This window comes from Bradyrhizobium cajani (genome assembly GCF_009759665.1).
In the GTDB taxonomy this organism is placed as follows: domain Bacteria; phylum Pseudomonadota; class Alphaproteobacteria; order Rhizobiales; family Xanthobacteraceae; genus Bradyrhizobium; species Bradyrhizobium cajani.
On record NZ_WQNE01000022.1, the window covers coordinates 55,390 to 110,906 of the forward strand.

General features: G+C 64.9%; 55 protein-coding genes and 1 pseudogene (2 of these 56 only partly in view). 29 read left to right on the top strand and 27 right to left on the bottom strand.

Annotation, left to right across the window (positions count from 1 at the left end; translation table 11 throughout):
* A protein-coding gene (locus GPL20_RS24340; protein ID WP_157332334.1) for a GFA family protein crosses the window boundary here: on the bottom strand, positions 1–210 show its 5' portion. 159 nt of this gene lie to the left of the window's left edge; 210 of the gene's 369 nt are visible here — the first part of the coding sequence; it begins with the start codon at positions 208–210; its stop codon lies off the left edge, out of view.
* Between the two features lie 301 nt (positions 211–511).
* Here GPL20_RS24340 and GPL20_RS24345 point away from each other — a divergent pair, with 301 nt between their 5' ends.
* From GPL20_RS24345 to GPL20_RS24410, 14 genes are all read left to right on the top strand, one after another.
* Entirely contained in the window at positions 512–1,252 is a 741-nt protein-coding gene (locus tag GPL20_RS24345; RefSeq protein ID WP_157332337.1) for a FadR/GntR family transcriptional regulator, read from the top strand.
* Between the two features lie 31 nt (positions 1,253–1,283).
* The gene (locus tag GPL20_RS24350; RefSeq protein ID WP_157332339.1) at positions 1,284–2,183 is read left to right on the top strand and encodes an NAD(P)-dependent oxidoreductase; all 900 of its coding nucleotides are present in this window, start codon (positions 1,284–1,286) and stop codon (positions 2,181–2,183) included.
* 10 nt (positions 2,184–2,193) lie between these two features.
* The gene (locus GPL20_RS24355; protein WP_157332341.1) at positions 2,194–2,877 is read left to right on the top strand and encodes an amino acid ABC transporter permease; all 684 of its coding nucleotides are present in this window, start codon (positions 2,194–2,196) and stop codon (positions 2,875–2,877) included.
* Positions 2,878–2,884: 7 nt separating this feature from the next.
* The gene (locus tag GPL20_RS24360; protein WP_167533188.1) at positions 2,885–3,553 is read left to right on the top strand and encodes an amino acid ABC transporter permease; all 669 of its coding nucleotides are present in this window, start codon (positions 2,885–2,887) and stop codon (positions 3,551–3,553) included.
* 1 nt (position 3,554) lies between these two features.
* Complete coding sequence (locus tag GPL20_RS24365) at positions 3,555–4,313, top strand: amino acid ABC transporter ATP-binding protein (RefSeq protein WP_157332502.1); 759 nt, start codon at positions 3,555–3,557, stop codon at positions 4,311–4,313.
* A 19-nt stretch (positions 4,314–4,332) separates the two neighbouring features.
* Positions 4,333–5,127 (top strand): transporter substrate-binding domain-containing protein, encoded by a 795-nt coding sequence (locus GPL20_RS24370; protein ID WP_157332345.1) that lies wholly within the window; start codon positions 4,333–4,335, stop codon positions 5,125–5,127.
* A 68-nt stretch (positions 5,128–5,195) separates the two neighbouring features.
* Positions 5,196–5,642, top strand: coding sequence for a ribose 5-phosphate isomerase B (rpiB, locus tag GPL20_RS24375; RefSeq protein ID WP_157332347.1), 447 nt, complete (start codon positions 5,196–5,198; stop codon positions 5,640–5,642).
* A 13-nt stretch (positions 5,643–5,655) separates the two neighbouring features.
* Positions 5,656–6,573, top strand: a complete 918-nt coding sequence (locus GPL20_RS24380; RefSeq protein WP_157332349.1) for a ribokinase — start codon at positions 5,656–5,658, stop codon at positions 6,571–6,573.
* Between the two features lie 62 nt (positions 6,574–6,635).
* On the top strand, positions 6,636–7,364 hold the full coding sequence (locus tag GPL20_RS24385) for a sulfite exporter TauE/SafE family protein (protein WP_157332351.1): 729 nt from the start codon (positions 6,636–6,638) through the stop codon (positions 7,362–7,364).
* A 16-nt stretch (positions 7,365–7,380) separates the two neighbouring features.
* Positions 7,381–8,826 carry a DNA repair protein RadA gene (gene radA / locus GPL20_RS24390; protein WP_157332353.1) on the top strand — a complete coding sequence of 482 codons (1,446 nt, stop codon included), beginning with the start codon at positions 7,381–7,383 and terminating at the stop codon, positions 8,824–8,826.
* Positions 8,827–8,993: 167 nt separating this feature from the next.
* Positions 8,994–9,623 (top strand): CvpA family protein, encoded by a 630-nt coding sequence (locus GPL20_RS24395; protein ID WP_157332355.1) that lies wholly within the window; start codon positions 8,994–8,996, stop codon positions 9,621–9,623.
* Between the two features lie 28 nt (positions 9,624–9,651).
* A complete protein-coding gene (gene purF / locus GPL20_RS24400; RefSeq protein WP_157332357.1) occupies positions 9,652–11,175 on the top strand; it encodes an amidophosphoribosyltransferase in 1,524 nt (507 codons plus the stop codon).
* Between the two features lie 174 nt (positions 11,176–11,349).
* Positions 11,350–12,090: an SDR family NAD(P)-dependent oxidoreductase gene (locus tag GPL20_RS24405; RefSeq protein ID WP_157332359.1), complete on the top strand. Its 741-nt coding sequence runs from the start codon at positions 11,350–11,352 to the stop codon at positions 12,088–12,090.
* A 304-nt stretch (positions 12,091–12,394) separates the two neighbouring features.
* Positions 12,395–13,621: an ABC transporter substrate-binding protein gene (locus tag GPL20_RS24410; RefSeq protein ID WP_157332361.1), complete on the top strand. Its 1,227-nt coding sequence runs from the start codon at positions 12,395–12,397 to the stop codon at positions 13,619–13,621.
* A gap of 105 nt (positions 13,622–13,726) precedes the next feature.
* Here GPL20_RS24410 and GPL20_RS24415 read toward each other — a convergent pair whose 3' ends face one another.
* From GPL20_RS24415 to GPL20_RS24450, 8 genes are all read right to left on the bottom strand, one after another.
* The gene (locus tag GPL20_RS24415) at positions 13,727–14,983 is read right to left on the bottom strand and encodes a TCR/Tet family MFS transporter (RefSeq protein WP_254125219.1); all 1,257 of its coding nucleotides are present in this window, start codon (positions 14,981–14,983) and stop codon (positions 13,727–13,729) included.
* Positions 14,980–16,362: a ribosome biogenesis GTPase Der gene (der, locus tag GPL20_RS24420; protein WP_157332363.1), complete on the bottom strand. Its 1,383-nt coding sequence runs from the start codon at positions 16,360–16,362 to the stop codon at positions 14,980–14,982. The genes GPL20_RS24415 and der overlap by 4 nt, the downstream gene beginning before the upstream one ends.
* Before the next feature lie 104 nt (positions 16,363–16,466).
* Positions 16,467–17,012, bottom strand: a complete 546-nt coding sequence (locus GPL20_RS24425; protein ID WP_157332365.1) for a hypothetical protein — start codon at positions 17,010–17,012, stop codon at positions 16,467–16,469.
* 31 nt (positions 17,013–17,043) lie between these two features.
* Positions 17,044–17,697, bottom strand: coding sequence for a tetratricopeptide repeat protein (locus tag GPL20_RS24430; protein ID WP_254125217.1), 654 nt, complete (start codon positions 17,695–17,697; stop codon positions 17,044–17,046).
* A gap of 169 nt (positions 17,698–17,866) precedes the next feature.
* Positions 17,867–19,459, bottom strand: coding sequence for a class I adenylate-forming enzyme family protein (locus GPL20_RS24435; RefSeq protein ID WP_157332367.1), 1,593 nt, complete (start codon positions 19,457–19,459; stop codon positions 17,867–17,869).
* Positions 19,460–19,531: 72 nt separating this feature from the next.
* Positions 19,532–20,116 carry an NnrU family protein gene (locus GPL20_RS24440; RefSeq protein WP_254125215.1) on the bottom strand — a complete coding sequence of 195 codons (585 nt, stop codon included), beginning with the start codon at positions 20,114–20,116 and terminating at the stop codon, positions 19,532–19,534.
* Between the two features lie 227 nt (positions 20,117–20,343).
* Positions 20,344–20,922 carry a hypothetical protein gene (locus GPL20_RS24445; RefSeq protein WP_157332368.1) on the bottom strand — a complete coding sequence of 193 codons (579 nt, stop codon included), beginning with the start codon at positions 20,920–20,922 and terminating at the stop codon, positions 20,344–20,346.
* 354 nt (positions 20,923–21,276) lie between these two features.
* Positions 21,277–22,077: a hotdog family protein gene (locus GPL20_RS24450; protein WP_157332370.1), complete on the bottom strand. Its 801-nt coding sequence runs from the start codon at positions 22,075–22,077 to the stop codon at positions 21,277–21,279.
* Between the two features lie 117 nt (positions 22,078–22,194).
* Between GPL20_RS24450 and GPL20_RS24455 the strand changes: the two genes are divergently transcribed.
* From GPL20_RS24455 to GPL20_RS24465, 3 genes are all read left to right on the top strand, one after another.
* Entirely contained in the window at positions 22,195–22,698 is a 504-nt protein-coding gene (locus tag GPL20_RS24455; RefSeq protein WP_157332372.1) for a YaiI/YqxD family protein, read from the top strand.
* Positions 22,699–22,700: 2 nt separating this feature from the next.
* Positions 22,701–24,512: an ABC-F family ATP-binding cassette domain-containing protein gene (locus GPL20_RS24460; RefSeq protein ID WP_157332374.1), complete on the top strand. Its 1,812-nt coding sequence runs from the start codon at positions 22,701–22,703 to the stop codon at positions 24,510–24,512.
* Positions 24,513–24,576: 64 nt separating this feature from the next.
* Entirely contained in the window at positions 24,577–25,656 is a 1,080-nt protein-coding gene (locus GPL20_RS24465) for a D-TA family PLP-dependent enzyme (RefSeq protein ID WP_157332376.1), read from the top strand.
* A 107-nt stretch (positions 25,657–25,763) separates the two neighbouring features.
* On the opposite strand, the gene GPL20_RS24470 is transcribed toward GPL20_RS24465, so the two are convergent.
* The 8 genes from GPL20_RS24470 to GPL20_RS24505 form a co-directional block, all read right to left on the bottom strand.
* Entirely contained in the window at positions 25,764–26,993 is a 1,230-nt protein-coding gene (locus GPL20_RS24470; RefSeq protein ID WP_157332378.1) for a BaiN/RdsA family NAD(P)/FAD-dependent oxidoreductase, read from the bottom strand.
* 167 nt (positions 26,994–27,160) lie between these two features.
* Positions 27,161–28,078, bottom strand: a complete 918-nt coding sequence (locus GPL20_RS24475) for an SDR family NAD(P)-dependent oxidoreductase (RefSeq protein ID WP_157332380.1) — start codon at positions 28,076–28,078, stop codon at positions 27,161–27,163.
* 229 nt (positions 28,079–28,307) lie between these two features.
* Positions 28,308–28,787 carry a MaoC family dehydratase gene (locus tag GPL20_RS24480; protein WP_157332382.1) on the bottom strand — a complete coding sequence of 160 codons (480 nt, stop codon included), beginning with the start codon at positions 28,785–28,787 and terminating at the stop codon, positions 28,308–28,310.
* Between the two features lie 75 nt (positions 28,788–28,862).
* Entirely contained in the window at positions 28,863–30,581 is a 1,719-nt protein-coding gene (locus tag GPL20_RS24485; RefSeq protein WP_157332384.1) for an AMP-binding protein, read from the bottom strand.
* Positions 30,582–30,713: 132 nt separating this feature from the next.
* Positions 30,714–31,601 (bottom strand): 3-hydroxyisobutyrate dehydrogenase, encoded by an 888-nt coding sequence (gene mmsB / locus GPL20_RS24490; RefSeq protein ID WP_157332386.1) that lies wholly within the window; start codon positions 31,599–31,601, stop codon positions 30,714–30,716.
* A gap of 23 nt (positions 31,602–31,624) precedes the next feature.
* Positions 31,625–32,695, bottom strand: coding sequence for an enoyl-CoA hydratase/isomerase family protein (locus GPL20_RS24495; protein ID WP_157332387.1), 1,071 nt, complete (start codon positions 32,693–32,695; stop codon positions 31,625–31,627).
* Complete coding sequence (locus GPL20_RS24500) at positions 32,692–33,837, bottom strand: isobutyryl-CoA dehydrogenase (protein ID WP_157332390.1); 1,146 nt, start codon at positions 33,835–33,837, stop codon at positions 32,692–32,694. Before GPL20_RS24500 ends, GPL20_RS24495 begins: the two co-directional genes overlap by 4 nt.
* Before the next feature lie 125 nt (positions 33,838–33,962).
* On the bottom strand, positions 33,963–35,459 hold the full coding sequence (locus GPL20_RS24505; RefSeq protein WP_157332392.1) for a CoA-acylating methylmalonate-semialdehyde dehydrogenase: 1,497 nt from the start codon (positions 35,457–35,459) through the stop codon (positions 33,963–33,965).
* Between the two features lie 103 nt (positions 35,460–35,562).
* On the opposite strand from GPL20_RS24505, the gene GPL20_RS24510 reads away from it, so the two are divergent.
* Positions 35,563–36,471, top strand: coding sequence for a LysR family transcriptional regulator (locus tag GPL20_RS24510; RefSeq protein ID WP_157332394.1), 909 nt, complete (start codon positions 35,563–35,565; stop codon positions 36,469–36,471).
* A gap of 132 nt (positions 36,472–36,603) precedes the next feature.
* Here GPL20_RS24510 and GPL20_RS24515 read toward each other — a convergent pair whose 3' ends face one another.
* Both GPL20_RS24515 and GPL20_RS24520 read right to left on the bottom strand, forming a co-directional pair.
* Complete coding sequence (locus GPL20_RS24515; protein WP_157332396.1) at positions 36,604–37,224, bottom strand: TetR/AcrR family transcriptional regulator; 621 nt, start codon at positions 37,222–37,224, stop codon at positions 36,604–36,606.
* Positions 37,225–37,283: 59 nt separating this feature from the next.
* The gene (locus tag GPL20_RS24520) at positions 37,284–37,823 is read right to left on the bottom strand and encodes a PaaI family thioesterase (RefSeq protein ID WP_157332398.1); all 540 of its coding nucleotides are present in this window, start codon (positions 37,821–37,823) and stop codon (positions 37,284–37,286) included.
* A 151-nt stretch (positions 37,824–37,974) separates the two neighbouring features.
* On the opposite strand from GPL20_RS24520, the gene GPL20_RS24525 reads away from it, so the two are divergent.
* The 3 genes from GPL20_RS24525 (at position 37,975) to GPL20_RS24535 (ending at position 41,647) form a co-directional block, all read left to right on the top strand.
* Positions 37,975–38,745, top strand: a complete 771-nt coding sequence (locus tag GPL20_RS24525; RefSeq protein ID WP_157332400.1) for an enoyl-CoA hydratase — start codon at positions 37,975–37,977, stop codon at positions 38,743–38,745.
* 297 nt (positions 38,746–39,042) lie between these two features.
* Positions 39,043–40,239: an acetyl-CoA C-acyltransferase gene (locus GPL20_RS24530; protein WP_157332402.1), complete on the top strand. Its 1,197-nt coding sequence runs from the start codon at positions 39,043–39,045 to the stop codon at positions 40,237–40,239.
* Between the two features lie 112 nt (positions 40,240–40,351).
* Positions 40,352–41,647, top strand: coding sequence for an MFS transporter (locus GPL20_RS24535; RefSeq protein ID WP_157332404.1), 1,296 nt, complete (start codon positions 40,352–40,354; stop codon positions 41,645–41,647).
* On the opposite strand, the gene GPL20_RS24540 is transcribed toward GPL20_RS24535, so the two are convergent.
* The 3 genes from GPL20_RS24540 to GPL20_RS24550 all read right to left on the bottom strand — a co-directional run bounded on the left by GPL20_RS24540 (position 41,644) and on the right by GPL20_RS24550 (position 44,967).
* Positions 41,644–43,044, bottom strand: coding sequence for a carbohydrate porin (locus GPL20_RS24540; protein WP_254125213.1), 1,401 nt, complete (start codon positions 43,042–43,044; stop codon positions 41,644–41,646). The genes GPL20_RS24535 and GPL20_RS24540 overlap by 4 nt on opposite strands.
* Before the next feature lie 12 nt (positions 43,045–43,056).
* A complete protein-coding gene (locus tag GPL20_RS24545) occupies positions 43,057–44,073 on the bottom strand; it encodes a transporter (protein ID WP_157332405.1) in 1,017 nt (338 codons plus the stop codon).
* 111 nt (positions 44,074–44,184) lie between these two features.
* Positions 44,185–44,967 (bottom strand): acetoacetate decarboxylase, encoded by a 783-nt coding sequence (locus GPL20_RS24550; RefSeq protein WP_157332407.1) that lies wholly within the window; start codon positions 44,965–44,967, stop codon positions 44,185–44,187.
* Between the two features lie 284 nt (positions 44,968–45,251).
* On the opposite strand from GPL20_RS24550, the gene GPL20_RS24555 reads away from it, so the two are divergent.
* Positions 45,252–46,427 (top strand): patatin-like phospholipase family protein, encoded by a 1,176-nt coding sequence (locus GPL20_RS24555; protein WP_157332409.1) that lies wholly within the window; start codon positions 45,252–45,254, stop codon positions 46,425–46,427.
* Positions 46,428–46,606: 179 nt separating this feature from the next.
* Here GPL20_RS24555 and GPL20_RS40315 read toward each other — a convergent pair.
* Positions 46,607–46,720 (bottom strand): annotated as a pseudogene (locus GPL20_RS40315) (IclR family transcriptional regulator); the annotation flags it as partial.
* Between the two features lie 189 nt (positions 46,721–46,909).
* Here GPL20_RS40315 and GPL20_RS24560 point away from each other — a divergent pair.
* Positions 46,910–47,335 carry a YybH family protein gene (locus GPL20_RS24560; RefSeq protein WP_246250910.1) on the top strand — a complete coding sequence of 142 codons (426 nt, stop codon included), beginning with the start codon at positions 46,910–46,912 and terminating at the stop codon, positions 47,333–47,335.
* A 156-nt stretch (positions 47,336–47,491) separates the two neighbouring features.
* The gene (locus GPL20_RS24565; RefSeq protein ID WP_157332412.1) at positions 47,492–47,767 is read left to right on the top strand and encodes a DUF3303 domain-containing protein; all 276 of its coding nucleotides are present in this window, start codon (positions 47,492–47,494) and stop codon (positions 47,765–47,767) included.
* A 95-nt stretch (positions 47,768–47,862) separates the two neighbouring features.
* Here GPL20_RS24565 and GPL20_RS24570 read toward each other — a convergent pair whose 3' ends face one another.
* A complete protein-coding gene (locus GPL20_RS24570; protein WP_157332414.1) occupies positions 47,863–48,657 on the bottom strand; it encodes an IclR family transcriptional regulator in 795 nt (264 codons plus the stop codon).
* A 236-nt stretch (positions 48,658–48,893) separates the two neighbouring features.
* Here GPL20_RS24570 and GPL20_RS24575 point away from each other — a divergent pair, with 236 nt between their 5' ends.
* Genes GPL20_RS24575 through GPL20_RS24595 form a run of 5 tightly spaced genes read left to right on the top strand, consistent with a single transcriptional unit; the run spans position 48,894 to position 53,319 of the window.
* Complete coding sequence (locus GPL20_RS24575; protein ID WP_205751199.1) at positions 48,894–50,054, top strand: aminotransferase class V-fold PLP-dependent enzyme; 1,161 nt, start codon at positions 48,894–48,896, stop codon at positions 50,052–50,054.
* Between the two features lie 29 nt (positions 50,055–50,083).
* Positions 50,084–50,992: an amino acid ABC transporter substrate-binding protein gene (locus tag GPL20_RS24580; protein ID WP_157332418.1), complete on the top strand. Its 909-nt coding sequence runs from the start codon at positions 50,084–50,086 to the stop codon at positions 50,990–50,992.
* Positions 50,993–51,048: 56 nt separating this feature from the next.
* Positions 51,049–51,840: an amino acid ABC transporter permease gene (locus GPL20_RS24585; protein WP_157332420.1), complete on the top strand. Its 792-nt coding sequence runs from the start codon at positions 51,049–51,051 to the stop codon at positions 51,838–51,840.
* Positions 51,837–52,529, top strand: a complete 693-nt coding sequence (locus GPL20_RS24590) for an amino acid ABC transporter permease (protein ID WP_157332422.1) — start codon at positions 51,837–51,839, stop codon at positions 52,527–52,529. The genes GPL20_RS24585 and GPL20_RS24590 overlap by 4 nt, the downstream gene beginning before the upstream one ends.
* A 22-nt stretch (positions 52,530–52,551) precedes the next feature.
* Positions 52,552–53,319 carry an amino acid ABC transporter ATP-binding protein gene (locus tag GPL20_RS24595; protein ID WP_157332424.1) on the top strand — a complete coding sequence of 256 codons (768 nt, stop codon included), beginning with the start codon at positions 52,552–52,554 and terminating at the stop codon, positions 53,317–53,319.
* 130 nt (positions 53,320–53,449) lie between these two features.
* On the opposite strand, the gene GPL20_RS24600 is transcribed toward GPL20_RS24595, so the two are convergent.
* The 3 genes in view from GPL20_RS24600 to GPL20_RS24610 are tightly spaced (at most 10 nt apart) and all read right to left on the bottom strand, a layout consistent with a single transcriptional unit that may run on beyond the window.
* Positions 53,450–54,088: a TadE/TadG family type IV pilus assembly protein gene (locus GPL20_RS24600; RefSeq protein WP_157332426.1), complete on the bottom strand. Its 639-nt coding sequence runs from the start codon at positions 54,086–54,088 to the stop codon at positions 53,450–53,452.
* On the bottom strand, positions 54,088–54,648 hold the full coding sequence (locus GPL20_RS24605; protein ID WP_157332428.1) for a TadE/TadG family type IV pilus assembly protein: 561 nt from the start codon (positions 54,646–54,648) through the stop codon (positions 54,088–54,090). Before GPL20_RS24605 ends, GPL20_RS24600 begins: the two co-directional genes overlap by 1 nt.
* A gap of 10 nt (positions 54,649–54,658) precedes the next feature.
* Positions 54,659–55,517: the 3' portion of a TadE/TadG family type IV pilus assembly protein gene (locus tag GPL20_RS24610; protein ID WP_167533189.1), read on the bottom strand. It continues 542 nt past the right edge of the window; the window shows 859 of its 1,401 coding nt (coding positions 543–1,401); its start codon lies beyond the right edge, outside the window — the gene reads right to left on this strand; its stop codon occupies positions 54,659–54,661.

Genomic DNA, 55,517 nt, shown 5'->3' on the forward strand with positions numbered 1-55,517 from the left:
GCAGAAATGATGTTTGACGGTGCGGCTGCCCCAAAGGTAGGTCGCGACGTTGTCCGCCGGCGACAGCAGGCGAAACTGCGCCGGCTTGTAATAGGCCCACAAGGCGCCGCGCTTGGCGCAAAGCGAACAGGTGCAGCGCGTCACGCTCGACGGCGCTTCCGTCACCTCGAACACCGTCTCACCGCAATGACAGCTTGCCTCGATCGGCATGATCCTACGCCCTCCAACTTGTCAGGAGGCGGTCATAGCCGGCCACTGCTGCCAACATGCCGTCAGCAGCGGGACGCGGGACAGCTACCTTCGATCGCTTCAACAAGAACGTGAAAAACAACCCCATGCACCGTAGCCGACCGCTGTCGGCTCAATGGTTTACGCGTGTCCTCGCATGCGTCGAGGACTGCCGCGCGGACGGCCGATCGCCCAATTCCCCCAGCCAGTTTGCTGCGGCCTCTTGACCTGAAGGCATTGGTTAGCATACTGGTCTGACCAAGATCAGACCAAAGAGATTGGGATGGAGCTCAAGCGGGCCACTGACGGCGAAAAAGGGTTCGAGAAGGTATTCGCCTTCTTGCGCGAACGCCTGCTTGCGGGCTCGCTCAAGCCTGGCGACCGCCTGATCTCCGAACGCGAGCTGTCGACCCTGCTCGGCGTCAGCCGGCCGATCGTCCGCGAGGCGCTCCGTGCCCTCACCGTGCTCGGCATCGTCGAGATCCGCGACCGCATCGGCACCGTCGTGACGCGGCCTGACGTCTCCGTACTGAACGACTTCTTCACCTTCGCGCTTGCCCAGCAAGCGGACATGCTCGACGATGTCATGCAGGCGCGCGTCGCGATCGAATGCCAGGCGATCAGGCTCGCCTGCGAGCGCGCCAACATCGCCGATTTCGAACGGCTGCAGCGCGCGCTGGCGAAGATCGGGGAGACGATCGACGAGGCGGATGCCGGTGGCATGGCCGACTTCGACTTCCACCGCGCCATCGTCGTGGCCTCGCATTCCGAGACGCTGACGGTCCTGCACAGCTCAATGGCAGGCCTCTTGACGCATTCGCATCGCAGTCGTCGCGAACTGGTGCAGGCCTTCCCGTCGATGAAGAACTATCTGATCGACGACCACCGCCGCATCTTCGAGGCAGTGATCGCGCGCGATCCGGAGCGCGCGGACGCAACGCTGCGCAAGCATTTCGCCATCGGCGACGAATACCGCAGGCGCGCCGTCGTCGGTGACATCGACAAGACCAGCGCCTCAGGCTGATCGCGGACGAACCAAGAAACGGATCGATAACATGGGACGGAACGACAAGGGCAATGTCGGCTTCATCGGCATCGGCACGATGGGCCGGGAGATGGTGCGCAACCTCCTGACGGCCGGCCACGCGGTGCGCGTCTTCGATCTCAACGAAGCCGCCGTTGCCGAAAGCGTCAAGACAGGCGCGACCCGCGCGAAGAGCCCAGCCGATGCCGCCGAAGGCGCCGACATCGTCATCAGCATGCTGCCCGACACGCCCCATGTCGAGGCGACCATTTACGGCGCGGAGGGCCTGCTGAAGTCTCCCCCGCCCGGCAAGCTGATCGTCGACATGAGCACGATCTCGCCGGTCGCCGTGCGCCGGATTCATGCCGACCTGCAAAAGATTGGCGTCAGCTTCATCGACGCCCCGGTTTCGGGTGGGCCCATCGGCGCCAAGAACGCCGCCCTATCGATCATGGCCGGCGGCGATGCGGCTGCTTTCGCACAGGCCGAGCCGTACTTCCGAGCGATGGGCACGACCATCACGCATGTCGGCGCGTCCGGCGCCGGGCAGACGGTCAAGCTCTGCAATCAGCTGATCTGCGGCATCAACATTCAGGCGATCTGCGAAGCGCTGGCGCTCGGCCGCGCTTCGGGCCTCGACCTCAATCTGCTCCGCCGGGTGCTGCTCGGCGGCTCCGCGGCGTCCTGGATGCTCGACAAGCTCGGCCCCGCGATCATCGCGGGCGACGTCTCCGCCGGCTTCCGGATCGATCTGCAGCTCAAGGACCTTCGCTTGGTGCAGGAGCATGCGCAGGCGCTGAACGTGCCGCTGCCCGGCACTGCGCTCGTCACCAGTCAATATGTCGATGCGCGCGCCCACGGCGAAGGCAGCAACGGCAACCAGGCTCTGTTCCGCGTCTATGACCGCATGACCAACCAGATCACCGGCTGATCCGACGGTAATGAACCTCCAACTCGACTTTCCCGCCGTGCTGGAGCGTTGGCCAAGTTTCCTGGCCGGCGCCGCCCTCACGCTGGAGTTGGCGTTCTTCGCAACCGTGCTCGGCGCCCTGCTCGGCACACTGGCGGCGGTCGGGCGCGGCACGCGCAATTCGCTGATCGCAGGCGCCTGCAAGGTCTATGTCGAGACCATCCGCAACACCCCGCTGCTGGTGCAGATCTTCCTGGTCTATTTCGGCCTCGCCAGCCTCGGCCTGAAGTACTCCGCCTTCACCGTGGCCGTGGCCGCGCTGACGATCAATGTCGGCGCCTATACTGCCGAGATCATGCGTGCCGGCTTCGAGGCGATCCCACGCGGACAGATCGAAGCCGCCGAGGGGCTGGCGCTGTCGCGCCTGCAGATCTACTGGCACATCATTCTGCTGCCGGCGATCGAGAAGGTCTATCCCGCACTCACCAGCCAGTTCGTGCTGTTGATGCTGGCCTCCTCGGTCTGCTCGCAGATTTCGGCCGAAGAGCTCACCGCGGTCGCGAACTACATCCAGTCGGACACCTACCGCGCGTTCGAGACCTACATCATCGTCGCCGTGCTCTACGTCATCCTGTCGCTGGTGATGCGCGCCGGCTTCTGGAGCCTCGGCCTGGTGCTGTTTCCGCGCCGGCGCCGGCTCGGCACGCCGTTGTGAGATGACCATGGGCGGACATCTCAACATCAACCATCTGATGTTCCTCGGCCAGGGCGCGCTGTGGACGATCGGGCTGTCCGTGATCGCGCTGATCGGCGGCGGCATCGTCGGCTTCGTGATCGCGCTGGCGCGCATATCGCCGCTCAAATTCGTGCGGATCGCCAGCGCCGTCTATGTCCAGCTCGTCCAAGGGACGCCGCTGCTCGTCATCCTCTTCCTCGGCTATTTCGGCCTTGCCGCCATCGGTCTGAAAGTCTCGCCGCTCGCCGCTGCCGGCGCCTCGCTGACGCTCTATGTCGCGGCCTATCTGGGCGAGATCTGGCGCGGTTGCATCCAGTCGGTACCGAAGCCGCAATGGGAGGCGGCCGAAGGCCTGGCGCTGAGCCGGACCCAGCGCATGATGAAGGTGATCCTGCCGCAGGCGATCCGGATCGCCACGCCGCCGACCGTCGGCTTCATGGTGCAGATCATCAAGAACACTTCGCTCGCCTCCGTCGTCGGCTTCGTCGAGCTGATGCGCTCGGGCCAGATCGTCAACAACTCGCTGTTCGAGCCCTTCGCGATCTACGCCATCATCGCCGTCACCTATTTCGCCATGTGCTATCCCCTGTCGCTGTTCAGCCAAAGGCTGGAACGGCGGATGGGGCGTGGCAGGTCCAACCTCGCGCCAGCCTGACATGCAGCAGAACCTCTCCTCCACCGAACCGATCGTATCGCTCCACAACGTGCAGAAGAGCTTTGGCCCGCTTCGGGTGCTCGACGGCGTCTCCTTTACCGTCGCACGCGGCGAAGTGCTGGCGCTGATCGGCCGCTCGGGCTCCGGAAAGAGCACGGCGCTGCGCTGCATCGACCGCTTCGAGAAGGTCGACGGCGGTGAGATCGTCGTCTGCGGGCACCGGGTCGACCGGCCGGACGTCGATCTGCGCGCGCTGCGCCAGGACGTCGGCATCGTGTTCCAGAGCTACAATCTGTTTCCGCACCTCACGATCGAGCAGAACATCACGCTCGCACCGTGCGCGGTGAAGGGCATGGCCGCCTCGCAGGCCAAAGACCTCGCGCGAAAAGTGCTCGCGCAGGTCGGGCTCGAGGAAAAGCTGCACGCCTATCCCGAGCAGCTCTCCGGCGGCCAGCAGCAGCGCGCCGCGATCGCACGCTCACTGGCGATGCAGCCCAAGGTGATGCTGTTCGACGAGGTCACCTCCGCGCTCGATCCCGAACTCACCGCCGAGGTGCTGAAGGTGATCGAGCAGCTTGCGGCTGATGGCATGACCATGGTGATGGTCACCCACGAGATGGGCTTTGCCAAAGGCATCGCCGACCGGATCGTCTTCATGCATCGCGGCAAGGTCCACGAGACCGGCCCCGCCTCGATCCTGACGTCGCCGACGACGCCCGAACTCACGCAATTCGTGGGCACTGGAAACCTGAAATCATAACAGGAGAGGAGAACCAAGGATGACAAACAAGACTTTGCTGGGGACGGCCGCCGCGCTCTGCTGTCTCGTCGTGATGGCCACCACGCCGGCATCGGCCGACCTGCTCGACGACATCACGCAAGCCAAGAAGATCCGCATCTCGACGGACCTCGCCATCCCGCCTTCGGGCATGATGGACGCCAGCATGAAGCCGACCGGCTCCGACGTCGAGGTGGCGCAACTCCTGGCCAAGGACTGGGGGCTCGAGCTGGAATTCATCCAGACCACCGGCGCGACCCGCATCCCGAATGTCCTGACTGGCAAGGCCGACATCATCATCTCGACCCTGTCGGTGACGCCGGACCGCGCCAAGGTGATCGACTTCACCAAGCGCTATGCGACCCTGCAATCCGATGTCGGCTGCCTGAAGGCGTCGACCGTCAAGGACTGGCCGGACCTGAAAGATAAATCGATCGGCGTCTCGCGCGGCACCACCCAGGACACCACCCTGTCCAACATGAAGGACAAGGACCTCAAGATCGCCCGCTATGACGACGATGCCACGATGGTGACGGCGGCCGTCTCCGGACAGGTCGACTGCGTCGCCTCGTCCGCGACGATCATCAACCAGATCGGGGTGAAGAACACCTCGCGCGTGTTCGATTCCAGGATTCCACTCGCAACCTTCGATCTCGCCATCGGCCTGAAGAAGGGCGAGCAGCGCCTGATGGACAAGCTCAACGCCTGGATCGCCGAGAACGTCAAGAACGGCAAGCTCAACGCGATCTACAAGAAATTCCACGGGGTGGAGCTTCCACCCGACATGCGCAGCTGAACCAAACGGAAAATCGTGACAGCCGCATGCGGCTGTCACGATCAATGCAAGACCAAGAAGGACATCACATGCGTCTCGTCATCGGATCCGACCATGCCGGCTGGCCGCTCAAACAGACCGTCATCGATCACATCCGTAAGCTCGGCCACGACGTCATCGACGTCGGTTCCTACGACGACAAGCCGGTCGACTTCCCCGATATCGCGCGGGCTGTGGCGCAGAAGGTGACGTCGGGCGAAGCCGAGCGTGGCATCATGGTGTGCGGCACCGGCGTCGGCGCCTCGATCGCGGCCAACAAGATGAAGGGGATCCGCGCCGCGGTCTGCCACGACGTCCATTCCGCCCACCAAAGCGTCGAGCATGACGACGTCAACGTCATGTGCATCGGCGCGCAGATCGTCGGCGCCTGGCTCGCGGTGGATCTGGTCTCGTCCTACCTCTCCGCCGAATTCTCCACCGACGAGGATTTCCGCCGCCGCGTCGAGAAGCTGCGCGTCATGGACGAGCAAGGCTGACGGTCGCTCCGCCATGATCCTGGTGTTCGGATCGCTCAACATCGATCTCGTCGCCCAGGTCCCGGTCATTCCGGGCCCCGGCCGTACGGTGCTGGCGCCATCCTACCAGACCCATTTCGGCGGCAAGGGCGCCAATCAGGCCGTCGCTGCCGCTCGGATTGCGGGCCCGGGACGCGTCCGCATGGCAGGCCGCGTCGGCCGGGATGGATTTGGCGACAGCGCGATCAAGAACCTCAGGGCAAACGGCGTCAACACCGATCTCATCGTCAGGGCCGACGAGCCGACCGGATGTGCGTTCATCACCGTCGATGAGGCCGGAGAGAATGCGATCACGGTGGCAAGCGGCGCCAACATGACCGCGAGTGCCGCCGATGTTCCGGCCGGGCTTTTCGGTTCCGATACGGTGGCGGTGCTGCAGATGGAGGTGCCCTTCGCACAGGCATGGGAAGTCGCGCGCCTGACGACCTCCGCCTCCGGCACCGTCATCTGGAACCTCGCGCCCGTCCCGGAGACGATGACGGCAGCGATGGTGACCGAGCTTCTCGGCGTCACCGACTATCTCCTGCTCAACGAGCACGAGGCGCTCGATGCCGCCGCCGCCATCGGTCTCGCTTCCCTCGACTACGAGGCCGCAGCCGCAGACCTCGCCAGAACCGGCAACCTCACCTGCATCGTCACCGCCGGCGCACAAGGCGCGCTGGCCTTGACGGCCGAGGGCACCCGCCTGCACGCTCCCGCCCCGCGCATCACACCGGTGGATACGACCGGCGCCGGCGATACCTTTGTCGGCGCGTTTGCGGCCATGCTCAGCGAGAACGTGTCGTTGCAAATCGCACTTGAGGTGAGCTGCGAAGCCGCCGCTTTGAAATGTCTCAAGCCCGGCGCCCAGGCCGGCATGCCGATCCGCGGCGCCATAGGTTCCCTCGCCTAGCCTGAGGCGGATCGCCCGCGCCGTTGGCCACGGCTAAACTCTCCCGATTCGTGGAGACTGTTTTGGCCTTACTCTTCGTCCTCACCGTCGGCCTGCTCGCCGGCACCATCTCGGGCATCGTCGGAACCGGCTCGTCGATCATGCTGATGCCGGTGCTGGTCTATGCCTATGGGCCGAAGGAGGCCGTGCCGATCATGGCGGTCGCCTCCGTGATGGCGAACTTCTCGCGCATCCTGGCCTGGTGGCGCGAGGTCGACTGGCGGGCCTGCGCGGCCTATTCGGTCACGGGCATTCCGGCCGCAGCACTCGGCGCGCGGACGCTGCTGGCGCTGCCCGCGCATGCCGTCGATCTCACCATCGGCATTTTCCTGATCGCGATGGTGCCGGTGCGGCACTGGCTGGCGCAGCACGACCTGAAGGCCAATCTCTGGCATCTGGCGATCGGCGGCGCCGTCATCGGCTATCTCACCGGCATCGTGGTCTCGACTGGTCCGCTCAGCGTGCCGCTGTTTCTGTTCTACGGGCTCAGCAAGGGCGCCTTCCTCGCCACCGAAGCGGCCTCCTCGCTCGGACTCTATTTCGCGAAGTCGGTGACGTTCGAGCGCTTCGGCGCGCTGACCATGGATGTCTTCGTCAAGGGACTGGTTGCCGGTTCCTCGTTGATGTCAGGCGCGTTCATCGCAAAGCGCTTCGTGCTGCATCTGAAGCCGGAAACCTTCCGCCTGGTGATGGACGCGATCATGGTGGCGGCCGGGCTCTCCATGCTATGGAACGCGACGCATTCCCCCTGAGCACGATTGACGCCCCATGGCCAAGAACACGCTTTCCTTTGTCTGCCAGAACTGCGGCGCGGCCTATAACCGCTGGCAGGGCAAGTGCGAGGCCTGCGGCGAGTGGAATACGCTTGCCGAGGAGGACACGGCCGGCGGCGTGCCGGTCTCGATCCGCTCCAAGCGCAAGGGCCGCACATTCGCGCTGGAGAGCCTCGCCGGAAAGAGCCCGGATGCGCCGCGCCTGTCCTCCGGCATGACCGAACTCGACCGCGTCACCGGCGGCGGCTTCGTCCGCGGCTCGGTGCTGCTGGTCGGCGGCGATCCCGGCATCGGCAAATCGACGCTGCTGACGCAGGCCACCAGCATGCTGGCACGCGCCGGCCATCGCATCGTCTACATCTCCGGCGAAGAGGCGGTCGCACAGGTGCGCCTGCGCGCCGAGCGGCTCGGGCTGTCGGATGCGCCGGTGCAGCTCGCAGCCGAGACCTCGGTGGAGGATATCGTCTCGACGCTGTCGGAAGGCGCGGTCCCTCGCCTGATCGTGATCGACTCGATCCAGACCATGTGGACCGACACGGTGGAATCCGCGCCCGGCACGGTGACGCAGGTGCGCGCCTCGGCGCAGGCCCTGATCCGTTTCGCCAAGAAGACGGGCGCCGCCATCATCCTGGTCGGCCACGTCACCAAGGACGGCCAGATCGCCGGTCCCCGCGTGGTCGAGCACATGGTCGACGCCGTGCTGTCGTTCGAGGGCGAAGGCTCGCAGCAGTTCCGCATCCTGCGCGCCGTGAAGAACCGCTTCGGTCCGACCGACGAGATCGGCGTGTTCGAGATGACGGGCCTTGGCCTGCGCGAAGTCACCAACCCCTCCGAATTGTTCCTGTCGGAACGCGATCTCGGCACGCCCGGCACCGCAGTGTTCGCAGGGATCGAGGGCACAAGGCCCGTCCTGGTCGAATTGCAGGCGCTGGTGGCGCCGACCTCGCTCGGCACCCCGCGCCGGGCCGTGGTCGGCTGGGATCCGAGCCGGCTATCGATGGTGCTGGCGGTGCTGGAGGCCCATTGCGGGGTCAAGCTGTCCGGCCACGATGTCTATCTGAACGTCGCGGGCGGCCTGCGCATCAACGAGCCGGCGGCGGACCTTGCCGCTGCCGCGGCGCTGGTGTCGTCCCTGGTTAACGCGCAGTTACCCACCGATGCCGTCTATTTCGGCGAAATCTCGCTGTCCGGCGTGGTGCGGCCGGTGGCGCAGACCCCGGCCCGGCTGAAGGAGGCGGCAAAACTCGGCTTCCAGCGCGCCGTGCTGCCCGAATCGGCCCGCGGTGAGACCGGCGGCGATGCCGGATTGTCGCTGAATGCGGTGAACAGCCTGACGACACTGGTGGCCGAAATCGCCGCCCGCGGCTCCCGCCGGGGCGAATCGAATGCGCCGGCGGAGAAAAATGCCACACCGGCAAGATTCCGCCGCGGAGAGGGTTAGGTGGAGGTGACGTTCCCCGCCCCCGCCGCTATACAGCCGTCACAAAAGCAGCATGGGATTGCGTGGTTGCGGCCTTGCCGGGAACGCCGTCTGGCCCTCACTTAAGGCGGCGGCCAAGCACCGATTCGCTGAGCACCTTTGAGAGTACGAGCGGACCAGACCAGCCGATGCCAGTAACACTCCTCGACCTGATCCTGCTCGGTGTGATGCTGATCTCGGGCCTGCTCGCCATGGTCCGCGGCTTCATGCGCGAGATCCTGTCGATCGCAGCCTGGGGCGCCGCGGCGATCGTGACGCTGTACTCATTCTCGAAGCTGCTGCCGACCGCAAAGACCTATTTCAACAACGACACGGTGGCGAGCGTGGTCGTGGTCGCCGGCGTGTTCATCGGCACCCTGGTCATCGTCTCCGTGATCACGGTCCGCATCTCCGACATGATCCTGGATTCGCGGATCGGCGCGCTCGACCGCACGCTCGGCTTCCTGTTCGGCCTGGCCCGCGGGCTCCTGATCGTCGTGGTCGCCTTCCTGTTCTTCACCTGGCTGGTGCCGGACAAGCAGCGCCCGGACTGGGTCACGGGGGCGAAATCCCGCGTGGTGCTGCAGGGAACCGGGGATTGGCTGATGGCCCTCTTGCCGGATGACCCCGAGAACACCATCTTGAAGAGATTCAAGAAAAACAAACCAGATGATGATCAAGCTGATTCCGAGCAGCAGCCTTCGGGCGGCGGCGACGGATACAGTAAACCGGCTCGTGACAGCCTCAAGAAGCTGATCGAGAAACCTGCGGCGCGTTGATTGAGCCCTAAAGAGAGGCGCGGACCAGATGCGACACCCTGACCAGGACGCCCAACTTGATCTCGACGCCAAGGCCGGTTTGGGCCCGGCAGCGCTAGAGCTTCAGGACGATCTGGAGGGGGATACGCTGCGCGAGGAATGCGGCGTCTTCGGCATCTATGGCCACCCCAATGCGGCCGCCATCACCGCCCTCGGCCTCCACGCCCTCCAGCATCGCGGCCAGGAAGCCGCCGGCATCGTCTCCTACGACGGCAGCCGCTTTCACTTGGAACGCCGCCTCGGGCTCGTCGGCGACACCTTCTCCCGCCGCGAGGTGATCGACCGCCTGCCCGGCAATATGGCCGTCGGCCATGTCCGCTATTCCACCACCGGCGCCAACATCCTGCGCAACGTGCAGCCGCTGTTCGCCGAGCTCAATGCCGGCGGCCTTGCGGTCGCCCACAACGGCAACCTCACAAACGGCCTGACGCTGCGCCGCGAGCTGGTGCGGCACGGCGCGATGATGCAGTCGACCAACGACACCGAGGTGATTCTGCATCTGGTCGCGCGCTCCAGGCGCAGCCGCTTCATCGAGCGCTACATCGATGCGCTGCGCGAGATTGAGGGCGCCTATGCGCTGGTCTCGCTGACCAACAAGAAGCTGGTCGGCGCGCGCGATCCGCGCGGCATCCGCCCGCTGGTGCTCGGCGAACTCGACGGCTTCCCGATCCTGACCTCGGAGACCTGCGCCCTCGACATCATTGGCGCGCGCTTCGTGCGCGACATCGAGCCGGGCGAAGTCATCGTGTTCGACGAGAACGGCCAGGACATCCACAAGCCGTTCCCGCCGATGGCGCCGCGCCCCTGCATCTTCGAATACATCTACTTCTCCCGTCCGGACTCCATCGTCCATGGCCGCTCGGTCTACGAGGTGCGCAAGAATTTCGGCGCGCAGCTCGCGCGCGAGAGCCACGTGCCGGTCGACGTCGTGGTGCCGGTGCCGGATTCCGGCGTGCCCGCCGCGGTCGGCTACAGCCAGCATTCCGGCGTGCCGTTCGAGCTCGGCATCATCCGCAACCATTATGTCGGCCGCACCTTCATCCAGCCGACGCAGGCGATCCGCGAGTCCGGCGTGCGCATGAAGCATTCGGCCAACCGCGCCGCGATCGAAGGCAAGCGCATCATCCTGATCGACGACTCCCTGGTGCGCGGCACCACCTCGAAGAAGATCGTGCGCATGATGCGCGATGCCGGCGCGACCGAGGTGCACTTCCGCCTCGCTTCTCCCCCGATCCTCTATCCCGACTATTACGGCATCGATCTGCCCGATCGCGGCGGTCTTCTGGCGGCGACGCATTCGCTCGAGGAGATGCGCGAGATCATCGGCGCCGACTCGCTCGCCTTCCTGTCGATCGACGGCATGTACCGCGCCATGGGCGAGCCCGGCCGCGACCCGGCCAATCCGAAATTCTCGGATCATTGCTTCACCGGGGCGTATCCGACCCACCTCACTGACCAGACCCAGACCGAGCCGCAGCCGCGGCAGCTGTCGCTGCTGGCGGAGGCGAGCTGACCCTCGGCTGTCATTCCGGGGCGCGCGCAGCGCGAGCCCCAATGCGCAATTGCGCATTGTGGAATCTCGACGTGTTCCTGCAACCTCTGGATTCCGGGTTCGGTCCTGCGGACCGCCCCGGAATGACCGTCGCATGGGGCTTGTCCCGGCCATCCACGCCTGTAAAACCCCGCCATGACAAAACCTCTCGCGGATCGCATCGCTCTCGTCACCGGCGCCTCGCGCGGCATCGGCTATGCCACGGCCATCGCCCTGGCCAAGGCTGGTGCGCATATCGTCGCGGCGGCGCGCACGCAGGGCGGGCTTGAGGAACTCGACGACGAGATCCGCAAAGACGGCGGCAGCGCCACGCTGGTGCCGCTCAACCTCACCGATTCCGACGGCATTGCGCGGCTTGGTGCGGGCCTGCATGAGCGCTACGGCAAGCTCGACATCCTCGTCGGCAATGCCGGAGTGCTCGGCCCCTCCTCGCCGGTCGGCCATATCGAGCTGAAGACCTTCAACGACGTGATGGCGGTCAACGTCTCCGCCAACTTCCAGCTGATCCGCTGCATGGAGCCGCTGCTCAAGCAATCCGACGCCGGTCGCGCCGTGTTCATCACCTCCGGCGCCGCCAACAAGGCGACCGCCTATGTCAGCCCCTACGCCGCCTCCAAGGCCGCGCTGGAAACGCTGGCACGCGCCTGGGCGCAGGAGACGGCGAACACGAAGCTGCGCATCAACCTGTTCAATCCGGGGCCGATCCGCACCCGCATGCGCGCAACGCTGATGCCGGGCGAAGATCCGGCGACGCTCGACACGCCCGAGCAGGTCGCCGCATTCATCGTGCCGATGTGCGCGCCGGACTGGACCGAGACCGGCAAGTTCTACGATTACAAGACGCGCAGCCTGATGAGCTTCCGCGCGCCGGCCTGATTGACTCGATTGCCTCCCCGCGCAATTCCACGGGGGCACGCCATGGTAATCGTCGCCAAGGGTAACGCCTATACCGCCGAGGTGGACACCGGAAAGCGCATCCAGAAATTCAAGCTGACGTCGGACGCACTCAAATAGCGTCTTGACGCATCTTGACCAAAATTTAACCGACGGATGACGCTGCGACGCAGCGTCATCCGGCTTTTGGCGCATTGCCGCCGGCCGTGGGACAGGCTACAGCCATCAGCCGGAAACAAGGCTCCGCAAGAGAGCCGCCGCATATTTGACAATGGAGGAAACTTTCATGACAACGATGTTCGCGCGCCGCTCCGCGGTCCTGCTGGCCTGTGCCGCCTTCGGTTTTGCATCAACCGCCTACGCCCAAAACAAGACCATCAAGATTGGCGTGCTCAACGACATGTCGAGTCTCTACGCCGACATCGGCGGCCCGAACTCGGTGGCGGCAGTGAAGATGGCGGTCGAAGATTCCGGCCTGAAGGCCAAGGGCTGGACCATCGACGTCCTCAGCGGCGATCACCAGAACAAGCCTGACATCGGCGTCAACATCGCCCGGCAATGGATCGACGCAGACAAGGTTGACGCCATCGCCGACACGCCGAGCTCCGGCGTTGCGCTCGCGGTGAGCAACCTCGTCAAGGAAAAGAACGCGGTGCTGCTCAATTCGGGCGCGGCCACCGCCGACCTCACCGGCAAGGCCTGCACGCCCAACACGGTGTCATTCACCTACGACACCTACATGCTCGCCAACGGCACCGGAAAGGCGCTGACCAAAGCCGGCGGCGACAGCTGGTTCTTCCTGACCGCGGACTACGCCTTCGGCCATGCGCTCGAACGAGACACCAGTTCCGTCGTCACGGCGACGGGCGGCAAGGTGCTCGGCGGCGTCAAACATCCGCTCAACACCGCGGACTTCTCCTCCTTCCTGCTCCAGGCGCAGTCGTCCAAGGCCAAGATCATCGGCCTCGCCAACGCCGGCGGCGACACCACCAACGCGATCAAGCAGGCCGCCGAATTCGGCATCGTCCAGGGCGGCCAGAAGCTCGCCGCGCTGCTGCTGTTCATCAACGACGTGCACTCGCTGGGCCTGAAGACCGCGCAGGGCCTGACCTTCACCGAGTCCTTCTACTGGGATCTCAACGACCAGACCCGCGAATGGTCGAAGCGCTTCCAGAAGGTCTCGCCCAAGGGCGCCATGCCTTCGATGACGGTGGCGGGCCTCTATGCGGAGATCCTGCATTACCTGAAGGCGATGGATGCGCTGGGCAGCAATCCGCATGACGGCGCCAAGGTCGTCGCCAAGATGAAGGAGCTGCCGACCGACGACCCGCTGTTCGGCAAGGGCCCGCTGCGCGCCGACGGCCGCCGCCTCATCCCGGCCTATCTGTTCGAGGTCAAGAAGCCCGAAGAGTCGAAGGGCCCGTGGGACTATTACAAGCTCGTCGCCACCATCGCGCCGGAAGACGCGGCCAAGCCGCTCGAGGCGAGCGACTGCCCGCTGGTGAAGAAATAAGCGAGAGCTCGTATCTGTCGTAGGGTGGGCAAAGGCGCGCTTGCGCCGTGCCCACCATCTCTCTACGGCCTCAAGACATGGTGGGCACGCTTCGCTTTGCCCACCCTACGAGACCGTCTTCGCAACGCCCAGTGTCCGCACCGCGATCATCACGCAGACCACCATCAACACCGCCGCAAGCAGGAACGGCGCGCCGGGCAGATGCAGCGGCGCGCTGGCGCCGATGAAGTAGGAAAAGGTCAGCGTGAACAGGAACGGGCCGACGAGCTGCGACACGCTCTGGACGCTCGCGGTCGCGCCCTGCAACCGGCCCTGCTGATCAGGTGCGACCAGCCGCGTCATCAGCGATTGCGAGGCGGCACCGGAGATGCCCCACAGCGACATCAGGGGAATCCCGACCCAGAACAGCGGCCCGGTCGGCGCCGCGCCGAAGATCACGAAGCCGAGCGCGCCACAGCACAGGCCGAGCAGCAGCGCATTCCGCTCGCCGAGCGCGCGCACGATCGGGCCGATGGCGAGCCCCTGCACCGCCATGGCGCAGATGCCGACCATCGCCAGCGTCAGGCCCACCGTCTTGGAATCCCAGCCATAGCGGTAGGTCGCATAGAGCACGAAGGTCGAGGGCAGCACGACGTGGGCGACCTGCGCGATGAAATTGACGACCGACAAGGCGGCCAGCACCGCGTTGGACCGCAACAGATGCAGTGCCCCGACCGGATTGGCGCTCCTCCAGCGGAACGGCGCGCGCTTGTCGGGCGCCAGCGATTCCGGCAGGACGAAGAGCCCATAGAGCGCGTTGGCGAAGCTTAGAGCCGCCGAGGCCCAGAACGGCAGGCGCGGATCGATGTCGCCGAGCAGGCCGCCGAGCGCCGGCCCCAGGATGAAGCCGGCACCGAAGGCGGCGCCGATCCTACCGAAGACCGCCGCGCGCCGCTCCGGCGGCGTGATATCCGAGATATAGGCGAAGGCGGTCGAGATGCTCGCCGAGGTGATGCCGGAGATCACGCGGCCGATGAACAGCCAGACCAGCGACGGGGCCAGCGCCATCAGCACGTAGTCGGCCGCGAGCCCGAAATTCGACAGCAGCACCACCGGCCGCCGTCCGAACCGATCCGACAGCGCACCGAGCACCGGCGAGAACACGAACTGCATCAGCGCCCAGGCGGTGCCGAACAGGCCGAAGATGCGCGCCGCGTGTGCGGTGTCGTTATCGACGAAGCTTTCGATCAGCTTTGGCAGGATCGGCATGATCACGCCGAGCGCGAGCATGTCGAGCAGGATGGTGACGAAGATGAAGGCGACGGCACCGCGCCGGACCGGCGGCGCGCCCTGCGCTGTCGCCTCGCCGGCATCGTTGCTCACGATGGCCGCTTGCGCTTGTGGGCGAAGGGATTGGCCTTCTCGCGCAAGGTGATGCGCACCGGCGTGCCCGGCAGATCGAAGGTCTCGCGCATGGAATTGGTGAGGTAGCGCAAATAGGATTGCGGCACCGCATCGGCGCGCGAGCAGAACAGCACGAAGCTCGGCGGGCGCGCCTTCGTCTGGGTGATGTAGTTCAGCTTCAGCCTGCGGCCGGACACCGCGGGCGGCGGATTGGCCTGGATCGCCTGCTCGAACCAGCGATTGAGCGCGGCCGTCGGCACGCGCCGGTTCCAGATCGCGTAGGCATCCTGGATCGCCTGCATCAGGCGGTCGATGCCCTCGCCCATCAGGCCCGATACGGCGACGATCGGCACGCCCTTGAGCTGCGGCAACCAGTGGTCGGCGTCGCGGCGCAGGCCCGAGATCGCGCCGCCGCCCTTGGTCTCCATCAGGTCCCATTTGTTGACGGCAAGCACGACCGCCCGGCCCTCGCGCTCGATCAGATCGGCGATGCGCAGATCCTGCTCCTCGAAGCGGTTCTGCGTGTCCATCATCAGCACGACGACCTCGGCAAAGCGCACCGCGCGCAGCGCATCCGCAACCGAGAGCTTTTCGAGCTTCTCCTCGATGCGCGAGCGCCGGCGCAGACCCGCGGTGTCGAACACGCGGAAATCGCGGCCCTTCCAGTCGATCTCGACCGCGATGGAATCGCGCGTGGTGCCCGCTTCGGGGCTCGTCAGCAGGCGCTCCTCGCCGAGCAGATGGTTGATCAGCGTCGACTTGCCGGCATTGGGCCGGCCGACGATGGCGACCCGGATCGGACGCGTCGCCGCCTCCTCCTCCGAGAGCTCTGCGTCGTCCTCGTCGTCGTCTTCCTCGACGGGCTCCGGCATCAGCTTGCTGAGCGCATCGTAAAGCTCGCCCATGCCCTCGCCATGCTCGGCCGAGATCTGGATGGGATCGCCGAGGCCGAGCGCGAAGGCTTCCATCGCGCCGGCATCGCCGTGCTTGCCTTCGCTCTTGTTGGCGACCAGCAGCACCGGCTTGTTGGCCTTGCGGGCGAAATCGGCAAACGCGCGGTCGGTGGGCGTGAGGCCGATGCGGGCGTCGATGACGAAGAACAGCGCGTCGGCCTGCGCGATCGCGGTCTCGGTCTGCTCCTGCATGCGCGCGGTCAGCGAGCCCCTGGCGCCCTCGTCGAGGCCGGCGGTATCGATGATGATGAAGTTGAGATCGCCGAGCCTGGCCTCGCCCTCGCGGCGGTCGCGGGTGACGCCCGGCAAATCATCGACGAGCGCGAGCTTCTGTCCGACCAGGCGGTTGAACAGCGTCGATTTGCCGACATTGGGCCGGCCGATGATGGCGATCGTGAAGGACATCGGTCATTCGTGCGCTGCCGGGGCTGCGCCTGTCAATGCAATGAGGATATTTGTTTGAGCATGATCTTTTCGGAAAACCGCTTCACACTTTTCCGGATCCTGCTCTAGCGCGAGAAGCTGCCGCTCGGCAGCGGCGCCGGGAAGCCGCCCTGCGATTGCTGCTGCGTGGTCTGGGTCGGCTGCGCCTGCTGCACGGGCTGATCCGGCGGCGGCGCGGTGGTGCGCTTGCGCACGATCTTCTGCTTGGGCGGCGGAGCGGCCGTGGGCGGCGCTGCCTCCGGCTGAGCCTCGCCATCGACCTCGCCGGCGGGCGCATCAGCCGGCGCCGCGGCGGCGGCCGGCTGCCTGGACTTCGACTTGGCACCCTTCGCCGGCTTGGCCGGCTCGGGCGGCGGCTCAGCGGGCAAGGCTGCCACGGCAGGCGCGTTCGGATCGGGCTGCTGCTGCGCGCCCTTGTATAAATCCCTCGGCACGCCCTGCTCGAGGCCCGGCACGCCTTCCGGGAACACCGGCTTGCGGTCGCCCGGCAGCTTCTTCTTGGTGTCGAGGAAGTCGAGCAGATCGCTCGGATCGAAGCTGGAGCAACCGCCCAGGGCGCCCGAGAAGGCGATCAGGACGGCGGCTGCGATCAAGCGTGGCGTGCGGCGCATCTTGTGTCTCGTTTACGTCAGAGGGCCGTCGTCAGCTTTTGGCGACGGGCGGCAGCAGGGCCTGGAGCGCCTCGGCGCGCGAGCGCAGGCCCGGCGGCGTTTCACCGTCCTCGGCAATCGCGTCGAGCCATTTGCGGGCCGCGGACGTGTCGTTGTTGCGCCAGGCCGACAGCGCCAGCATCTCGCGGGCGCTGTGGCGGAAGGTCGACTTCGGCGCGGCGGAGGCCTCGAGCCGCTGCTGCATGTCGGCGTAGCTCGCGCTGTCGAGCAGCAAGCCAGCCGCACGGATCTTCGCCAGATCCTGCCACTCGCCACCGACGCTGCGATCGGCAGCGATGTCGTCAAACATCTTCGCCGCGGCCTTGGGATCGCGGCTCGCGGCCTCGCCCGCAGCACGCAGTCGCGCCAGGGTGCGATAACCGGAAGGAGCCTTGGCAGCGAGCTCCGTGAAGGCCGTCTCGGCCTCCGCATGCTTGTTTTGCTCGGACAGCTCGACGGCCTTCTCGAAGGCCGCGCCGGCCTCGGCGGCCTTCTTGGCCTCCAGATACTGGTAGCCGCGCCAGCCGCCGACGGCGGCCACGACCAGCACCATCAGGGCGATGAAGTAGATCGAATACTTGTCCCACAGCTTCTTGAGCTGTTCGCGACGTACTTCCTCGTTGACTTCGTCAAATAATTCAGACACTTATGCTAATCCCATGCCCGTTCGGGTGCGCGCGCCAAAGCGATCGCGTCAGGAATCCCGTCCCCCACGTGGCGGCGAGGTACCCTAACGATATGGCGGTGGCAAGGCAAAGCGAGCCCGATCAAGGCGTTAACCACCCGGATGAACCCGGGAGAATCGCCTGCGTGGCTCAGGTTCCCAACAGCTCCCGCAGCTGACGCTTCAGCACCTTGCCGTTGGCGTTGCGCGGCAGTGGCTCGGCGGTGATCACCATGGTCTCGGGGACCTTGTAATCGGACAGGCGTTCCGCGCACCAGGTCCGCAAGACGTCGTCGGCCACCGGCGCGCGCGTCACCACCACGGCGTGAACGCGCTCGCCCAGCACCGGGCACGATTTTGCGATGATCGCGCTTTCGACCACGGCGGGATGGCCGGCCAGCACGGATTCGACCTCGGCGGAATAGATCTTCAGGCCACCGCGATTGATCATGTCCTTCTGCCGGTCGAACACGCGGACAAAACCGTCCGCATCGACCGAGCCGAGGTCGCCGGAGTGCCAGAAACCGCTGGTGAAGCTCTCGGCCGTGGCCTTCGGGTTATTCCAGTAGCCCTTGATGACGGAGGCGCTCTGGATCCAGAGTTCGCCGATCTCGCCATGGGGCAGCTCGCGCCCATCCGCCCCCATCGCGACGATGCGCGCGCCCGGGCACGGCAGGCCGACGCTGTCGATATGGCTCTCCGTCAGCTCGCCCGGCATGATCGTCGAGGGCGACGTCGTCTCGGTCGCGCCGTAGCAGTTCATCAGCTTCAGGCCGGGAATCTGCGCCTTGAGCTTCTCGATGGTCGCAACCGGCATCGGCGCGCCGCCAAAACCGCCGATGCGCCAGCTCGACAGATCGTAGCTGTCGAAATCGGGCTGGAGCAGGCAGAGATTGTACATCGCCGGCACCATCACCGTGTAGGTGACGCGCTCGCGCGCGGCGAGCTTGAGGTAATCGGCGGCCTTGAACTCCGGCATGATGATCAGCGCGCCGCCGCAGCGGATCATGGTCGTGATGTTGGCGACGACACCGGTGACGTGGCCGAGCGGCACGGCTGCGATCGAGCGGTCCGCCGCCGTCAGTTGCAGGCAGGAGACGAACACCATCGAGGAATGGACGATGTTGCAATGGGCGAGCATCGCGCCCTTCGGTCTGCCGGTCGTGCCCGAGGTATAGAGGATCATCGCCGTGTCCTCCTCGTTCACCTCGACCGGCGCAGGCGCCGGCGCGTTGTCGGCGAGCACGGCGAAACGCGACAGCGCCGGATCGTTGTCGACGGCGATGCGGTGGATCACATCCCGAACGTCCCCTGGCTCGGGTAGCCGCTCGGCGAGCGCGGCCTCGTGGATCAGGATCCTGGCGCCGCAATCGGTGAGCACATAGGCGATCTCCGGCTTCTGCTGGCGCGTGCTGAGCAACACCGTCACCAGCCCCTCATGCGCAGCCGCGAACAGAAGCAGCGGAAATTCGATGCGGTTGCCGAGCAGGATCGCAACACGGTCGCCGCGTTGGAGGCCGAGCCTGCGAAAGCCCGCCGCGATCCGCGCGGACTGCTCCAGCGCCTGTCGCCAGCTCAGCCGGACATTGCCGCAGATCAGCGCCTCGCCATCGGCATTGCGGGCGCACGCATCGGCGATCATCGCCCACAGGTTCGCTGGCCGATCCGAAAATGCCGGCACCACCCGATCGCCAAAGCGCGCCTCGAGCCGCATCGGCGGGATCTGCGATTGCGACCAATCCATCGGAGGGCCCTCGGCTTGTTGTTGTGTCACCTTCCGCGCACGGATATCCGGATCCCGTCTTGTGCTGACCGGCTAGACACCGATGACGGGAACACCGATCACGACCGGATGGAACGCGAAGGCCAGCGCCAGATAGGCGACAACGCCGACCGCGACCGCGATCAGATCGTTGGTGACGCCGCCCACCGGAATCGGCGGCCCGCCGCTATCGGTGCGATGTTTGAGCGTGATGCGATCATACACAGCCCAGCCCAGGAACGAGCCAAACAGGATGATGGAACCGAGATCGCCATTGGCGAGCAGATGCGCGGCCGCCCACAGCTTGATGCCGGCCAGCATCGGATGCTTCAGCGTCGCATAGATGCGGCCGCGCATATACGCGGCAACCACCAGGATGACGGCGGGCAACATCAGCGCGAGCGTGATGTGCTTCATCGCCTTCGGCGGATACCAGACGTCGATCCAGCCGGAGCTGCGATAATGAGCAAAGCCCCAGATGATCAACGCGAGCCCTGCCAGCGAGACGAGCGAATAGAGGATCTTGTAGGTCCCCTCGCCCAGCCTTGCGATGGCCTGCGCGCGCGCCTTGCGTTTCGTTGTGAAGCCATGGGCCGCGAAAAACAGCACCAGCCCCAGGATCATGACCAGCAGACCCACGACATCCTCCCCTTTGGCAAGCGCCCCCGTCTCTGAGGTATCATCGATTGGCCGCCATTCGCAACTCTCACTCCTCATGGTGAGGAGGCGCAACGCGGCGTCTCCGGACGATGCGACACATCGCCGGTAGAAGCATGAGGCCCGGCTGGCGCAGCTCGGCCTTCATCCTTCGAGACGCGCGTGAAGAACGCGCTCCTCAGGATGAGGGGATAGAGGAGTCCTCGCGGTTACTTGCCCAAATCGCGGTTATCGACGTACCGGATCGCGATCGGACGGCCCGCCAGGGCGCCTCCGAGGCCGTTGGTGAATTTCAGCGGCAGACATGCATTCAGCGATGAGTTGATGGCGTTCAGATAGCTCGTCCGGATGCCGGCCGGCACGCCCGCGGTCGCGTAGGTGAGGCGCGGCGGGCCGATCAGGCCACCCGCCTTGTTGAAGCTGAAGCGCACCGACATCTGCATGCCCGCGCGCGTGTTGTCTGATGGCGGCGACCAGCAGCTGCGCAGCTCGGCGAAGAGGTCGCCGATCGTGTCGAGATCGTGATCCGGCCTCTGATACTTGGCGCGGTCGGACGCGGAGGGCGCGCTCTCGATGGTGAGCTGGAGGTTCTGCCCGTACGGATAGTCGATTTCGGGAATGCAGGGACCGGGCTCGAGCGGGCTGCAATAGGACGGCGTGCAGGGACGTCCGTCGAGCACACTGCAAGGCTCGTGCGAAAACGGAATCGGATTGATCTGCCGGGGCCGCGCGTCGGCGGCAACCGTCGAGATCGCCAGCAAGAGAACAACAAGGATTCCGCGCCACATGATACGAGCTCACGATGCCGTTTGGACAGACGTGGCATCGCCAATGAACGCGTCAAGCCCCGCGGCCGTTCACATGCTCGCGTTCAAGCGCGTGTCGTGTGCCCGGCCTGACCCAGGGCAATCGCATTTGACGTTTTGGTGGCGGCCTGGGCGCGCGCCTCGTCCTTCGAGACGACCGCTCCGCGGTCTCCTCAGGATGAGGCTAAGCGGCAGGCTTGCCTGTTGAAATTGGTGCCGCACTCTGCCCTCATCCTGAGGGCCCGCCCAAAGGCGGGCGTCTCGAAGGGATGGCAGCAGAGAAACAGCTTGCATATGCGATTGCCCTGCGGCCTGACCGGGCGGCTTTGCCCTGCCCTACGCCGCCGCCTGCTCGCGCGGCTGGTAGATTGCGGTGTGCTGGCAGTGCGCCAGCGGGGTGGTGCCGTTGGCGACGACCAGCGCATCGAGCTCGACGAAGCGGTGGCCTTTCTTTTCGTAATTCGCCGTGACCTTTGCCCGCGCGGTGATCTCGTCGCCGGCGCGTGCGGCGGACAGCAGCTGCATGCGGCTGCCGACGTGAATCCACGGGCCCAGGATGGTGTTGTCGACCAGCAAGCGGTTCATCACGCGCTGGATCAGTCCGGGATGACCGAGCCCCTCGCGCGCGAAGATCGGATCGGCTTCCCTGATGTCGGCGAGGTAGTCAGCCGCATCCTGCCCGGCCCAGCGGCGCGGAATCGTGCCCAGCCATTTTCCGGTCTCGAACGTCGCGGGGCTGACCGGCCTGCGCTCGGCGGCCGCGGGGACCTCGACATAGTCGCTCAATGAAATCGCCGGCGCCGCCACCGGCAGCGACGCCGTGCCGGTGGCGCAGAGTTCGGTGCGGCTGAACACCTCGATCGTGAGAAGCTCATTGTGCTCGGTCGCGTCGACATCCGCGGGCTCGCCGTCATAGACCGGCTTGATGAAGCGGGCCTCGACCAACCCGCGGGCGAGGAAATCGCGGCCCCAGCGCGCCAGGGGCACATGCATCATATAGGCGAAGACATCGACGCCCGGGACCAGTCCGCCCTCGAAGCCGAAGCGGCGCGCCACCGTGTCGTCGTGCATCTTGTTTTCGGATTGTTTTGCGGTGTTGTAGGCCGCGACGCGGTAGGTTTCGAGCCGGTTCGGCATGGCGGGCCTTCCCTGGATTCTTGCCTGGATTCTTGTTGTTTCGGGCCGATGGTAGGCCCTGAGGAACCAGGGTCAATCCCCTCGCCTTTGCGGCCCGAATGAGGTACCACGCCGCCAATGACTGACACCCCCACCCGCATCTATGTCGACGCCGACGCCTGTCCGGTGAAGGACGAGATCTACCGCGTCGCGCTCCGGCACGGCGTGCCCGTGAGCGTGGTTGCCGGCAACTTCATTCGCGTGCCCCACGATCCCCTCATCGAGCGCATCGCGGCGGGGGCCGGCATGGACGCGGCCGACGACTGGATCGCCGAACGCGCCAGGCCCGGCGACGTGGTCGTGACATCAGACATTCCGCTGGCGAGCCGCTGCGTGAAGGCGGGCGCCGACGTGATCGCGCCGAACGGCAAGCCGTTCACGGAGGAATCGATCGGGATGACGCTGGCGGTGCGCAATCTGATGACGGATCTGCGTTCGGCCGGCGAAGTCACCGGCGGCCCGCGCTCGTTCGCGCCGCGCGACCGCTCCGCCTTCCTCTCGGCGCTCGACCAGACGCTGCGCCGGATCCAGCGCCGCCGCGCCGATCAGGCCGCAACCAGCCAGAATCTGAGTCAAGGCTAGTCATGGCGCCGCCGCTGATCCAACTCAAAGACATCAGGCTGACCTTTGGCGGCACGCCGCTGCTGAGCGGCGTCGAGCTCAATGTCGCGCCTTCCGAGCGCGTCTGCCTGATCGGCCGCAACGGCTCCGGCAAGTCGACGCTGCTGAAGATCGCGGCCGGCCTCGTCGAGCCCGACGGCGGCACGCGCTTCGTGCAGCCGGGCGCGACCGTCCGCTATCTGCCGCAGGAGCCGGATTTCGGCGAGCACAAGACCACGCTCGCTTATGTCGAGGCGGGACTTGCGCCCGGCGACGACCAGCACCAGGCGCGCTATCTGCTGGAGCAGCTTGGCCTCACCGGCGACGAGAACCCACACAATCTCTCCGGCGGCGAGGCCCGCCGCGCGGCGCTCGCGTGCGTGCTGGCGCCCTCGCCCGACATCTTGCTGCTGGACGAGCCGACCAACCATCTGGATCTCTCCACCATCGAATGGCTGGAACAGGAGCTCGACAGCCGCCGCAGCGCGCTGGTGCTGATCAGTCACGACCGCCGCTTCCTGACCAATCTGTCGCGCTCCACCGCCTGGCTCGACCGCGGCCGGATCAAGCAGATCGACCGCGGTTTTGCCTCGTTCGAGGCCTGGCGCGACGAGGTGCTGGCCGAGGAAGAGCGCGACCAGCACAAGCTCGATCGCAAGATCGTCGACGAGGAGCACTGGCTGCGCCACGGCGTCTCCGGCCGCCGCAAGCGCAACGTCAAGCGGCTCGCCAATCTGCATGCCTTGCGCGACCAGCGCCGCAACTATCGCGGCACGGCCGGCAGCGCCAATCTTGCGGCGGCGGAGGCGGAACAATCCGGCAAGCTGGTGATCGAGGCCAAGGCCATCACCAAGGCCTATGGCGAGCGCAAGATCGTCGAGACTTTCTCCACCCGCATTCAGCGCGGCGACCGGCTCGGCATCATCGGGCCGAACGGCGCCGGCAAGACCACGCTGGTCAATTTGCTCACCGGCGGCGCGCAGCCGGATTCCGGCACCCTGCGGCTCGGGGCCAATCTGGAGATGGCGACGCTCGACCAGCACCGCGAAAGCCTCGACCCGAAGACGACGCTGGCGGAAGCACTGACCGGCGGCCGCGGCGACCACGTCATGGTCGGCGGCAAGCCGAAGCATGTCGTCGGCTACATGAAGGATTTTCTGTTCGCGCAGGAGCAGCGCGGCACGCCGCTCGAGGTGCTCTCCGGCGGCGAGCGCGGCCGCCTGATGCTGGCGCGTGCGCTGGCGAAACCCTCGAACTTGCTGGTGCTGGACGAGCCGACCAACGATCTCGACCTCGATACCCTCGACGTGCTCGAGGAGATGCTCGGTGACTACGAGGGCACCGTCATCCTCATCAGCCATGACCGCGACTTCCTCGACCGCGTCGTCACCTCCGTGATCGCGCCTGAGGGCAATGGCAAGTGGATCGAATATGCCGGCGGCTATAGCGACATGCTGGCGCAGCGCGGCGCCGACCTGAAGCGCGAGACGGTGAAGGTCCAGCCTGCCACGGACAAAAGAGAGGAACACTCAGCGGCTCCCGCGTCCGCGCCCAAGCGGAAGCTGAGCTTCAACGAGAAACACGCGCTGGAAACGTTGCCGAAGAAGATGGAGACGTTGCACGCCGACATCGCCAAGCTGCAGCGCGTGCTCGACGATCCCAACCTCTACACCCGGGATCGCAAGAAATTCGACGATACGTCGGCCGCCATCGCCAAGGCCCATGAAGAACTGTCTGCCGCCGAAGAGCGCTGGCTCGAACTTGAAATGCTGCGTGAAGAGATAGAACAAGCCTAGCGCGCATTCTGCAAAAGTGGACACCGGCTTTGCGATCAGAATGCGCGCCAACCAAGAGACTTCCATGACAACCACCCTCGCCGCCAAGATCGCCCGCGAATACGGCACGCCCTGCGCCGTCATCGACATGGACAGGGTCGAGCGCAACATCGCGCGGATCCAGAAGGCCTGCGACGACGCCGGCATCGCCAGCCGGCCGCACATCAAGACGCACAAGAATCCGACGATCGCGAAGATGCAGATCGCGGCCGGCGCCAAGGGCATCACCTGCCAGAAGCTCGGCGAAGCCGAGATCATGGCCAATGCCGGCATCGACGACATCCTGATCAGCTACAATCTGCTCGGCGAAGAAAAGATGGCGCGACTCGGCGCGCTCCAGGCCAAGGCGAACATGACGGTCGCCGCCGACAATTCGACCGTCGTTGCTGGCCTGCCCAAGGCAGCCGCCGCATCCGGCCGGCCGCTCTCGGTCGTGGTCGAATGCGATACCGGTCGCAAGCGCGCCGGCGTCGAGACCCCGGCCGAAGCGATCGCGCTCGCCCGCGAGATCGCTGCGTCCAAGGGACTGCAATTCGCCGGCTTCATGCTCTACCCGACCGAAACCGGCTGGGCCGATGCGCAGAAGTTCTACGACGAGGCGCTGGCCGGCGTGCGCGCGCACGGGCTGGATGCAAAGATCGTCTCGACCGGCGGCACGCCGAACCTGAAGAATCTCGGCAAGCTCAAGGGCGGCACCGAGCATCGCTTCGGCACCTACATCTACAACGACCGCATGCAGGTCGCGGCCGGCGTCGCCAGCTGGGACGACTGCGCGCTGCACATCTATTCGACGGTGGTCAGCCGCGCCGCGCCCGAGCGCGGCATCCTCGACGCCGGCTCGAAGACGCTGACCACGGATACCGGCGGGCTCGACGGCCACGGCCTGATCCTGGAGCATCCCGAAGCCAAGATCGCGCGCTTTGCCGAGGAGCACGGCTTCCTCGACCTCTCCCGCAGCAACACGCGTCCCAATGTCGGCGACGTCGTCCGCATCGTGCCGAACCATGTCTGCGTCGTCGTCAACATGATGGACGAGGTGGTGATGGTGCGCGGCGAGGAAATCATCGGCACGCTGCCGGTCGCGGCGCGGGGGAAGCTGCGGTAAGCGGTGCTTCCACAAATGTCATTGCGAAGAGCACTTGCGACGAAGCAATCCAGACTGTCGCCGCGGAAAGATTCTGGATTGCTTCGCTGCGCTCGCAATGACGTAGGTTAGCGCCGCAGCCACTCCAGCACACCCCTGCCGGCGGCCGCGCCTGTCGCAAACGACGCCTGCAGCAGATACCCACCCGTCGGCGCTTCCCAGTCCAGCATCTCCCCCGTGGCGAAGACGCCGGGCAGCTTGCGGATCATGTAGTCCGCATCGAGTTCATCGAACGAAATGCCGCCAGCACTGGAGATCGCGCGCGCGATCGGCGCGACGCCGGTCAGCTTGATCGGCACGGCGTTGATCAGCGCCGCCAATCGTTCGGGCGAGATCGCCGACAGCGACTGTCCCGTCCCGATCGTGGCTTCCTGAAGCAGTCCGACCGCGATGGGCGAGAGCTGCGCGGCCTTGCGCAGGAAGTTGGAGAAGGATTGCTTGCCGCGCGATGCAGACAGGCGCCTGGTCAGCTCGGCCCGATCGACGTCCGGACGCAAGGCAACGTGCAGCACCGCCTCGCCGCTCACGGCAATCGCCTCGCGCAATTCCGCCGAGAGCGCGTAGATCGCCCCGCCCTCGATCCCGGCCCGCGTGACGATCGCCTCGCCGCGCAGGCTGTGCGCGCCGAAGTCCAGCGCAATCCCCTTGAGCGGCTGGCCTTCGAACCGCGTGCGGAAGACATCGGACCAGGCAACGGTGAAGCCGCAATTGGCAGGCCGCAGCGGCGATATCGCGATGCCTTTGTCCGCCAGAATTGTCACCCAGCCGCCGTCGGAGCCGAGCCGTGGCCAGCTCGCGCCGCCGAGCGCGAGGACCTTGGCTTTGGCTGCGATGGCACCTGCACCCTCGGATGTCTGAAACACCAGCCGCCCCTCGCCGTCCCAGCCGGTCCAGCGATGGCGAAAGGCGAAGCGGACGCCGCTGGCATCGAGCCGCCGCAGCCACGCGCGCAGCAAGGGCGAGGCCTTGAACGCCTTCGGAAACACACGGCCGCTGGTACCGACGAAGGTCGGCTCACCCAGTGCCTCACTCCAGGCGCGCAAGGCATCGGGTGGAAACGCCTCGATCGCCGCTTGCAGCCTCCGTGCCGCCGCGCGATATCGCGCCATGAACTGCGGCAGCGGCTCGCTGTGGGTGAGATTGAGGCCGCCCCGGCCCGCCATCAGGAATTTGCGGCCCGCGGATGGCATCGCGTCGTACACGGTGACACGGGCGCCGCCCTGCGCCAGCACCTCCGCCGCCATCAGCCCGGCGGGACCGGCACCGATGACCGCGATGTGGTTGTCCGTTGTGGTCATGGCGGGAGTTTAGGCCAGATTCTCGCACCAGAAACAGCGTCATTCCCGATTGCGCAAGTGCGCAACGGGGGCGCGCGAAGGGCGAGCCCGGAATCCATTGGGCGGCAGAGACGGTGGTGCGATGGATTCCGGGCTCGCCCTTCGGGCGCCCCGGAATGACAGCGGAGCTAGAGCTTTATGCCCGCCCTCGCCGCAGCCTGTGCCACGTATTTCTGCGTCTGCTCGAACGCGCCTTGCAACGCCTTCGCCTTCGACATTTCGCTGATCTCTGCGAAATGCGCGGCGATGGCGTCGGGCGTCCATTCGGACTCCGGCAGGTTGATGCCCTCGCTCTCGACAATCTTGATCACCGCAAACGAGCCGGCACCTGCGCCCATGATGGTACGGGTCGGCGCATCCTCGCTCAGCATGTACTCGACCGCGGGCGTGATCGCGTTCGGCTTCATCAGCTGCAGCGCCTGCGGCGGCAGCAGCTCTTCGGTCATGCGGGTCGCGGCCGTCGGCGAGATGATGTTGACGCGGATGTTGTTCTTGCGGCCTTCTTCCGCCAGCACGTTCATCAGGCCGACCATGCCGGACTTGGCCGCGCCGTAATTGGCCTGGCCGAAATTGCCGTAGAGGCCGGAGGACGACGTTGTCAGCACGATGCGACCGTAGTTGCGGTCGCGCATGCCGGCCCAGGCAGCCTTGCAGCAATAGAAGGTGCCGACCAGATGCACGTCCAGCACCTTCTGGAAATCAGCGGCCTCCATCTTGCCGAACGACTTGTCGCGCAGGATGCCGGCATTGGCGCACAGGAGATCGACGCTGCCCCACTCCTTGGTGGCGCGCTCGACCATGGCGGTGACCTGCTCGAAGTTCGAGACATCAGCGCCGTCGGCCATCGCGGTGCCGCCCGCTTTACGGATCTCCTCGACCACGGCTTCCGCGGGCGACAGCGAACCGCCGGTGCCATCGCGCGCGCCGCCGAAATCGTTGACAACGACCTTGGCACCGCGGCTCGCCAATCCCAGCGCATGCGCGCGCCCCAGACCATTGCCCGCGCCGGTGACGATGGCGACGCGTCCGTCGAACCTGATTGCCATGAGTGCAGTTCCTGTCTGCTTCCCTTCTCCCCTTGCGGGAGAAGGTGGCGCAAAGCGCCGGATGAGGGGTCTCTCTCCACAGATGTGCTCGCGGAGAGAGACCCCTCACCCGGCTTCGCTTCGCGAAGCCACCCTCTCCCACAAGGGGAGAGGGTTCGAGCGCACCGATTTGGGCAGCTTTTGAGCAGCGATGGGTTGCCGGGTCAAGCCCACCTAACGACGAGCGGCATCAGGCGAAATAGATCAGGCCGAGCCATTCCGCGACCAGCGCGGGCTTGTCCTCGCCTTCGATCTCCACCGTGACGTTGGTGCGGGACTGCAATTCGTTCGGCTTGCGCAGCTTGGCTTCCGCCAGCACGAAACGACCGCGGACGCGCTTGCCCGAGCGCACCGGCGAGATGAAGCGTAGCTTGTCGAAGCCGTAATTGACGCCCATCGTGGTGCCGGCGATCACCGGCATCACCTCATAGGACATGATCGACATCAGCGACATCGTCAGGAAGCCGTGCGCGATGGTGGTGCCGAAGGCGGTTTCCTTCTTCGCACGTTCCGGATCGACATGGATGAACTGGTGATCCTCGATCACGTCGGCATAGGTGTCGATGCGGGGCTGGTCGATCAGGTGCCATGAGGACACGCCGATCTCCTTGCCGACCATGGCCTGATAGGCCTCGAGGGAGATGGGCGGCTTCTTCCAGACTTCGTTCATTCAGTCACTCCAACGGCCGTCATTCCGGGCTCGATGCTGCGCATCGCCCCGGAATGACGAGCTCTCTTCGTTCACTTAGCTATCACCCCTGGCTTTCGCCAGCTCCGGAAAATCCTCCTCACGGAATTCCCGTCCGCGCAGCGGATCATTGCGATCATCGTCGCGTTCCAGCCTGCGTAGCTGCACACGACGGATTTTTCCAGAGATCGTCTTCGGCAGCTCCGTGACGATTTCGAGGCGGCGGATGCGCTTGAACGGCGCAAGGCGCGTGTGCAGATGCTGGAAGATCGAGAGCGCCGTCGCCGGCGAGCGCTCCGCTCCCGACGTCAGCAGCACGAAGGCCTTGGGGATCGCGAGCCGGATCGGATCAGGACTTGGCACCACCGCGGCTTCCGCCACCAGCTCATGCTCCAGCAGCACGCTCTCCAGCTCGAACGGGCTGATGCGGTAGTCGGACGATTTGAACACATCGTCGGAGCGACCGACGAAGGTGAGATAGCCGTCCTCATCTTCGAACACGACATCGCCGCTGCGGTAAAGCTCGCCTTCCGCACCGGACAATCCGCCGTCGTCGCCCTGATAGCCCTGCATCAGGCCGGCGGGACGGTCGGCGCCGAGCACCAGCGCCACCTCGCCCTCCTTGGCCGGATGGCCGTCGGCATCGCTGATCTGCACGCGATAGCCCGGCAGCGGCCGGCCCATCGAGCCGACCTTGATCTTTTGCCCTGCCGAATTGCCGGCGAGCGCGGTGGTCTCGGTCTGGCCGTAGCCGTCGCGGATGGTGAGGCCCCAGGCGGCCTGCACCTGGTCGATCACTTCAGGATTGAGCGGCTCGCCGGCGCCGCAGACCTCGCGAAGCGCCACCTTGAACGATGCCAGGTCCTCCTGGATGAACAGCCGCCACACCGTCGGCGGCGCGCACAGCGTGGTGACGCCGCAGCGGCCGATGGTGGCGAGCAGGCCTTTTGCATCGAAGCGCGGCTGGTTGACCACGAACACGGTCGCGCCCGCATTCCACGGCGCAAAGAAGCAGCTCCAGGCATGCTTGGCCCAGCCGGGCGAAGAGATGTTGAGATGGACATCGCCGGGCTTCAGGCCGATCCAGTACATGGTCGAGAGATGGCCGACGGGGTAGCTGCGCTGGCTGTGGCGCACCAGCTTTGGTTTTGCCGTCGTGCCCGAGGTGAAATAGAGCAGCATCGGGTCGTCGGCCCTGGTCGGGCCGTCGGGCGTGAACGCGTCCGACGCTTTCGCCGCCTCGTCATAAGCCAGCCAGCCATCCGAGGTCGCGCCGACCACGATGCGAACGATGTTCTCCGCGCCCAGGCTTGCGAATTTCGCCACCTGGTCCTCTGCGGCCACCACCGCCTTCGCCTTGCCGCGATCGAGCCGGTCGCGAAGCTCCTCGGCGGTGAGCAGCGTCGTCGCCGGGATCACGACGACGCCGAGCTTCATCGCAGCCAGCATTGTCTCCCACAGCGGTACCACGTTGCCGAGCAGCAGCAGGAGATGATCGCCGCGCTTCAAGCCCTGCGCGCGGAGGAAGTTCGCGACCTGGTTGGAGCGCTGCGACAGCGCCGCGAAGGAGAGTTTTGTCTGTCTGTCCTGCGCGGCATCGACAATCCAGAGCGCGGGCCGGTCCTTAGCTTCCGCATCCGCCGCCAGCCCGGCGTCGAACCAGTCGAGCGCCCAGTTGAACGGAACCGGATCGGGCCAGCGGAAATCCTTGACCGCTGTCTCGTAATCCGTGCGGTGCCTTAGAAGAAACGCGCGCGCTTCCTGAAATGTCGTCATGGTCGGGGCCCGTCGAATTGATCTTCGAGCGTAGCCCGGATGGAGCGAAGCGCAATCCGGGGCCGGCACCGCAATTGGAAGCAGCTGTCCCGGATTTCGCTTCGCTCCATCCGGGCTACGGGCAAAGCCTCGCTATTTTCCAGCGAGGCTGCGAACGTGCTTGATAATTCCGGAAAAATCCACCCCGCCCTGGCCGGCTGCGTCGAAAGACTGATAGATCTCCTGCGCGTGCTTGCCGAGCGGCGTGGCCGCGCCCGCAGCCTTCGCGGCATCCTGCGCCAGCGTCAGGTCCTTCACCATCAGCGCCGAGGCAAAGCCCGGCTTGTAATCGTTGTTGGCCGGCGAGGTCGGCACCGGGCCCGGCACCGGGCAATAGGTCGTGAGCGACCAGCACTGGCCCGACGAGGTCGAGGCGACGTCGAACAGCGCCTGATGCGACAGCCCGAGCTTCTCAGCCAACGCAAACGCCTCGCTCACCGCGATCATGGAAATGCCGAGGATCATGTTGTTGCAGATCTTGGCCGCCTGGCCTGCGCCGGCGCCGCCGCAATGGACGATCTTCTTGCCCATCTTCTCCAGCACGGGTTTTGCCGCCGCAAACGCGCTCTCCTCGCCGCCGCACATGAAGGTGAGCGTTGCGCCCTTGGCGCCGCCGGTGCCGCCCGAGACCGGCGCGTCGACCGAGAGCACGCCGTGCTTGCCCGCCAGCGCATGCGCCTGCCGCGCGCTCTCGACGTCGATGGTGGAACTATCGATGATCAGCGCGCCCTTGCCCATGACGGGAACGACCTCGCTCCAGACGCCGAGCACGTGCTTGCCGGCCGGCAGCATGGTGACGACGACCTCGGCCCCCTTCACCGCGCTCGCGGCGCTGTCGGCAATGGCTGCGCCGTCGGCCTTGGCTTGCGCGCGCGACGCCTCGACGAGGTCGAACGCCATCACCTTGTGGCCGGCCTTGACCAGGTTGGCGGCCATCGGGCCGCCCATGTTGCCGAGACCGATGAATGCGATCGTGGCCATCTTCGTTTCCTCCGCTTGAGACGTTATTGGTTGAACTTCAATTCGTCGGCGCCGATCTCGGCGAGATACGGCGCCAGCATCTGCGGCGTCACGTCCTCGATTCGGGGCGGCGACCAGCTCGGATTGCGGTCCTTGTCGATCACGGCAGCGCGCACCCCCTCGCGGAAATCGTCGCTGCGGAAGACTTCGAGCGCGGCACGATATTCGCGCACCAGACACTCCTCCAGGCTCGACGCCGCGCGCGCGAGCCGCAGCAGCTTGAGCGTCACCACCATGCCCCGCGGCGATTTTTCGTTCAGCGTCTTCAGCGTCGCCAGCGCAAACTCCGAGCCGTCGCGCTTCAGCGCGCCGAAGATGTCTTCCATACGGTCGAAGCCGAACAATGCGTCGATAACAGGTTCCTTTGCGGCGACCGGCCCCGCGATCTCACCAGTCGCGAACCCGTTGATGAGCTTGCTGACCTCGGTCGCGCTCACGCCCTGGCGAACCTTCGTCAGCGCCCCGCGCAGCTCCGGCCATTTGGCCGCCGGCACCACGGCATCCGCGAACTTCGCGTGGACGGCATCGGGCCCGTTCATGGTCTGGCCGGTCAGGCCGAAATAGGTGCCGATCTCGCCCGGCGAGCGCGATAGCAGATAGGTGCCGCCGACGTCGGGGAAGAAGCCGAGCCCGACCTCGGGCATCGCAAGCTTGGTGCGGTCGGTGACGACGCGATGGCTGGCATGGGCGGAGAGCCCGACGCCGCCGCCCATCACGATGCCGTCCATGAAGGCGACATAGGGTTTGGGAAACTTCTTGATCCGGGCGTTGAGGATGTATTCCTCCCGCCACAGGATCTTGCCGAGGTCACCATTGACCTTCGAGCTTTCCCAGAGCGTGCGGATGTCGCCGCCGGCGCACAGGCCGCGCTCGCCGGCGCCCTCGAGCAGGATCACGACAACTGCAGGATCGGCCTCGAAACGGTCGAGCGCCTTGTCGATATCACGAAACATCTCCAGCGTCACGGCGTTGATCGCCTTGGGGCGATTGAGCCGGATCACGCCGGCTGCGCCCTCGACACGGGCGACCAGATCGCCCTCTTCCACTGAACTCATCGCGCGCCCTCGATCAGTTTGCGCGCCACGATGAGCCGCATGATTTCGTTGGTGCCTTCGAGGATCTGGTGCACGCGCAGATCGCGCACGATCTTCTCGATGCCGTATTCGCTTAAGTAGCCGTAGCCGCCGTGAAGCTGGAGGGCGTGATTGGCGACCTCGAAGCCGACATCGGTGCCGAAGCGCTTGGCCATCGCGCACAGCATGGTGGCATCAGGGTCCTTGCGGTCCAGCGCGGCGGCTGCGCGCCACAGGAAGGTGCGTGCGGCTTCGAGCTCGATCGCCATGTCGGCGAGGCGGAATTGCAGCGCCTGGAATTCGTCGAGGCGCTTTCCAAAGGCCTTGCGCTCCTTCATGTAGGCGCGCGCCTTGTCGAGCGCAGTTTGGGCACCACCAAGAGAACACGCCGTGATGTTGAGGCGGCCGCCATCGAGGCCGGCCATCGCGATCTTGAAGCCGACGCCCTCCTCGCTCAGCCGGTTGGCGACCGGCACGCGCGCGTTCTCGAACACCACGGCGCGGGTCGGCTGCGCGTTCCAGCCCATCTTGCGCTCGTTGGCGCCGAACGACACGCCCGGCGTGTTGCCTTCGATGACGAGGGTCGAGATGCCGCCGGGGCCGTCGCCGCCGGTCCTGACCATCGCGACCAGCACATCAGTGCCGCCGGCGCCGGAGATGAACTGCTTCTGGCCGTTGAGCACGTAATGGTCGCCATCGCGCACCGCGCGGGTGCGCAGCGCCGCTGCATCCGAGCCGGCGCCCGGCTCGGTCAGGCAGTAGCTCGCGATCAGCTCCATGGTGCAGAGCTTTGGCAACCACTTCTGGCGCTGGGTGTCGCTGCCGTAGGCATCGATCATCCAGCTCGCCATGTTGTGGATGGAGATGAACGCCGAGGTGGTCGGACAGCCCGTCGCCAACGCCTCGAAGATCAGCGCCGCGTCGAACCGCGTCATCGCGGAGCCGCCGACATCGTCGCGGATGTAGATTCCGCCCATGCCGAGGGCCGCCGCCTCGCGCATCACGTCGACGGGGAAATGCTTCTCCTCGTCCCAGCGCAGCGCGTGCGGGGCGATCTTCTCCGCCGCAAACGCCAACGCCATGTCGCGAACCGCGATCTGATCCTCGTTCAGAGCGAACTGCATGCTGACGCCTACCCTCTTGTCCATCGTCATTGCGAGCGCAGCGAAGCAATCCAGGCTGCCTCCTCAGAAAGACTCTGGATTGCTTCGTCGCTACGCTCCTCGCAATGACGGGCTGGGCAACAGCCCTACTTCATCAGCGGGATCGAGAACTCCGCACCTTCCTTGACGCCGGACGGCCAGCGCGAGGTCACCGTCTTGGTCTTGGTGTAGAAGCGGACCGCGTCCGGGCCGTGCTGGTTGAGATCGCCGAAGCCCGACTTCTTCCAGCCGCCGAAGGTGTAATAGGCAATCGGGACCGGGATCGGCACGTTGATGCCGACCATGCCGACGTTCACCTTGGCGGCGAAGTCGCGCGCCGCGTCGCCGTCGCGGGTGAAGATCGCAACGCCGTTGCCGTAGTCGTGGTCGGACGGCAGCGCCAGAGCTTCCTTGTAGTCGTGCGCCCGCACGACCGAGAGCACCGGGCCAAAGATCTCTTCCTTGTAGATCCGCATGTCCTTGGTGACGTTGTCGAACAGCGAACCGCCGAGATAGAAGCCGTTCTCGTAGCCCTGCATCTTGAAGCCGCGACCGTCCACGGCCAGCGTCGCACCTTCCTTGATGCCGATGTCGATGTAGCTCTTGACCTTCTCGACCGCCTCTCGGGTCACCAGCGGACCGTAATCGGCCGACGGATCGATCGAGGTGCCGATCTTCAAGGATTCGACACGCGGGATCAGCTTCTCCATAAGGCGGTCGGCGGTGGCCTTGCCGACGGGGACCGCTACCGAGACCGCCATGCAGCGCTCGCCGGCCGAGCCGTAGCCGGCGCCGATCAGCGCGTCGACGGCCTGGTCCATGTCCGCGTCGGGCATCACGATGGCGTGGTTCTTGGCGCCGCCAAAGCACTGGCAGCGCTTGCCGGTTTGCGCGGCGCGCTCATAGATGTACTGAGCGATCGGCGTCGAGCCGACGAAGCCGACGGCCTTGACGTCGGGATCGTCGAGGATGGCGTCGACCGCATCCTTATCGCCGTTGACGACGTTGAGGATGCCGGCCGGCAGGCCTGCTTCCATCATGAGTTCGGCGAGCAGCATCGGCACGCCGGGATCGCGCTCCGACGGCTTGAGGATGAAGGCGTTACCGCAGGCAATCGCGGGGGCGAACTTCCACATCGGGATCATCGCCGGGAAATTGAACGGCGTGATGCCGGCGACGACGCCGAGAGCCTGGCGCATGGAATAGATGTCGATGCCGGGGCCGGCGCCTTCGGTGTACTCGCCCTTCATCAGGTGCGGGATGCCGCAGGCGAATTCCGCGACCTCGAGGCCGCGCTGGATGTCGCCCTTGGCGTCCGGCACGGTCTTGCCGTGCTCGCGCGCCAGCAGCTCGGCGAGCTTGTCGTAGTCGCGCTGAACCAGCTCCACGAACTTCATCATCACGCGGGCGCGGCGCTGCGGATTGGTCGCGGCCCATTCCGGCTGCGCGGCGCGGGCGTTCTCGACGGCGGCGCGGACCTCGGCCTTGGACGCCAGCGCGACCTTGGCCTGGACGTCACCGGTCATCGGCTCGAAAACGTCGGCGGTGCGGCCCGAGGTACCCTTGACCTCCTTGCCGCCGATGAAGTGTCCGATTGAACGCATGGAATGATCTCCTTGGAAACCGAGCTTGATCGCTTTGACAAATCCTATCGACCTGCATTTTATAGGATTCAAGTCTGAGATATTGCACCATAGATGTGCGAAAATGCTGGATCAAGGCGCTATCGATTGGGACGACTTTCGCTTCGTGCTGGCCATCGTGCGGGGCGGCTCGGTGTCGGCTGCGGCAAAACAGCTCGGGGTCGACCATGCCACGGTGATCCGCCGCGTCGACCGGCTGGAGAAGCACCTTTCGGCCAAGCTGTTTGACCGGCGCAAGACCGGCTATCTCCTCACCGAGGCCGGCCAGCGCGTCGCCGACAGCGCCGAAGCGATGGAATCGACCATCGTCGCCAACCAGGAGCAGGTCGGCGGCTCGGTGGCGCGGCTGACCGGCACGGTCCGGATCGGTGCGCCCGACGGATTTGGCACCGCCTTCCTGGCGCCGCGGCTCGCACCCTTTGCCGACCGGTATCCCGATCTCGATCTGCAACTTGTAGCGACCGCGCGGCTGTTCAGCCTCTCCAAGCGCGAGGCCGACATCGCGATCAGCCTGACCATGCCGAAGGAAGGCCGCATCGTCGGCCGCAAGCTGCTCGACTACCGCCTCGGGCTCTATGCCGCGCCCGCCTATCTCGACCGCTTCCCAGAGATCACCTCGCGGCAGGACCTGCCGCAGCACCGCTTTGTCGGTTACATCGAAGAGCTCTTGTTCACGCCGGAGCTCGACTATTTGCCGCAGGTGTCGCCGAAGATTTCCGCACGTTTCCGCAGCGCCAATCTGATCGCGCAGCTCAACGCCACGCTCTCGGGCTTCGGCATCGCGGTGCTGCCGCATTTCATGGCGAGCGATTATCCGCAGCTCAAAGCCGTGCTGCCGGAGGAGATCTCGATCACGCGCACGTTCTGGATGCTGATGCACGCCGACAGCAAGGACCTCGCGCGAATCCGGGCGGTGGCGGATTACATCGGCGAGATCGTGGAGCGCGAGCGGGCGTTGTTTGCGGGACGGTAGCACCGGCCTCGTAGGGTGGGCAAAGCTACGAGATGCGCGAATGCGCGGCTCGCGGCGTGCCCACCATGCCAACCGCAACCGTGGAGAGATGGTGGGCACGGCGCAAGGGCGCCTTTGCCCACCCTACGGCACCTAATTCTGCTTCGCCTTCCTCGCCGTCGCAGCCTTCGGCTCACGCTTCGCGCCGTCCAGCGCACTGTCCCGGCCCGCCTTGAGCACCTCGTCCGAGAGCTCGCTCGATCCGGCGATGCGCGCCAGCAGCATGGTGCCGGCCATCGTGGCGAGCGTCGCGATCGCCTGTTTTCGCGCGGCCTTGCGCGGCATGTTCGGGATGTAATCGGTCATCATCTCGACCATCTCGTCGAGCTTGCCGGCGAACGCCTTTCGCGTCTTCGGACTCTCGCGGGCGATCTCGGCACCGAGCGCAGGAATCGAACAGCCATGGCCGGGATTGTCGCGGTGCAGCGCGGAGAGATAGCTCTCCGTGATCAGTGCCAACCGCTTTTCAGGAGAGGCCTCGCCGGTGAGCTTGCGCCAATGCTCCATCGAGCGGTCCATGGCGTAGGCAAAGGCCTCGATCACCAGCGCCTCGCGGGAATCGAAATGCGCGTAGAAGCCGCCATGGGTCAGTCCGGCCTCTTTCATGAGGTCGGCAACGCCGATGCCATGGGCGCCCTTTTCGCGCAACCGCACCGAGGCCTTCCTCACGATGCGGTCGTGGGTTTCCTGCTTGTGTTCCCGGGAATAGCGCATGCAATTCTCATTGGATGTCGGAAGTCATCTAATAACACGCAAATCGTCCCGAGTGCGCATTAATTCGCAGTTAAGTTGGTGCCGATCATGGAAAACGTGGCCGTCGCGTGCACCGCAAGCGCCCCCTTGCCGTCGCGAACGAAGCCTTCGGTGTAGCTGGTCTGCCGTCCCAGCTTGATCAATTTGCCTTCGGCGGAGATCAGACCGGAGCGGACCGAGAGCGGCCGCAGGAAGGTGAGCTTCAGGTCGAGCGTCACCGAGCCCTGACCAGCCTCGAGGCGGGTGGAAATCGCACAACCCATGGCTGTATCGAGCAGCGCCGCAGCCGTGGCGCCATGCAGGAGCCCGATGGTATTCTCGAGATCCTCCCGCGGCTCCAGTTCCATCACGATCCGCCCCGGCTCGACCACGGCCATGACGAAGCCGATCAGTTTTGCGAAGGGCGGCGGGGGCAAGCGACCATCGCGAATTCCGAGCATGGCGTCCATGCCCGAAAGTCCCGACGCCACTCTGGCAACCGGTGCCGGAACCTGCCAGTCCACCACGCGTTGGCGCCGGCCCTCCGGCGAAAACAGGTCGCGTCGCTCCGTGTCAGTCATGGCTCGCCCTTAATATGATTTGCATCATACTATACGGCGGACTTGGCGCTGGCAACCGGCCCCGCCCCGCTTGACAACCCGATCATTTCGCTACGGAAGTGAACGCGACCGGCGCGCTGGCGCGCACGCCCACGAAAATGCGAGACCCATCATGGAAATGCTCAACAACCATTGCGGTGTGACGCGCGATGCGCGCGGTGTCGTTCATGTCGCGATCTGCAACGCTGGCTCGCTCAACATCCTCGGCTCGCCCGTGACCGACGCGGTGCGCGAAGGCCTGCAGCAGCTCAGCTCCGATCGCAGTATCCGCGTCGCGGTGCTGCGCGGGCAGAGCGAGAAGAGCCTGATTGGCGGCGCCGACATCAAGGAGATGGCGACGCTCGACCAGAACTCCGCCGAAGCCTTCATCAGCCGCCTGCGCGATCTCTGCGAAGCCGTGCGCGCCTTCCCGGCTCCCGTGATCGCGCGGATGCCCGGCTGGTGCCTCGGCGGCGGGCTCGAGGTCGCTGCCGCCTGCGACTTCCGGATCGCGGCGCACGATGCGCATTTCGGCATGCCCGAGGTCCGCGTCGGCATCCCCTCGGTGATCCACGCCGCGCTGCTGCCCCGCCTGATCGGCTGGGCCCGCGCGCGCTGGCTGGTGATGACGGCGGAGAATATCGACGCGCCGACGGCGCTGGCCTGGGGATTGGTCGACAAGGTCGCGCCGGAAGGCGGGCTCGATGCGGCCGTCGAGCACTTGGTGAAGGCGTTGCTCGAATGCGGTGCGGAGGCGCTGCGCTCGCAGAAGGCCCTGCTGCGGCGATGGGAGGAGCTGCCGCTGACGGAGTCGGTCAATCTCAGCGTCAAAGTGTTCGGCGAGTCGTTCCTGACGGACGAGCCGACGCGGCTGATGCAAGCGTTTGTGAACAGGAAGCGGTAGGCCCGCTCCGACGACGGTGTCATGCCCCGCCACCGGGTCTCGCCTTCGGCGAGCCCGATGACAGGCTCCGGCGGGGCATCCAGTACGCCGCGGCCTCTCGATCCATCACAGCCGTCAGGGAGTACTGGATCGCCCGCCTTCGCGGGCGATGACAGTGTGCCGTGGGTGCGCCCTCCCCCATCGAACGACCAAATCTCATCCGAACCACGACATTTTCTCATCCCTGCCGCGGTTGCATTTTTTGCGCCGCATCATATGATGGTCATAATCTTACCCGTCATCGCAGGGAGTCTTGTCATGGCCGAAGCCGCCGATCCCGTCGTCATCGTCTCCGCCGCCCGCACCCCGCTCGGCCGCTTCATGGGCGAACTGTCGCCGCTCGCCGCACACAAGCTCGGATCGCATGTGATTGGAGCTGCGCTGGAACGCGCCAGGCTCGCACCCGAGAAGGTGGATGAAGTCTTCATGGGCTGCGTGCTGCCGGCCGGCCAAGGCCAGGCGCCGGCGCGCCAGGCCGCGCGCGCGGCTGGCCTTCCCGATGCGACCGGCGCGACCACGGTCAACAAGGTCTGCGGCTCCGGCATGAAGGCGACCATGCTGGCGCACGACATCATCCGCGCCGGCTCGGCCAAGATCGTCGTCTCCGGCGGCATGGAGAGCATGAGCAACGCGCCGTATCTTTTGGCCAAGGCGCGCGGCGGCTATCGCGCCGGCCACGACCGTATCATCGACCACATGATGATGGATGGCCTTGAAGACGCCTACGAGACCGGCCGCTCCATGGGCGATTTCGGCGAGGCGACCGCGGAAGCCTACCAGTTCACGCGCAAGGACCAGGACGCCTATGCGATGGAGACACTCAGCCGCGCCCGCAAGGCGGTCGAGGGCGGCGCATTCAAGGCCGAGATCGCGCCGATCACGCTGACCGAGAAAGCGGGTCCCCGCGTCATCGCCAATGACGAGCATCCGCTGAAGGTTGACCCGGCCAAGATTCCCGGATTGAAGCCGGCGTTCCGTGCCAACGGCACCATCACGCCGGCGGCCTCCTCCGCCAACGCCGACGGCGCCGCCGCGCTGGTGCTGACCAAGCGCTCGCTCGCCGATCGGGGCGGCCTGCCGGTCCTCGCCGAGATCAAGGGCCACGCCACGCACAGCCAGGAGCCGCAATGGTTCACCACGGCGCCGATCCCGGCGATCCGCAAGCTGCTCGACAAGGTTGGCTGGAGCGCAGGTGACGTCGACCTGTTCGAGATCAACGAGGCCTTTGCCGTGGTGGCGATGGCAGCGCAGCGCGACCTCGGCATCCCCGGCGACAAGCTGAACATCAACGGCGGCGCCTGCGCGCTCGGCCATCCCATCGGCGCGACCGGCGCGCGGCTGATCGTGACGCTGCTGCATGCACTCGAGGCGCAGAACCTCAAGCGCGGCGTTGCGGCGCTCTGCATCGGCGGCGGCGAGGCCACGGCAATTGCGGTGGAACGCCTCGCGCACTGACGCAGGAAAGTCTGAAAATGAGGGAACTCTGTCATTTGAGACAGACGCGTTCCGTGTCATTCTGCATCCTCGCGCAGGTCTCCTTACGCCTGCCCATCAACATTGAGGCCCAATGATCTCGAACTGGCTCGCGGCAGCGCTTTCCCGCCGCAACATCCACTACGGCTGGGTGATGGTCGGCGTGACCTTCCTCGCCGCGCTGATCAGCGCCGGCACGGTCGGCGCGCCCGGCGTGTTCATCGTTCCGCTGCAAAAGGAGTTCGGCTGGAGCACGGCGGAAATTTCCTCCGCGCTGTCGATCCGCTTCATCCTGTTCGGGCTGATGGCGCCGTTCGCGGCCGCCCTGCTCAACCGCTACGGCCTGCGCAACGTCACGCTTGCCGCGCAGCTGATCGTCGTCTCGGCGCTCGTGCTTTCGCTTGGCATGACGCAGGTCTGGCAGCTCGTCGCGTTGTGGGGCGTGGTGATCGGCATCGGCACCGGCATGACCGCTCTGGTGCTGGGTGCAACGATCGCGACGCGCTGGTTCGCGGCGCGTCGCGGCCTCGTCGTCGGCATCATGACCGCGAGCGTCGCCACCGGTCAGCTCGTGTTCCTGCCGCTGCTTGCAAGCCTCACCGAGCGCTACGGCTGGCGGCTGGCGCTGGGCTTCGTCTGCATCATGCTCGGCGTCTCGGCGCTGGCAGTCCTGCTCGCCATGCGCGACCGACCGAGCGACGTCGGCCTGCGTCCGTTCGGCGATGAAGGCACCGAGCCCCTGCCCGCACCGCCCGTGAGCCACGGATCGATCACGGGCGTGGCGCTCGGCACGCTGCGCGACGCCTCGAAGTCGACGGCGTTCTGGATCCTGTTCGCGACCTTCTTCGTCTGCGGCGCCTCGACCAACGGCCTGGTGCAGGTGCACCTGATTCCGATGTGCCTCGATTTCGGCATCCCGCAGGTGCAGGCGGCGAGCCTGCTCGCTGCCATGGGCATCTTCGACTTCTTCGGCACCATCATGTCGGGCTGGCTGTCGGACCGCTACGACAATCGCTGGCTCCTGTTCTGGTACTACGGCCTGCGCGGGCTCTCGCTGATCTTCCTTCCCTTCAGCGATTTCTCGTTCTACGGCCTCTCGATCTTCGCGATGTTCTACGGGCTCGACTGGATCGCCACGGTGCCGCCGACGGTGCGCCTCACCGCGCAGAAGTTCGGACCCGAGCGCGCCAATCTGGTGTTCGGCTGGATCTTTGCCGGCCATCAGCTCGGCGCGGGTACTGCCGCCTTCGGCGCCGGTCTGTCGCGGACGGTCTATCAGAGCTATTTGCCCGCGTTCTTCATCGCCGGCGCGCTCTGCGTGTTCGCCTCGCTGATCGTGCTGGCGCTGTCGCGGCAGCCGAAGCCGCAGCCGCAAACGGCGATGGCCTAGTATCTGATCGTGGTGGTGACGCCGAACACAGCGGCGTCACCGATCCTGGAGATGCCGGTCGGATCGTTCGGGTTCGGTACACCGCCGGAGGGGCGGAACACGTACTGAAAATACGGCGCGATCAGCCAGCCCGGCTTGATGTGCGCCTCGTAGATCATCTCGATCAGGGTCTCTTTGCTGCGCACCGGACCCGCAACGCCAGTGTAGAAATTCGTATCGATGTCGAGATTGCGCGCGGTGTTCGAGATCCGCATGTAGGCCATCGCCACGCCGAAGCGGTCGAGGGGACGGCCGGGCGTAAAGCCGACGAAGCCGATGCCGCCGTCCATGTACAGGTCGATCAGATTGCGATCCGGCGGGCTGTAGGCGATGCGGCCGAAGGCGGTCACTCCAGGCAGCGAGGCCGAGGTGCTGGTCTCGGTGACCGACGGCGGGCGGTAGAGCACCTGCTCGATGACCGCGAAGATTCCATAGTTGCCGCGAAGCCTGGCGGGAATGCCGCTGCCGTCGGGATCGGCGATCGACTGCCCCTGCGCGGTGAAGCGCTGGCTGTCGAACGAGCCATAATGCTTCCAGGCGCCCGGCGTGAAATTGCCGGCGAGCGGACGGCCGCCGATATCGATGTCGTAGCTGAAGCGAACCTGCCCGATCACCCACGGCGGATCGTTGACGCGGAAGGCGAGGCCGTGACGGTCGCGCAATTGCGGATCGACATCGCCCGGCCCCGACGGATCGCCGTTGAACACTGCGCCATAGGCCGTGATCTTGTCGGTCAGCGCAGCCTTGATGCGAATGCCGGGCACCGCGATCGGCGGCGCCGGGCCGCCGGCCGGAAGGTTGAACGCCTTGATGGCCGGCCAGCCGAACGTGCCGTTGACGAAGAGATCGTCGGTCTGGCTGTCGAAGAACTCGACGTCGGCGGCCTGTTGCCCGGCCCTGATGTTCAGCCGGTCGTTGAAGAAGCTCTGCTCGAAATAGGCGTTGTAGAGCCGCCGGTCGGGCAGCGCCTCGATCTCGCTGATGGTGGCGAGGTTATGGACGTAGTTGCGGGAAAGCCCGCGCCCGTAGATCACGAAGGCATTGGCGTAGAAGCGCCCGCCGGTCCAGCCGACGAGCTTGTCCAGGTCGGCATCGACCGACAGATCGAGGCGGCCGAAATGGATGGCGCCGCGCGCGACACCGCCCGTCGCGTTGCCGATATTGTCGGCGATGTAGGTGGCGCCGAAATTCAGGCCCTTGTTGGCGAGCCCGTCATGCCACGCGTTGAACCATTTCGGTGCGAGCCACGGCGCCGCGCTCTCGTCCTTGGCGCCGGCGAAGGCGCCCGTCCATGCCACCGATGAGGCCAGCACGGTTGCGGCGGCTCGCAGCGGAAATCCGTGGGCAGTCCCGGTCACGGCTGGCGCAAGCTACTTGAAGATGCCCGTGCGCCGCATGAAGAGATAGGCCGCAGCGACCGACGAGGCCATCAGCACGGCGGCCCAGAGAAATCCGCTCTCGACATCGGTGAGCGGCAGGCCCTTGGTGTTCATGCCGAAGATGCCGGTGACCAGCGTCGGCGGCAGCAAGAGCGAGGTCACGATCGACAGCGTATGGAGGTGGCGGTTGCTCTCCTCCTCGTTCTTGAAGCGCAGCTCCTCCTCGAGCAGGCGGCTGCGCTCGCGGAGCTCGACGATCTCGTGATCGAGCCCGTCCAGCCGCTGCGCCAGCTTGCCGGCATGGATGCGCAAGGCGGGTGAGAGATGATCGGTGTTCTTCTGGTCGAGGCGGTGGAACAGCACGCGCAGGCCGGTGAGCTGACGATGCAGCCTGACGCAGGTCCGGCGCAGCCGGCCGAGATTGCGGCGCATCTCCGGCTTGGTGTCATCGGCCAAAATCCGTTCCTCGATGTCGTCGATCTCCTGCCCGAGCTTGTCGGCCATCCGGTCCAGCGTGTCGGCGACCTCGTCGACGATCTTCTCGAGGAGATGGGCGACGTTGTCGACGCGGTAGCCACTTTCGAGCACTCGGCGCGTCGCGTCGGCCGAGCACAGCGCCTGGTGGCGGCCGCTGACCAGGAGATGCTCGGTCATGGCGAAGCGCAGGAACGCGGTCTCCTCGGTGGCGCTGTCGATGTCGCGCACGAGATCGGAGAACACGCCGTAGACGCAATGGTCGATGACATGAAGCTGCTGGAAGGTGTCGTTGGACAGCAGCAGCTCGCGCGCGAGCGGCGGCAGCGTTGATGCCGCGATCCACGGCCGCACGCGACCATCCGTCAGATTGAAATGCAGCCAGAGCCGGCCATCATGGCTGAACTCGATCGGCTGGTTGATCGGCAGCGGCTCGGCACTGCCGTCGCCGTGCAGGCGGAATGCCCAGACCAGGCCGGGAATGGCGGGTTCGGCGCTCGATACCGCGCTGACTAGCTTCGCCGGCTCAGCCATGGCCAACCCCAACCGTCAACAGATACCCCGTTGCGGAAGATGGCTGACGGCATCTTCCGGACCCCTTGCGGGTACTCAATTACGCCAGTGTTACAGTTTGATGATGGCGCCCTACTCTGCGGCCAGCCCCGTCATGGCCGCCGCCTCGGCCTCCTTGACGTAGTCGTGCACGACACGGCCGAACGGCAGCGTCAGGTCGGCGATGTAATGGTGCGCGCCGAGGCAGCGGCGGACCGGGAAATCGGCAACCGGCGCGTTGACATGCGGCACCAGATGCAAACGGCCGGGGCCCATCCACGAGCCCTTCGGCACGATATCAGTGAGGTTGATCGCGACGAGCTGGCAGACCTCGAGGCGGCCATCGACGCCGGGGATCATCTTCAGATTGATCTGCGTCTTCGACAGCGTGGCGCGGGTGAGATCGCCGTTGCCGGCCATGCTCTCGTGCTTGTAGCCCATCGTGCCCATGGCGACGAGCTGGCCGGCATATTCCAAGGTACCCGTCAGCGTGTCCTTGACGATCTCGAGTTTGGGATGGGCGTATTTCTTGGGAAAGCCCCAGATCTCGCGGCCGGCCGCGATCGGCGGATCGTCGTCCAGATACATCTGTGAAACGAAGTTGACCTCCTCGCCATTGAGGCGCGCGGGGATGACGAGGCCGGACTCGGTGTAGCTGCCGAAGCCGGAGGAGTCCGGCATCTTGATCCATTCGTAGTGCACGATCGGCTGGTCGATCGGCTCCAGCGGCTCGGGCAGACCGGCGCGGATCAGGTCGGGATCGGTCTCGTAGGTGATGACGAGGAATTCGCGGTTGACGAAACGATAGGGTCCGGCGGGATAGCTCGGCCCGGCGGCCGGCATGGACGGAAGTCTCAGCACGTCTTCCCTGCGCATCCTGATCTCCTGTGTGATCTCTGTGATGTCCGCCCGGCAGCGTTCGGCTTGATGCAAATTGCTAGCCGCCGTCATTGACTGCGATGTGAAGGATTTCCGTCAGACGCACGACCTGTCGCCATTCCCGCCGCGGCCATCGTACATGCAGGCGATGCATCGGCGCCGCCCCTGTCATCACGCCGTCACTGCCGGACGCAATCGTTCGAGCCTTGTATTCGGAGCATGATCCTTTCGGAAAACCGCTACACACTTTTCCGGGATCATGCTCGGCAGGGAGGCACACCATGGACGCCCGCACGTCGCACCCGAGCCATCAAACCCATCAGCCTCCGTCGCGAGGCTGGCGGCCCGAGCGCTGCGATCGCGTCGCCCTCGTGCTGCAAGGTGGCGGCGCGCTGGGTGCCTATCAGGCGGGCGTCTACCAGGCGCTGCACGAGGCCGGCATCGAGCCCGACTGGGTCTGCGGCGTCTCGATCGGCGCGATCAACTCCGCCATCATCGCCGGCAACCGGCCGGAGAAGCGGCTCGAGAAACTTCAGATCTTCTGGGAGCGCATCACCAACCGCAAGATCTGGCACTACACGCCCGATGGCGACGTCTTCCGTCAGTGGCGCAATTTCACCAGCGCATGGATGACGTCCGCGCTCGGCCAGCCCGGCTTCTTCACCCCGCACCAGGTCAATCCCTGGCTCAGCCCGGTCGGCGCCAGGACGGCGACGAGCTATTACGACACCACCCCGCTCAAGGAGAGCCTGAACGAGCTCGTCGACTTCGACCTCATCAACGAGAAGAAGGTCCGCTTCGCGGTCGGTGCGGTCAACGTGCTCTCGGGCAACTTCATCTATTTCGACAACGCCCATGACGAGATCGAGCCGGAGCACATCATGGCCTCGGGCGCCCTGCCCCCGGCGCTGCCGATGGTGCGGATCGGCACCGATCATTTCTGGGACGGCGGCATCGTCTCCAACACCCCGCTCCAGCATCTGCTCGACCAGGAGGACGCGCTCAACTCGCTGGTGTTCCAGGTCGACCTGTTCAGCGCGCGTGGCGTGCTGCCGCGCTCGATCCAGGACGTGATGGCCCGCCACAAGGACATCATGTATTCCTCGCGCACCCGCCACAACACCGACGTCTATCGCCGCACGCACAACCTCAAGGTCCTGCTCTACAAGGCCCTGGCAAAGCTCCCCGACGAGCAGCTGTCCGACGAGGAGCGCGAGCTCAAGGCCAGCCTCTGCAACATGCCGGAGATCGCGATTCTGCATCTGATCTACCAGCAGAAGGCCTATGAGGGCGACGCCAAGGACCACGAATTCTCGGGCACCTCGATGCGCGAGCACTGGCAAAGCGGCTACGAGGACACCAAGCGCACGCTGAAGCGTCGCGACTGGATCAAGATGCCGGAGGAAGGCATGGGGCTCGTGGTGCACGACGTGCACCGGGAGACGGAGAGCGCGTAGCTTTCGGGGCGCTTCAAACAAAAAAGTGCGAAAACAACCCCATGCACAGTAGACGGGGTGTGGCGGATCAATACCTTAGCGCGTGCGCTGGGACGTTTGACCCGTCGGGCAAAACACTGGCATGACGCCATCATTGGGCATCTGCGCCATCGTTGTGTTCAACTTGCAGAATGGTCTCCGAGACCTTGCGGCTCCGAAACGCGAACGCTGTCGACATGGGCCACGAAATTATCGCGCACGACGCCCATCTCGCACTGCTCGCCGATTTCTCCCGCGACCGCCCTCGGCACGGCTGCATTTGCGCGCCGCTCTCGCCAATCCGCTGACCTCTCCGCAGCGACCTTCGTCAATGGTGCTGACGGTAATTCCCCGGAATTGCTGTTGCGCGTGCGCCGGTCTGGGATGGGCCAGTCAACGCATCCACTTCGAGAACAAGACGACTGCCCCTGCATCCGCATCGTAGTTTGAGTCTGGAGATGATCATGCGCAACATTGCCTCGGCGATTGCAATCGTGATCTCGTTGAGCGCGCCGGCTTTGGCTCAGAAGGCCGAGATTGAAGCAAACAATGCGAAATGGATCGAGATGTTCAACAAGGGAGATTTTTCCGGGATCGCGTCCCTCTACAGTGCCGATGCGATCGCACTCCCGCCCGGCTCCGCGATGGTGCAGGGGCGACCAGCCATCGAGGTAATGTGGAAAAGCATGGCTGAACAAGTGACCGATCCGAAGCTCACAACGGTGGATGTCAAACCGCTCGGCTCTTCCGCAGCACGCGAGATCGGCACGTTCATCCTGAAGACCAAGGGATCGACACCGCAGGAGGTGACCGGAAAGTATGTCGTCGTCTGGGAGAAGGTCGCAGACGACTGGAAGCTCGCCACCGACATCTGGAATGACGGCAAGTAGCCGTCTTACGTCCATAGTAGCGCTTGCGCCGGAAGCAGGAGGGATCAAACCGACGCGCGTGTTCATTCGCCATTGTTATTCAATACGCAGGCGCTATCGTGCGCATGCGGCGCAGCCGCGATGTTCATCCGATAATTCTAGTCATGGGAGAATCGCATGAAATTCATAACCGCCTGGAGCGTACCTCAAGGCACTTTCAATGCAGCCGTCGCCCGCTTTCTCGAGACCGGCGGCGCACCGCCCGAGGGCGTCAAGATGTTGGGTCGTTGGCATGGCATGAATGGACAAGGATTTGCGATCGCTGAATCGAGCGATCCAAAAGCCATGTATCGCTGGCTCGCGCAATGGTCTGACCTGCTCCCGTTGACCGTCACGCCTTGCCTCGAGGACGGAGACGCGGGCGAGGTGATGGCGTCGCTCCCCAAGCGTTGAGCATCAAGCGCAGAGCATCAAGCGTTGAGCATCAATACTCACATCACTGCCGCCGCAGAAACCGGCGGCAGTGACATGCTCGCCCGTGGTGGCCATCATCGCTCATCAGCGCCCTCGTCCTCCTCAACCTGCAAAATCGTCTCCGACAGCAGGGCCGCGGCCTTTTGCAGCGGCGGGATGAACCGGTCCAGTTCGGCGAAGCTGACGCGCGCCACCGGGACGGAGACGCCCAGGCAAGCGATCAATTCCCGATCCGGTGACAGAATGGGGACAGCACACCCCACCACGCCCTTCACGTATTCTTCGTTGGTCTTGGCCCAGCCGCGTTGCCGGGTGTCCTCGAGCACCTTCATCAGCGCGTGGATATCGACGACCGTCGTGTCCGTGAATTTGGTCAGGGGCAGCGCGCGGCACAGCTTCGCCCTGATACGCTCGGGCAGTCTGCTCATGTAGATCTTTCCGGTCGACGTGCAGTGGAGCGGCGCCGCTTCGCCCGGATTGAACTGAAGACCTTGCGGCTCCGACACGCGGACGCTGTCGACATAGGCGACGACATTGTCGCGCACGACGCCGATCTCGCACTGCTCGCCGATTTCTCCCGCGACCGCCCTCAGCACGGCGTGCCGCCGCGCGGTGCGGAAGGCCGCTCCGATCACGGTAGCGGACAGTGTGACGAGCTGGTTGCCCACGACGTAACGCTTGGTCCCCAACGCCTTTTGAAGCAGTCCGCGGTCTTCGAGATTTCCGATCAACCTGTGCGCCGTCGGAAGAGGCAGCGACAGCGCCTTTGCGATCTCTGCCGCCGAGACGGCTTTGCGTTGGTCCGCGACGTGCCGAACGATCGCGAAGGCGCGATCCAATGGCCCGTCCTTCTCATTGCGCTTCGTCATTGTCCCCACCGGCCAAAATAGGCAGCGAAATCAAGATCAACGCCATATATTATCATTTTTCGGAATAAAACATATTGAAAATCGACAAATTAGTTTGTCGAAATTCTGAAAGCTCATATTCTCAGCGTCGCCGGTGATTGACCAGAAATTGTGCAATGCAGTCTCGCCGTTCCCAGAATCTCGCTCCGCCGCTTGGCCGAGAGCCAAGTCGGCGGCGCGCCCAACAGGAGATGTGCATGTCTCGTCACTACGACGTCGACGCGGTGAGGAGGGAATTCCCCGCCGTCGAACGGATGGTCTATCTCGACTCCGGATTTCAAACGCCGCTTGCGCGCCCGGTAAAGGCTGCGATCGAGCTTTTCCTTCGCGAGGGTATTGAGACGGCCGGACCGAAGAGCGTCTGGCTCGACCGGGTGGAGCGGACCCGCGCCAAGGTCGCGCGCCTGCTCGGCGTGACCGCGGACGAAATCGCCTTCACGAAGAACACGTCGGAAAGCATGAACATCGCGGCGAACGCACTGCCGCTCCAGGCCGGCGACAATGTCCTGATGATCCACGGCGATCATCCGAACAACGCCTATGCGTTCCTCAATCTGCAACGGAAGGGCGTCGAAATCCGCTTCATCCCGATGACCGATGTCGTCGATGCCGAGAGCTTTGCGCCCTTCATCGACGAAAGGACGCGCGCGATCTCGATGTCGCATGTGACCTTCCACGCCGGTCACCGCTTCGACATCGAGAGCATCGGCGCGATGTGCGCCAGCGAGAAGCTCTATTTCGTCGTCGACGTGATGCAGGCGATCGGCGTCGTGCCTGTCGACGCGAAGGCGATCGGCGCCAGCTTCATCGGCTCCGGAAGCCACAAGGGATTGCTGGTTCCGCAAGGGCTCGGGCTGCTCTACTGGGATAAATCCCTTGCAGAGCTCGAGCCGGCCTATCTGGCCGCTGCGAGCCTCGCCGAGATCCCGGATGATCTCATCGCACGCCCCGACAAAATGGCGCCCTCGCCGGCCGCCAGGCGTTTCGAGCTCGGCAACTTCAATCTGCCCGCGGTCCATGCTCTCGGCGCTTCCCTCGACATGATCGAAGAGATCGGGGTGCAGAACATCCAGAACCACTGCTTCGACCTCGGCGATCACCTGATCGCGCGTCTGGACGAGCTGGGCGTTCGCCTCGTCGGCCCACGCGATCGACAGCACCGCGCGCCGCACATCTATGTCATCGCCCTGCCCGCATCTGACTGGCTCGGCCATTTCGAAGAGAACGGCGTGCGGGTGTCGCCCGAACGGGACGGCATTCGCGTCTCGCTCGGCATGTTCAACACTGTCACCGACATCGATCGTCTGATCGATGTCGTTCGCAAGCGAGGGCTCGGACGCCCCTCAGCCGCAGCCTGAATTCGTCAACCGATGGGAAGGTGAAAAGCATGAAGAAGCTCGTTCAGGTGCTGGGACTTCTCCCGGGACTGCTGGTCTCAGGACTGCTGGCCGTCAGTCCAACCCCCTCCGCGGCCGCCGACAGCCCGACGCTGGACAAGATCAAATCCAGCGGTGCGATCACCATCGGCTACCGTGAGGCGTCGATACCGTTCTCATATCTCGGCCCCGACCAGAAGCCTGTCGGCTTCTCGCTTGATCTCTGCGCGGCGATCGTCGATCGCATCAAGGAGGCGCTGAAGCTGCCCAATGTGAAGGTCAACTACACCCCGGTGAACTCCTCGAACCGGATTCCCCTGATCCAGAGCGGAACTGTCGACATCGAGTGCGGCGGCACGGCAAACGACAGGAAGCGGCAGGAGCAGGTCTCATTCTCCGTTGCCACGTTCGTCAGCCAGCCGCGTTGGCTCGTCAAGGCGGATGGTCCGAAGACCGCGGCCGACCTCAAGGGCAAGACCGTCGTCGTGACCCAGGGCTCCAACGCCGTCGGGTTTGCCCAGGGCGTGAACGCAAAGGAGCAGCTCGGCTTCAACATCGTCCAGGCAAAAGACCATGCCGAGTCGTTTCTGATGCTGACCACCGGGCGCGCCTCGGCCTTCATGGAAGACGACATCCTTCTTGCCGGCCTCAAGGCTGCGGCGCCAAATCCCAATGCACTGACGTTCCTGCCGGAGGGATACGCCAAGATCTACTACGGGCTGATGTTCACCAAGGGTGACGCCGGCTTCAAGGCGCTCGTTGACGACGTCCTGTCCAAGCAGATGGCATCGGGTCAATTCGAGAAGACCTATGTGAAGTGGTTCAACAGCCCGATTCCGCCGAAGGGCGAAAATCTCGCGTTTCCTCTCTCGGAGACGCTCAAGGACAGGATCGCGCATCCGAGCGACGCCGTCGACTGACGGCATCGCTCGGCTCTTGCAGGGCAATCCTCGTCCACACTTCCTGGAGGCTCGCGATGTTCGGAGTGCTTTTTGAACAGACGGCGGACGGCCAGCGCTATATCGACTGGCTTCTGTCCGGTCTCGGTTGGACCCTGGCTCTGGCCTTCTTCGGTTGGTGGATCGCCTTCGGCATCGGCGTGATCGTCGGCGTCGGCCGCACAGTCCAGAATCGCTTCTTCTCGGTCCTGGCCCGGCTCTATGTCGAGATCTTCCGGAACATCCCCGTCCTGGTGCAGATGTTCCTCTGGTACTTCGTTCTCCCGGAGGTGGTGCCGAGCGCGCTCGGCGATGCCATCAAGCAGATTCCGCCGCCCTGGGCCTCGTTCTTCCCGGCACTTCTTTGCCTGGGACTCTACACCGCCGCCCGCATCGCCGAGCAGGTCCGGGCGGGAATCGAAGCGCTCCCACGAGGACAGATCGAGGCCGCGAGCGCCCTCGGCCTCGGCGGCTACCTCACCTATCGATATGTCATCGTGCCGCAGGCCTTGCGCCTGATCGTGCCGAGCCTCACCAGCGAGGTAATGGGCATCTACAAGAACACCTCCGTCGCTCTCACGATCGGCTTGATGGAGCTGACCGCCCAGGCTCGTCAGATCAGCGAGGCCACGTTCCAGACATTCTCGGCATTTGGCGCGGCGACGATCATCTACCTTTGCCTGGCGCTGATCGCGTACCAAGCCATGACGTTCATCGACAAAGCCGTCCGGATTCCGGGCAGCAGCCCCGTCAAGCTCACTCCTGACCAGGATCTCGCTGCCGACATGCAGCAAGGCACCCTGCCCGGCGCCATGGAGGCTGTGAAATGAACACCCTCGATTTCTCGATTCTCGCACAATCCTGGCCCTATCTCTGGTCGGGCCTGCTCTTCTCGCTGTCGCTCACGGCCGCCGCATTCGTCATCGGCATGGTTCTCGGCACCGGCCTTGCGCTGGTCCAGCACTTCGAGATTCCCGTGGTGGCCCAGATTGTCCGCGGCTACGTTGCGGTCATCCGGTCGATCCCGCTGATCCTCGTCCTGTTCTGGTTCTTCTTCCTGGTGCCGATCGTGCTTGGGCACCTGAGCGGCAACGGGCGCCCGATTCCGATTGGCGCCACCTGGACGGCCTTCATCACCTTCGGATTGTTCGAGGCAGCCTATTACTCCGAGATCATCCGAGTCGGGCTGCGGGCGGTGAACAAGGGTCAGTTCGAGGCCTGCCAGGCCCTCGCACTGTCCACCTACGACACCTATCGCCATATCGTCCTGCCGCAGGTCCTGCGCGTCGCCAGTCCGATCATCCTGAGCCAGACCATCATCCTGTTTCAGGACACCTCCCTCGTCTACGTCCTTTCGCTGACGGATCTTCTGGGCGCCGCGTCGAAGCTCGCACAGCTCAACGGACGGCTCGTCGAAATGTACCTCGTGGTCGCGGTGACATACCTCGCCATCAGCTCCGCGGCGTCCCAGTGCGTCGCAGCCCTTCGCAAACGATACGCTGTTGCCACATCTCGATAACGCCTCGAATTGGGAGACGATCATGCCTCAAGAGACTGTGAGCGATGCCGCAGCGGCCCCCTCAATCGTCATCGTCGAGAATGTGATGAAGCGGTTCGGCGCATTCACCGCGCTGAACGACGTCAACCTCGCGGTCGGCAAGGGCGAGAAGATCGTGGTCTGCGGACCGTCCGGCTCCGGCAAGTCGACGCTGATCCGGTGCATCAACCATATCGAGAAGCACGACGGAGGCAGGATCATCGTCGACGGCGTCGAGCTGAGCCATCGCCTCGCCGACATCAACAGCGTTCGCTGCGAGGTCGGGATGGTGTTTCAAAGCTTCAACCTGTTTCCGCACCTCACGGTCGCCGAGAACTGCATGCTGGCCCCGATGAAGGTCCGCGGCATTTCGCAGGTGGAGGCGCGCGACCGCGCACTCGGCTTGCTGCGGAAGGTCCGCATTCACGATCAGGCGGACAAATATCCCGCACAATTATCGGGAGGTCAGCAGCAGCGCGTCGCCATCGCGCGGGCCCTGTGCATGCAGCCCAAGATCATGCTGTTCGACGAACCGACATCCGCTCTCGACCCCGAGATGGTCAAGGAGGTGCTGGACACCATGGTCGAGCTGGCGCGAGAGGGAATGACGATGGTGTGCGTGACGCACGAGATGGGATTCGCCCGCGAGGTCGCCGATCGGGTCGTCTTCATGGATCGCGGCTGCATCATCGAGCAGGCAGACCCGGAAACATTCTTCCGGGCTCCTCGCACGGAACGGGCGAAGGGCTTCCTGAGCCAGATCATTCACTAGGGCCGCAATCGGCACGACTCGATCGAGCAAAGATGAAACTAGGCTCGGTCGGTTGTTGCGGGTTCACCTCTCCCCAACGGGGAGAGGTGAACTCGCCGCTAGCATCGATTCAACCCAAACTCATACCGCTTTAGCAGCTCTTCTGCTGCAAATGCTGGATGCAGGTGCAGGTGGCCGTCGCCGGATATTTCACGTCGTAATAGGGAAAGCCCGTGCCGTTCGTCGAGCAGCGCGGGAACAGGTAGTAGCTGTCGGACAGCTTCACGGTGCCGCTGATGGCGTAGCCGAGATTGGGCGTATAGTCGTAGGAGACCTCGGCGAGAATGAGCGAGATGTTGGCATTTTTGCCACCCGAGGTGAAGGATGACAGCGTCATCGGGTCACCCTTGTTTCTCGCCCCTGACGAACTGGTCGACTTGCTCCATTGCACCGTCGCAGTGCCGTTGCTGTCGGTCGAGACTTCCGAGACCGTGATCGTCATCAAGGAGGTGCTGCCGTTCTTGATGGGATACGGCGCCATGATGGCGCTCGCGGCCGCGAGAATGCCGTCCATCTGAGCCGCGGTAACGGCCGTATTCTGCGTGACCATGTCCGCGACACTGTGCGCGGTCGCGCTGACCTTGACGTTCATGGCGAGGCCGTTGCCGAGCTCGACGCCGCCGACATAGAGCAACAGCATGAACGGCGCGACAATGGCGAACTCCGTCGCTGCAACGGCGCGGACATCGGTCAACAGGTGCCGGGCGCGGGACGACAGGGCGGCGATCATCAGGTGGCTCCTGGCTCGTTCTGGAACGCGGCGGACGACATGATCAGCCGGTTGCCGTTGCCGAGGTTCGAGAGATTGAAACCGAGCGGTCCGAGCACCACCGGCCAGACGTACATGACGCGGAGAACGACGATATCGCCGGCATTGCCCGGATCGTAGCTCCAGGCATTGGTGACCGCGCCGGAGCCATTGAAGGTCAGGGTGGGCATAGCTGTATTCGCGGTAGACCAGGAATTGGCCACCTGCATGTCGACCATCAGTCCGCTACAATTGAACAGGATCACGATCTGATCGCAGACCTTCTGCTTGAACGCATCCTTCGTCATGTTCGCGGACTGAACCTGCCCGGTCATGACGAGGCGCGCCGACTGACGCACGATGGTTTCGAGCGTCTGCTGGGCGAAGAAGACCAGAAACGTCTGGATGAGTGCGATGATGAGCGCGAGAAACGGCGCAGCGACAAGCGCGAATTCGACGGCCGTGGCACCCCTATCGTCCCGCGCGAAGGCAGCGCAGCGACTGCGGCGACGGTTCCTTGTTGCGACATCCGGACCGGTCATGATGGTTTCTCTACTGCACCAGGCTGGCGGTGCTTGACGCGACCTTGATGAACAGGTTCGTCAGCGCGGTGGAAATGTCGCCGCCGGTTTGAACGGCGGCATAGAAGCCGGGCGAGGCGCATGATTGGAGATTTTGCGCGATCTTGCCGGTCAAGGAGGTGGGCCCGTTGTACGGGTCGACCCAGGTCATGTACCAGCTGTTCGTGGTCGGGATATTGGGCGTCTTGAGTTGCAGGTATTCCGTGTAGAGGACCGCGATCTTGATGCCCCGGTTCTTGATGGTCGTGCATATCGCCGTGTCGAGCGGCTGCTGGCATCGACTGTTGGAGGCGAAGGTCGCGTTGGGACAAGTTGCGGCGATCTTGTCTTCGAGACCGTCGGTGACAAGGAAGATCACCTCCTGTGGCGTGTCCCCTGCCGTGTTGCTGCCAAGGCCGGGGGTCGGCATGATATTGTTGAGGCTGGTGAGCGCGCCGGAGATATTTGTGCCATTGTCGGTCTTGCAGTTGGTCACAACAACGACGCAGTTCTGGTAGGCGACCGGCATCAGCGTGATGTTGGAAACCTGCGTTCCGGCGCTGGTCGGGGTGGTCAGTGTCGCCAGCGTGTTCAAACCCAGGTCGAACGTATAGAGCGCCGCCTTGTAGGTGGTGTTGTTCAACGCCGCCATGCATTGCATGACGCCCCCCGAGACGCCCGACTGCGGGCAGTTCGACCATGTATTGAGCAGCTGGTTGACGGCACTCGTCACGAGATCGATTCGCAACGTGATATTTCTATTTCGTGCGATCGTGAGGTTGTCCTTGGTCCCGCCGTCGTGAGCGATGTTGGTTTCATGACAGGCGAAGCCGCAATTCTGCGAGGCCCCT

What these genes read in the sequence shown, in the direction of transcription:
- GPL20_RS24525 (WP_157332400.1), top strand. Translation starts at nt 37,975, where the DNA reads ATGGAAATGCTCAACAACCATTGCGGTGTGACGCGCGATGCGCGCGGT.
- GPL20_RS24485 (WP_157332384.1), bottom strand. Translation starts at nt 30,581, where the DNA reads ATGACGACATTTCAGGAAGCGCGCGCGTTTCTTCTAAGGCACCGCACG.
- GPL20_RS24350 (WP_157332339.1), top strand. Translation starts at nt 1,284, where the DNA reads ATGGGACGGAACGACAAGGGCAATGTCGGCTTCATCGGCATCGGCACG.
- GPL20_RS24460 (WP_157332374.1), top strand. Translation starts at nt 22,701, where the DNA reads ATGGCGCCGCCGCTGATCCAACTCAAAGACATCAGGCTGACCTTTGGC.
- GPL20_RS24465 (WP_157332376.1), top strand. Translation starts at nt 24,577, where the DNA reads ATGACAACCACCCTCGCCGCCAAGATCGCCCGCGAATACGGCACGCCC.
- GPL20_RS24495 (WP_157332387.1), bottom strand. Translation starts at nt 32,695, where the DNA reads ATGAGTTCAGTGGAAGAGGGCGATCTGGTCGCCCGTGTCGAGGGCGCA.
- GPL20_RS24580 (WP_157332418.1), top strand. Translation starts at nt 50,084, where the DNA reads ATGAAGAAGCTCGTTCAGGTGCTGGGACTTCTCCCGGGACTGCTGGTC.
- GPL20_RS24530 (WP_157332402.1), top strand. Translation starts at nt 39,043, where the DNA reads ATGGCCGAAGCCGCCGATCCCGTCGTCATCGTCTCCGCCGCCCGCACC.
- GPL20_RS24535 (WP_157332404.1), top strand. Translation starts at nt 40,352, where the DNA reads ATGATCTCGAACTGGCTCGCGGCAGCGCTTTCCCGCCGCAACATCCAC.
- GPL20_RS24500 (WP_157332390.1), bottom strand. Translation starts at nt 33,837, where the DNA reads ATGCAGTTCGCTCTGAACGAGGATCAGATCGCGGTTCGCGACATGGCG.
- GPL20_RS24425 (WP_157332365.1), bottom strand. Translation starts at nt 17,012, where the DNA reads ATGCGCCGCACGCCACGCTTGATCGCAGCCGCCGTCCTGATCGCCTTC.
- GPL20_RS24370 (WP_157332345.1), top strand. Translation starts at nt 4,333, where the DNA reads ATGACAAACAAGACTTTGCTGGGGACGGCCGCCGCGCTCTGCTGTCTC.
- GPL20_RS24590 (WP_157332422.1), top strand. Translation starts at nt 51,837, where the DNA reads ATGAACACCCTCGATTTCTCGATTCTCGCACAATCCTGGCCCTATCTC.
- GPL20_RS24565 (WP_157332412.1), top strand. Translation starts at nt 47,492, where the DNA reads ATGAAATTCATAACCGCCTGGAGCGTACCTCAAGGCACTTTCAATGCA.
- GPL20_RS24505 (WP_157332392.1), bottom strand. Translation starts at nt 35,459, where the DNA reads ATGCGTTCAATCGGACACTTCATCGGCGGCAAGGAGGTCAAGGGTACC.
- GPL20_RS24575 (WP_205751199.1), top strand. Translation starts at nt 48,894, where the DNA reads ATGTCTCGTCACTACGACGTCGACGCGGTGAGGAGGGAATTCCCCGCC.
- GPL20_RS24560 (WP_246250910.1), top strand. Translation starts at nt 46,910, where the DNA reads ATGCGCAACATTGCCTCGGCGATTGCAATCGTGATCTCGTTGAGCGCG.
- mmsB (WP_157332386.1), bottom strand. Translation starts at nt 31,601, where the DNA reads ATGGCCACGATCGCATTCATCGGTCTCGGCAACATGGGCGGCCCGATG.
- GPL20_RS24410 (WP_157332361.1), top strand. Translation starts at nt 12,395, where the DNA reads ATGACAACGATGTTCGCGCGCCGCTCCGCGGTCCTGCTGGCCTGTGCC.
- rpiB (WP_157332347.1), top strand. Translation starts at nt 5,196, where the DNA reads ATGCGTCTCGTCATCGGATCCGACCATGCCGGCTGGCCGCTCAAACAG.
- GPL20_RS24585 (WP_157332420.1), top strand. Translation starts at nt 51,049, where the DNA reads ATGTTCGGAGTGCTTTTTGAACAGACGGCGGACGGCCAGCGCTATATC.
- GPL20_RS24520 (WP_157332398.1), bottom strand. Translation starts at nt 37,823, where the DNA reads ATGACTGACACGGAGCGACGCGACCTGTTTTCGCCGGAGGGCCGGCGC.
- GPL20_RS24395 (WP_157332355.1), top strand. Translation starts at nt 8,994, where the DNA reads ATGCCAGTAACACTCCTCGACCTGATCCTGCTCGGTGTGATGCTGATC.
- GPL20_RS24475 (WP_157332380.1), bottom strand. Translation starts at nt 28,078, where the DNA reads ATGGCAATCAGGTTCGACGGACGCGTCGCCATCGTCACCGGCGCGGGC.
- GPL20_RS24455 (WP_157332372.1), top strand. Translation starts at nt 22,195, where the DNA reads ATGACTGACACCCCCACCCGCATCTATGTCGACGCCGACGCCTGTCCG.
- GPL20_RS24435 (WP_157332367.1), bottom strand. Translation starts at nt 19,459, where the DNA reads ATGGATTGGTCGCAATCGCAGATCCCGCCGATGCGGCTCGAGGCGCGC.
- GPL20_RS24605 (WP_157332428.1), bottom strand. Translation starts at nt 54,648, where the DNA reads ATGACCGGTCCGGATGTCGCAACAAGGAACCGTCGCCGCAGTCGCTGC.
- GPL20_RS24510 (WP_157332394.1), top strand. Translation starts at nt 35,563, where the DNA reads ATGCTGGATCAAGGCGCTATCGATTGGGACGACTTTCGCTTCGTGCTG.
- GPL20_RS24470 (WP_157332378.1), bottom strand. Translation starts at nt 26,993, where the DNA reads ATGACCACAACGGACAACCACATCGCGGTCATCGGTGCCGGTCCCGCC.
- GPL20_RS24570 (WP_157332414.1), bottom strand. Translation starts at nt 48,657, where the DNA reads ATGACGAAGCGCAATGAGAAGGACGGGCCATTGGATCGCGCCTTCGCG.
- GPL20_RS24480 (WP_157332382.1), bottom strand. Translation starts at nt 28,787, where the DNA reads ATGAACGAAGTCTGGAAGAAGCCGCCCATCTCCCTCGAGGCCTATCAG.
- GPL20_RS24545 (WP_157332405.1), bottom strand. Translation starts at nt 44,073, where the DNA reads ATGGCTGAGCCGGCGAAGCTAGTCAGCGCGGTATCGAGCGCCGAACCC.
- GPL20_RS24445 (WP_157332368.1), bottom strand. Translation starts at nt 20,922, where the DNA reads ATGTGGCGCGGAATCCTTGTTGTTCTCTTGCTGGCGATCTCGACGGTT.
- GPL20_RS24595 (WP_157332424.1), top strand. Translation starts at nt 52,552, where the DNA reads ATGCCTCAAGAGACTGTGAGCGATGCCGCAGCGGCCCCCTCAATCGTC.
- GPL20_RS24515 (WP_157332396.1), bottom strand. Translation starts at nt 37,224, where the DNA reads ATGCGCTATTCCCGGGAACACAAGCAGGAAACCCACGACCGCATCGTG.
- GPL20_RS24345 (WP_157332337.1), top strand. Translation starts at nt 512, where the DNA reads ATGGAGCTCAAGCGGGCCACTGACGGCGAAAAAGGGTTCGAGAAGGTA.
- GPL20_RS24555 (WP_157332409.1), top strand. Translation starts at nt 45,252, where the DNA reads ATGGACGCCCGCACGTCGCACCCGAGCCATCAAACCCATCAGCCTCCG.
- GPL20_RS24405 (WP_157332359.1), top strand. Translation starts at nt 11,350, where the DNA reads ATGACAAAACCTCTCGCGGATCGCATCGCTCTCGTCACCGGCGCCTCG.
- GPL20_RS24600 (WP_157332426.1), bottom strand. Translation starts at nt 54,088, where the DNA reads ATGATCGCCGCCCTGTCGTCCCGCGCCCGGCACCTGTTGACCGATGTC.
- GPL20_RS24355 (WP_157332341.1), top strand. Translation starts at nt 2,194, where the DNA reads ATGAACCTCCAACTCGACTTTCCCGCCGTGCTGGAGCGTTGGCCAAGT.
- GPL20_RS24380 (WP_157332349.1), top strand. Translation starts at nt 5,656, where the DNA reads ATGATCCTGGTGTTCGGATCGCTCAACATCGATCTCGTCGCCCAGGTC.
- purF (WP_157332357.1), top strand. Translation starts at nt 9,652, where the DNA reads ATGCGACACCCTGACCAGGACGCCCAACTTGATCTCGACGCCAAGGCC.
- GPL20_RS24360 (WP_167533188.1), top strand. Translation starts at nt 2,885, where the DNA reads ATGGGCGGACATCTCAACATCAACCATCTGATGTTCCTCGGCCAGGGC.
- radA (WP_157332353.1), top strand. Translation starts at nt 7,381, where the DNA reads ATGGCCAAGAACACGCTTTCCTTTGTCTGCCAGAACTGCGGCGCGGCC.
- GPL20_RS24450 (WP_157332370.1), bottom strand. Translation starts at nt 22,077, where the DNA reads ATGCCGAACCGGCTCGAAACCTACCGCGTCGCGGCCTACAACACCGCA.
- der (WP_157332363.1), bottom strand. Translation starts at nt 16,362, where the DNA reads ATGTCCTTCACGATCGCCATCATCGGCCGGCCCAATGTCGGCAAATCG.
- GPL20_RS24365 (WP_157332502.1), top strand. Translation starts at nt 3,555, where the DNA reads ATGCAGCAGAACCTCTCCTCCACCGAACCGATCGTATCGCTCCACAAC.
- GPL20_RS24550 (WP_157332407.1), bottom strand. Translation starts at nt 44,967, where the DNA reads ATGCGCAGGGAAGACGTGCTGAGACTTCCGTCCATGCCGGCCGCCGGG.